The organism is Endozoicomonas sp., assembly GCF_965196975.1.
Taxonomy (GTDB): Bacteria; Pseudomonadota; Gammaproteobacteria; order Pseudomonadales; family Endozoicomonadaceae; genus Endozoicomonas.
Genome location: NZ_OZ239981.1, coordinates 692,055 through 749,725, shown reverse-complemented (window position 1 = coordinate 749,725; position 57,671 = coordinate 692,055). Strand labels below are relative to the sequence as shown.

Annotated in this window: 54 protein-coding genes (1 of these 54 only partly in view); 30 read left to right on the top strand and 24 right to left on the bottom strand. The window is 48.4% G+C overall.

Translation table 11 applies throughout. From position 1 onward, the window contains the following. The first annotated feature begins 557 nt into the window (after positions 1-557). A complete protein-coding gene (locus tag ACOCLE_RS03325) occupies positions 558-1,172 on the top strand; it encodes a cold-shock protein (RefSeq protein ID WP_419535505.1) in 615 nt (204 codons plus the stop codon). Between the two features lie 63 nt (positions 1,173-1,235). On the opposite strand, the gene ACOCLE_RS03320 is transcribed toward ACOCLE_RS03325, so the two are convergent. Both ACOCLE_RS03320 and ACOCLE_RS03315 read right to left on the bottom strand, forming a co-directional pair. Continuing rightward, positions 1,236-1,436 (bottom strand): SlyX family protein, encoded by a 201-nt coding sequence (locus ACOCLE_RS03320; protein ID WP_419535504.1) that lies wholly within the window; start codon positions 1,434-1,436, stop codon positions 1,236-1,238. A gap of 137 nt (positions 1,437-1,573) precedes the next feature. Next, positions 1,574-2,029, bottom strand: coding sequence for an HIT domain-containing protein (locus tag ACOCLE_RS03315; protein ID WP_419535503.1), 456 nt, complete (start codon positions 2,027-2,029; stop codon positions 1,574-1,576). Between the two features lie 209 nt (positions 2,030-2,238). On the opposite strand from ACOCLE_RS03315, the gene ACOCLE_RS03310 reads away from it, so the two are divergent. Together ACOCLE_RS03310 and ACOCLE_RS03305 are read left to right on the top strand one after the other, a co-directional pair. Continuing rightward, positions 2,239-3,957, top strand: coding sequence for a proline--tRNA ligase (locus ACOCLE_RS03310; protein ID WP_419535502.1), 1,719 nt, complete (start codon positions 2,239-2,241; stop codon positions 3,955-3,957). Between the two features lie 43 nt (positions 3,958-4,000). Next, positions 4,001-4,585, top strand: a complete 585-nt coding sequence (locus ACOCLE_RS03305; RefSeq protein ID WP_419535501.1) for a lytic transglycosylase domain-containing protein — start codon at positions 4,001-4,003, stop codon at positions 4,583-4,585. Here the strand turns inward: ACOCLE_RS03305 and ACOCLE_RS03300 are convergent. The 5 genes from ACOCLE_RS03300 to ACOCLE_RS03280 all read right to left on the bottom strand — a co-directional run bounded on the left by ACOCLE_RS03300 (position 4,582) and on the right by ACOCLE_RS03280 (position 8,998). Beyond that, positions 4,582-4,854: an acylphosphatase gene (locus ACOCLE_RS03300; RefSeq protein WP_419535500.1), complete on the bottom strand. Its 273-nt coding sequence runs from the start codon at positions 4,852-4,854 to the stop codon at positions 4,582-4,584. The two genes, ACOCLE_RS03305 and ACOCLE_RS03300, sit on opposite strands and share 4 nt — an antisense overlap. Positions 4,855-5,036: 182 nt before the next feature. Further along, complete coding sequence (locus ACOCLE_RS03295) at positions 5,037-5,507, bottom strand: TlpA family protein disulfide reductase (RefSeq protein WP_419535499.1); 471 nt, start codon at positions 5,505-5,507, stop codon at positions 5,037-5,039. 78 nt (positions 5,508-5,585) lie between these two features. Next, positions 5,586-6,770 carry a formate-dependent phosphoribosylglycinamide formyltransferase gene (purT, locus tag ACOCLE_RS03290; protein ID WP_419535498.1) on the bottom strand — a complete coding sequence of 395 codons (1,185 nt, stop codon included), beginning with the start codon at positions 6,768-6,770 and terminating at the stop codon, positions 5,586-5,588. A gap of 97 nt (positions 6,771-6,867) precedes the next feature. Continuing rightward, complete coding sequence (locus ACOCLE_RS03285; RefSeq protein WP_419535497.1) at positions 6,868-8,103, bottom strand: YihY family inner membrane protein; 1,236 nt, start codon at positions 8,101-8,103, stop codon at positions 6,868-6,870. Between the two features lie 88 nt (positions 8,104-8,191). Next, positions 8,192-8,998, bottom strand: a complete 807-nt coding sequence (locus ACOCLE_RS03280; protein ID WP_419535496.1) for an AraC family transcriptional regulator — start codon at positions 8,996-8,998, stop codon at positions 8,192-8,194. Between the two features lie 326 nt (positions 8,999-9,324). Here ACOCLE_RS03280 and ACOCLE_RS03275 point away from each other — a divergent pair, with 326 nt between their 5' ends. The 4 genes from ACOCLE_RS03275 (at position 9,325) to ACOCLE_RS03260 (ending at position 13,245) form a co-directional block, all read left to right on the top strand. Then, positions 9,325-10,092, top strand: coding sequence for an IS982 family transposase (locus tag ACOCLE_RS03275; RefSeq protein WP_419534486.1), 768 nt, complete (start codon positions 9,325-9,327; stop codon positions 10,090-10,092). Between the two features lie 468 nt (positions 10,093-10,560). Next, the gene (locus ACOCLE_RS03270) at positions 10,561-11,220 is read left to right on the top strand and encodes a hypothetical protein (RefSeq protein ID WP_419535495.1); all 660 of its coding nucleotides are present in this window, start codon (positions 10,561-10,563) and stop codon (positions 11,218-11,220) included. A gap of 195 nt (positions 11,221-11,415) precedes the next feature. Then, positions 11,416-12,942, top strand: coding sequence for a 4Fe-4S dicluster domain-containing protein (locus ACOCLE_RS03265; protein WP_419535494.1), 1,527 nt, complete (start codon positions 11,416-11,418; stop codon positions 12,940-12,942). Beyond that, positions 12,943-13,245, top strand: coding sequence for a hypothetical protein (locus ACOCLE_RS03260; protein ID WP_419535493.1), 303 nt, complete (start codon positions 12,943-12,945; stop codon positions 13,243-13,245). Between the two features lie 261 nt (positions 13,246-13,506). Here ACOCLE_RS03260 and ACOCLE_RS03255 read toward each other — a convergent pair whose 3' ends face one another. After that, positions 13,507-14,697, bottom strand: a complete 1,191-nt coding sequence (locus ACOCLE_RS03255; RefSeq protein ID WP_419535492.1) for an FMN-binding protein — start codon at positions 14,695-14,697, stop codon at positions 13,507-13,509. Between the two features lie 193 nt (positions 14,698-14,890). Here ACOCLE_RS03255 and ACOCLE_RS03250 point away from each other — a divergent pair, with 193 nt between their 5' ends. From ACOCLE_RS03250 to ACOCLE_RS03235, 4 genes are all read left to right on the top strand, one after another. Further along, positions 14,891-15,796 (top strand): LysR family transcriptional regulator, encoded by a 906-nt coding sequence (locus ACOCLE_RS03250; RefSeq protein ID WP_419535491.1) that lies wholly within the window; start codon positions 14,891-14,893, stop codon positions 15,794-15,796. Positions 15,797-15,877: 81 nt separating this feature from the next. Next, the gene (locus ACOCLE_RS03245) at positions 15,878-16,711 is read left to right on the top strand and encodes a hypothetical protein (RefSeq protein WP_419535490.1); all 834 of its coding nucleotides are present in this window, start codon (positions 15,878-15,880) and stop codon (positions 16,709-16,711) included. A 60-nt stretch (positions 16,712-16,771) separates the two neighbouring features. Continuing rightward, a complete protein-coding gene (locus ACOCLE_RS03240) occupies positions 16,772-18,052 on the top strand; it encodes an ISKra4 family transposase (RefSeq protein WP_419532972.1) in 1,281 nt (426 codons plus the stop codon). Between the two features lie 38 nt (positions 18,053-18,090). Next, positions 18,091-18,621 (top strand): hypothetical protein, encoded by a 531-nt coding sequence (locus ACOCLE_RS03235; protein ID WP_419533458.1) that lies wholly within the window; start codon positions 18,091-18,093, stop codon positions 18,619-18,621. A 556-nt stretch (positions 18,622-19,177) separates the two neighbouring features. On the opposite strand, the gene ACOCLE_RS03230 is transcribed toward ACOCLE_RS03235, so the two are convergent. After that, entirely contained in the window at positions 19,178-19,885 is a 708-nt protein-coding gene (locus tag ACOCLE_RS03230) for a hypothetical protein (protein ID WP_419533459.1), read from the bottom strand. A gap of 813 nt (positions 19,886-20,698) precedes the next feature. Between ACOCLE_RS03230 and ACOCLE_RS03225 the strand changes: the two genes are divergently transcribed. The 13 genes from ACOCLE_RS03225 (at position 20,699) to ACOCLE_RS03165 (ending at position 35,991) form a co-directional block, all read left to right on the top strand. Next, positions 20,699-22,933: a hypothetical protein gene (locus ACOCLE_RS03225; protein ID WP_419533460.1), complete on the top strand. Its 2,235-nt coding sequence runs from the start codon at positions 20,699-20,701 to the stop codon at positions 22,931-22,933. A gap of 331 nt (positions 22,934-23,264) precedes the next feature. Next, positions 23,265-23,929, top strand: a protein-coding gene (locus tag ACOCLE_RS03220; RefSeq protein ID WP_419533461.1) for an IS1 family transposase whose coding sequence is annotated in 2 segments (ribosomal slippage) — positions 23,265-23,508 and positions 23,508-23,929 — 666 coding nt in all. Because the reading frame shifts where the segments join, the coding sequence is not laid out codon by codon here. Between the two features lie 68 nt (positions 23,930-23,997). Next, complete coding sequence (locus tag ACOCLE_RS03215; RefSeq protein WP_419532972.1) at positions 23,998-25,278, top strand: ISKra4 family transposase; 1,281 nt, start codon at positions 23,998-24,000, stop codon at positions 25,276-25,278. Next, positions 25,262-25,927: a reductive dehalogenase gene (locus tag ACOCLE_RS03210; protein WP_419535489.1), complete on the top strand. Its 666-nt coding sequence runs from the start codon at positions 25,262-25,264 to the stop codon at positions 25,925-25,927. Before ACOCLE_RS03215 ends, ACOCLE_RS03210 begins: the two co-directional genes overlap by 17 nt. Position 25,928: 1 nt before the next feature. Next, the gene (locus ACOCLE_RS03205) at positions 25,929-26,207 is read left to right on the top strand and encodes a hypothetical protein (protein ID WP_419535488.1); all 279 of its coding nucleotides are present in this window, start codon (positions 25,929-25,931) and stop codon (positions 26,205-26,207) included. 270 nt (positions 26,208-26,477) lie between these two features. Beyond that, a complete protein-coding gene (locus ACOCLE_RS03200; protein WP_419535487.1) occupies positions 26,478-27,602 on the top strand; it encodes a tetratricopeptide repeat protein in 1,125 nt (374 codons plus the stop codon). Position 27,603: 1 nt separating this feature from the next. Then, entirely contained in the window at positions 27,604-29,133 is a 1,530-nt protein-coding gene (locus ACOCLE_RS03195; protein ID WP_066014696.1) for a 4Fe-4S dicluster domain-containing protein, read from the top strand. After that, complete coding sequence (locus ACOCLE_RS03190) at positions 29,133-29,450, top strand: hypothetical protein (protein WP_020584789.1); 318 nt, start codon at positions 29,133-29,135, stop codon at positions 29,448-29,450. Before ACOCLE_RS03195 ends, ACOCLE_RS03190 begins: the two co-directional genes overlap by 1 nt. A gap of 36 nt (positions 29,451-29,486) precedes the next feature. Continuing rightward, positions 29,487-30,764: a 4Fe-4S binding protein gene (locus ACOCLE_RS03185; RefSeq protein WP_419535486.1), complete on the top strand. Its 1,278-nt coding sequence runs from the start codon at positions 29,487-29,489 to the stop codon at positions 30,762-30,764. Continuing rightward, on the top strand, positions 30,764-30,997 hold the full coding sequence (locus ACOCLE_RS03180; RefSeq protein ID WP_419535485.1) for a hypothetical protein: 234 nt from the start codon (positions 30,764-30,766) through the stop codon (positions 30,995-30,997). Before ACOCLE_RS03185 ends, ACOCLE_RS03180 begins: the two co-directional genes overlap by 1 nt. 13 nt (positions 30,998-31,010) lie before the next feature. Next, the gene (nifJ, locus tag ACOCLE_RS03175) at positions 31,011-34,508 is read left to right on the top strand and encodes a pyruvate:ferredoxin (flavodoxin) oxidoreductase (RefSeq protein WP_419535484.1); all 3,498 of its coding nucleotides are present in this window, start codon (positions 31,011-31,013) and stop codon (positions 34,506-34,508) included. Positions 34,509-34,513: 5 nt separating this feature from the next. Next, a complete protein-coding gene (locus ACOCLE_RS03170; protein ID WP_419535483.1) occupies positions 34,514-35,008 on the top strand; it encodes a flavodoxin in 495 nt (164 codons plus the stop codon). Between the two features lie 110 nt (positions 35,009-35,118). Continuing rightward, complete coding sequence (locus tag ACOCLE_RS03165; protein ID WP_419535482.1) at positions 35,119-35,991, top strand: AraC family transcriptional regulator; 873 nt, start codon at positions 35,119-35,121, stop codon at positions 35,989-35,991. Between the two features lie 157 nt (positions 35,992-36,148). On the opposite strand, the gene ACOCLE_RS03160 is transcribed toward ACOCLE_RS03165, so the two are convergent. The 10 genes from ACOCLE_RS03160 to ACOCLE_RS03115 all read right to left on the bottom strand — a co-directional run bounded on the left by ACOCLE_RS03160 (position 36,149) and on the right by ACOCLE_RS03115 (position 48,048). Next, entirely contained in the window at positions 36,149-36,532 is a 384-nt protein-coding gene (locus ACOCLE_RS03160; RefSeq protein WP_419535481.1) for a GtrA family protein, read from the bottom strand. A gap of 23 nt (positions 36,533-36,555) precedes the next feature. Then, positions 36,556-37,959, bottom strand: coding sequence for an ArnT family glycosyltransferase (locus ACOCLE_RS03155; protein WP_419535480.1), 1,404 nt, complete (start codon positions 37,957-37,959; stop codon positions 36,556-36,558). Continuing rightward, positions 37,956-38,972 carry a glycosyltransferase family 2 protein gene (locus ACOCLE_RS03150; RefSeq protein ID WP_419535479.1) on the bottom strand — a complete coding sequence of 339 codons (1,017 nt, stop codon included), beginning with the start codon at positions 38,970-38,972 and terminating at the stop codon, positions 37,956-37,958. The genes ACOCLE_RS03155 and ACOCLE_RS03150 overlap by 4 nt, the downstream gene beginning before the upstream one ends. A gap of 32 nt (positions 38,973-39,004) precedes the next feature. Next, positions 39,005-42,031 carry an efflux RND transporter permease subunit gene (locus ACOCLE_RS03145; RefSeq protein ID WP_419535478.1) on the bottom strand — a complete coding sequence of 1,009 codons (3,027 nt, stop codon included), beginning with the start codon at positions 42,029-42,031 and terminating at the stop codon, positions 39,005-39,007. Between the two features lie 49 nt (positions 42,032-42,080). Further along, positions 42,081-42,923: an efflux RND transporter periplasmic adaptor subunit gene (locus ACOCLE_RS03140; RefSeq protein ID WP_419535477.1), complete on the bottom strand. Its 843-nt coding sequence runs from the start codon at positions 42,921-42,923 to the stop codon at positions 42,081-42,083. Between the two features lie 301 nt (positions 42,924-43,224). Further along, positions 43,225-43,602, bottom strand: coding sequence for a VOC family protein (locus ACOCLE_RS03135; protein ID WP_419535476.1), 378 nt, complete (start codon positions 43,600-43,602; stop codon positions 43,225-43,227). A gap of 197 nt (positions 43,603-43,799) precedes the next feature. Then, positions 43,800-45,080 (bottom strand): ISKra4 family transposase, encoded by a 1,281-nt coding sequence (locus tag ACOCLE_RS03130; RefSeq protein ID WP_419532972.1) that lies wholly within the window; start codon positions 45,078-45,080, stop codon positions 43,800-43,802. Positions 45,081-45,233: 153 nt separating this feature from the next. After that, entirely contained in the window at positions 45,234-46,544 is a 1,311-nt protein-coding gene (locus tag ACOCLE_RS03125) for a sensor histidine kinase (RefSeq protein WP_419535475.1), read from the bottom strand. 18 nt (positions 46,545-46,562) lie between these two features. Next, a complete protein-coding gene (locus ACOCLE_RS03120; protein ID WP_020584803.1) occupies positions 46,563-47,249 on the bottom strand; it encodes a response regulator transcription factor in 687 nt (228 codons plus the stop codon). A gap of 229 nt (positions 47,250-47,478) precedes the next feature. Then, positions 47,479-48,048, bottom strand: a complete 570-nt coding sequence (locus tag ACOCLE_RS03115; protein ID WP_419535474.1) for a DUF4136 domain-containing protein — start codon at positions 48,046-48,048, stop codon at positions 47,479-47,481. 154 nt (positions 48,049-48,202) lie between these two features. Between ACOCLE_RS03115 and arsC the strand changes: the two genes are divergently transcribed. The 3 genes from arsC to ACOCLE_RS03100 are packed head-to-tail and all read left to right on the top strand — an operon-like array spanning position 48,203 to position 49,335. Beyond that, complete coding sequence (arsC, locus tag ACOCLE_RS03110) at positions 48,203-48,550, top strand: arsenate reductase (glutaredoxin) (protein ID WP_419535473.1); 348 nt, start codon at positions 48,203-48,205, stop codon at positions 48,548-48,550. 42 nt (positions 48,551-48,592) lie between these two features. Then, positions 48,593-48,922, top strand: a complete 330-nt coding sequence (locus ACOCLE_RS03105; RefSeq protein ID WP_419535472.1) for an antibiotic biosynthesis monooxygenase family protein — start codon at positions 48,593-48,595, stop codon at positions 48,920-48,922. A 44-nt stretch (positions 48,923-48,966) separates the two neighbouring features. Next, complete coding sequence (locus ACOCLE_RS03100) at positions 48,967-49,335, top strand: DUF2069 domain-containing protein (protein ID WP_020584808.1); 369 nt, start codon at positions 48,967-48,969, stop codon at positions 49,333-49,335. 103 nt (positions 49,336-49,438) lie between these two features. Here the strand turns inward: ACOCLE_RS03100 and ACOCLE_RS03095 are convergent, their stop codons facing one another. From ACOCLE_RS03095 to ACOCLE_RS03080, 4 genes are all read right to left on the bottom strand, one after another. Further along, a complete protein-coding gene (locus ACOCLE_RS03095) occupies positions 49,439-50,221 on the bottom strand; it encodes a siderophore-interacting protein (RefSeq protein ID WP_419535471.1) in 783 nt (260 codons plus the stop codon). A 137-nt stretch (positions 50,222-50,358) separates the two neighbouring features. Beyond that, positions 50,359-51,120, bottom strand: coding sequence for an ABC transporter ATP-binding protein (locus ACOCLE_RS03090; protein ID WP_419535470.1), 762 nt, complete (start codon positions 51,118-51,120; stop codon positions 50,359-50,361). A 10-nt stretch (positions 51,121-51,130) separates the two neighbouring features. Further along, positions 51,131-52,096, bottom strand: a complete 966-nt coding sequence (locus ACOCLE_RS03085; protein WP_419535469.1) for an iron chelate uptake ABC transporter family permease subunit — start codon at positions 52,094-52,096, stop codon at positions 51,131-51,133. Then, positions 52,089-53,096 (bottom strand): ABC transporter permease, encoded by a 1,008-nt coding sequence (locus ACOCLE_RS03080; RefSeq protein WP_419535468.1) that lies wholly within the window; start codon positions 53,094-53,096, stop codon positions 52,089-52,091. Before ACOCLE_RS03080 ends, ACOCLE_RS03085 begins: the two co-directional genes overlap by 8 nt. Positions 53,097-53,170: 74 nt before the next feature. On the opposite strand from ACOCLE_RS03080, the gene tnpC (ACOCLE_RS03075) reads away from it, so the two are divergent. Beyond that, positions 53,171-54,676 carry an IS66 family transposase gene (gene tnpC / locus ACOCLE_RS03075; RefSeq protein WP_419532963.1) on the top strand — a complete coding sequence of 502 codons (1,506 nt, stop codon included), beginning with the start codon at positions 53,171-53,173 and terminating at the stop codon, positions 54,674-54,676. A gap of 44 nt (positions 54,677-54,720) precedes the next feature. Here the strand turns inward: tnpC (ACOCLE_RS03075) and ACOCLE_RS03070 are convergent, their stop codons facing one another. After that, on the bottom strand, positions 54,721-55,671 hold the full coding sequence (locus ACOCLE_RS03070) for a siderophore ABC transporter substrate-binding protein (RefSeq protein WP_419535467.1): 951 nt from the start codon (positions 55,669-55,671) through the stop codon (positions 54,721-54,723). Between the two features lie 275 nt (positions 55,672-55,946). Between ACOCLE_RS03070 and ACOCLE_RS03065 the strand changes: the two genes are divergently transcribed. Together ACOCLE_RS03065 and tnpC (ACOCLE_RS03060) are read left to right on the top strand one after the other, a co-directional pair. After that, positions 55,947-56,915, top strand: coding sequence for a TonB-dependent receptor plug domain-containing protein (locus ACOCLE_RS03065; RefSeq protein WP_419535466.1), 969 nt, complete (start codon positions 55,947-55,949; stop codon positions 56,913-56,915). A gap of 85 nt (positions 56,916-57,000) precedes the next feature. Then, a protein-coding gene (tnpC, locus tag ACOCLE_RS03060) for an IS66 family transposase (protein WP_419532963.1) crosses the window boundary here: on the top strand, positions 57,001-57,671 show its start. The gene runs 835 nt beyond the window's last position; 671 of the gene's 1,506 nt are visible here — the first part of the coding sequence; its start codon is at positions 57,001-57,003; its stop codon lies beyond the right edge, outside the window.

Here is a 57,671-nt window from a genome sequence, read left to right as displayed (position 1 = left end):
ATCACTCCGCGAGTACAACACTATCTAAAAACAACCAGCAACCTCTAAACAGTTCCTACAACACCGAAGGCTCCATCAGGAGGCAGCAAAAGTAGATATTTAAGGTACTGAATACCACTATAATATCGGTATTTTTCCACGTCGAGCATTTTTTACCAAAAGATTCACTCCCAAATAACAGGCTCAATCAAACCCTGAAATACTCACCAGTTAACGTCATTGCGCTATTTATAGATTTTTTCATGCTTACCCGGGCCCACCCATAAATGCTATCAGCTCATGTTCAGATCCCAGCATACTCGTCAACATTTGAGAAAAAAGCATCATAACGGTACATTAACCATTGATATGGGAAACCATGTGTTCCATCAGAATAAGTAGCACAACGTGTTTTGTCGGGCTTAATGCCGCAACCAGGTGACTGTCCATGATGCCTTACTAACTCAATGTACGACAGTCATATAGCAGATTCTGCTTTTCTGGTTAACAGAAGTTCAGAAAGCAACAAAAGCTCGATGTTTTCATCTGATACTGATAACAAATAAAGGGAACATGTCTTGAAACAGTTAAAACTCCTTCACCTCATTACCGGGCTTTTGGCCTTTGTACTTGTCATTTCAGGTATCACCAACATTTACCAACCATCTCCAGCAACCGCCACCCCAACCAGTCCTGCCTCCATGTTGTTGCTAATGGCTGCTCTGGTTAATTTGATGGGTGGTGCTTATATCAGCAGACGAAGCGGGGTAAGCCAATGGCTTCAAGCGGCCGGGTCTTTACTGCTTTTTACAGGACTGGCTGCAGCTGTTACTTTCATCTATAACCACACCCTGATGATCTCAGGTGTTACCTTGGATCAAGTCACTTTATTTACCGTCAGTACTGGCACTTTATTTCATCTATTAGCCAGCTTGGGCATGGTATTTTCTGCACAGCCTGAATATACAGACACCTCCGATCGAGAAACCGGCTCTGTCAAATGGTTCAATGTCTCAAAAGGGTTTGGCTTTATCACCCGGGATTTAGGTGACGATGTCTTTGTACACTATCGGGCAATTCGCGGTGAAGGTCACAGAACTCTGAGCGAGGGACAGCGGGTTGAGTTCATCGTAGTAGAGAAAGATAAAGGTCTTCAGGCGGAAGATGTGATTGCAGCCCCAAAAGGAAGGTAAGCTTATCCACATTTTGGCTGGAGAAGAACTTCTCCAGCCAAAACACACAAAATCACATCAGCCTCAATAGTGAGGAGGGGGCAATTCTTCCTGACTTTCCAACTGCTCAGCAGCCATATTCTCAAACTGTTTCTTCAGTTGCGCAAAAGCTTCCGTTAAACGTTCAATATCTTTCTGTTGTCGAGTGACCACGTCATTCAACTGAGCAATCGTGTCTTCCTGATAACTCAACTGGGTTTGCAGCTCAAGCAGTTCATCTAGCATAATTTATACTCCCACAGGCAGCCCGCCATACCAATACCAACCAGAGAGCAGGTGAGGGATAACATTCATCTACGCGTGGTTGGACATGGATTGTTGTGCGCAGTCTACTCCTTGAACTTCAGCCTTCCAAATTTACCTTACACATCTGTATGAGCCCACTGAAATGATGGCAGGTCAGCAATTCCCTCTTTCAGTTTTTGCATAACCTCTGAAAGTTCTGCATCCATATAAGGTCTGGCGGGATGCTTACCCCAGACAGGTGCAGGCCAGGCAGCATCAGTGCTGTAACGGACAACATGATGCACATGAAGCTGTCGAACCACATTACCCAACGCCGCAACATTCATCTTTTCCGCTGAAAAAAGCACCTGCAGCATTTCCGCCAGATAAGAGGATTCAAACAGGAGTTGCTGCTGAGTAGCTTCGTCCAACTGATAAATCTCTTCTATCCCCTGATGACGAGGCACCAGAATAAACCAGGGATATTGGCTATCGTTCATCAACAACAGGCGGCAAACAGGGAAATCACCCACTACGACACAGTCTCTTGCCAGCTGAGGATCCAGTTCAAAGCTACTCACGGCACGGCCCATCCAGTCAAAATACAGTAGAGAAGGAAAGTTTCATTAAGTTACATATCCCTTTCTTTTTCCAGAAAGCGCTTCACCGCAGAAAAGGGAAAACCCAGAACCAATGGTCAACAACAGGGGATTTTGAAACAGCGGTTGGTATAATAACCGATTGGCCTTAAAATGGCGCTTTAATTAATTCCCCCTATTTGAATAGCCTGGTAAATGAGCACATGAGAACCAGTCAGTATCTGATTCCAACCCTCAAGGAGACTCCTGCCGATGCCGTGGTGATCAGCCACCAGCTGATGCTGCGCGCAGGCATGATCCGTAAATTGGCATCCGGCCTCTATACCTGGCTGCCCCTGGGTCTTAAAGTTCTGCAGAAAGTAGAAAATATTGTCCGGGAAGAGATGAACCGCTCTGGCGCACTGGAAACCCTGATGCCCGCAGTTCAACCTGCAGAGCTCTGGCAGGAAACCGGTCGCTGGGATCAGTTTGGTGCTGAACTGCTGCGTTTTCAGGATCGCCATGGACGTGATTTTGTCATTGGCCCAACCCATGAAGAAGTCATTACTGATATTGCCCGCAATGAGTTGAACAGCTACAAGCAGCTGCCAATCAACCTGTACCAGATCCAGACCAAGTTCCGTGATGAGCGTCGCCCTCGTTTCGGCCTGATGCGTGGGCGTGAATTCCTGATGAAAGACGCCTACTCATTCCATGCGACCGAAGAGTGTCTGAAGGCAGAGTATCAGAATATGCACAATACCTACTGCCGTATCTTTGACCGTCTGGGTCTTGAGTACCGTGCAGTACAGGCCGACAGTGGTGCTATTGGTGGCAGTGGATCCCAGGAGTTCCATGTACTGGCCGAGTCCGGTGAAGACGCCATCGTATTCAGTGACCAGAGCGATTACGCGGCCAACATTGAGAAAGCGGAGGCCGTTGCTCCTGAAGGTGACCGACCAGCCCCCTCAGAAGGGATGGCACTGGTTGATACCCCGGATGCCAAGACCATCGATCAGCTGGTAGAACAGTTCAACCTGCCTGTTGAAAAAACCATCAAAACCCTGATTGTGGCTGCTGCAGAAGACGCTGACAGCGACTTTATTGCCCTGCTGGTCCGTGGTGATCACGAACTTAATGAAGTCAAGGCTGAAAATCTTGCAGATGTTGCCTCTCCCCTGCGCTTTGCCACCGAAGAAGAAGTCAAGAGCATTATGGGCGCTGGCCCTGGCTCCCTCGGCCCGGTTAATTGCCCAATCCCCGTGATTGTCGACCGAACCGTAGAGAAGATGTCGGATTTTGGTGCAGGAGCCAATATTGAAGGCAAGCACTACTTCGGCATCAACTGGGAACGTGACTGCACCTTCAGCCGTGTTGAAGACCTTCGCAATATTCAGGAAGGTGACCCAAGCCCATGTGGTAGCGGTCAGCTGTTTATCAAACGTGGTATCGAAGTCGGCCATATTTTCCAGCTGGGTACCAAATACAGTGAATCCATGAACGCCACTGTGCTCAGCGAAAATGGCAAGAGCATTCCTCTGGCCATGGGCTGCTACGGCATCGGTGTGTCCAGAACCGCCGCTGCTGCTATTGAGCAAAACTACGATGACCGCGGCATTATCTGGCCGGAAGCTATCGCGCCTTTCCAGATTGCCCTGGTACCTCTGAAGATTGAGAAATCCGAAGTCGTCCGTGAAGCTGCTGAGAAACTCTATGAAGAACTGACGGCCGCGGGTTTTGAAGTATTGATGGATGACAGAAAAGCTAGTCCGGGTGTCAAGTTTGCCGATATGGAGCTTATTGGTATTCCGCACCGTGTAGTACTCAGCGATCGTGGACTGGCCGATGGGATGGTCGAATACAAGCACCGGACTGCTACTGATAAAGAAGATGTTCAACTCAGTGAAATCATCGAATTGCTCAAAAAGCGCACCAATCGCTGACGGTATTTTATTCACCGAAAGCCATTTATCCGCTCAAAGCAGCTTGCTGAAAATAACCACCCCCAAAGCCCTCATAAGGGCTCTGGGGCTAGTGGCTATTCTTGGCATACCTCTAACCAGTCAGGCCGAATGGTATGACCCGGTCTTGAAGGAAGTATTATCTCGCTCTCTGGATCAGCCCAGCAGCTTCAGTGACCAGTTTGAAGCTCAGGTCTGGCTGGTGGACATGTCCGCCCGATTAGCTCGATTTATTAAAGACCCTGCCCTTCGGCTTGAGCTGCTGAAAATGATTCACTTCGAAGCATCCAAAGTCGATTTACAACCGGAGCTCGTGCTGGCACTGATTCAGACAGAGTCTGCCTTTGACCAGTATGCCGTTTCTTCTGCTGGAGCCCAGGGGTTGATGCAGATTATGCCGTTCTGGAAAGATGTGATTGGCCGGGATAAAGATAACCTCATCACCATCCAGACCAATTTACGCTATGGCTGCACCATTCTCAGTTACTACCTTGAGAAAGAGAAAGGCAATCTGACCAGGGCTCTGGCCAGATACAATGGGAGTCTTGGTAAAACCTGGTATCCGGAGCGCGTATTAACCAACTGGGAACGTCACTGGGTCGTTAATTAACCCGTGGTAAATGAGTCAAAAGCCTGCAGAGACTCTTCCGCAATAGAAATATTAACCACCTTGGCCAGAGGTGGTCCTTTATGAAGCCACTCTTCCAATTTCGCAACGGCTTCTTCCGATCCACACATCAATACTTCAACCCGTCCATCAGGCAGGTTTCTTGCCCAACCACCAATACCCAGTCGACGGGCTCTCTCCTGGGTTGAGCCTCGAAACCAGACACCCTGCACCCTGCCTTCAACAAAGGCTCTTTTGCACACATCACCCATTCGACGAAGTTTCCTGTAGTTGATGTTTACTCAGGGGGCATTCTCAATTAACTAAAAGCCCAGCTGCCCTACGGGTTGACCACAGAAGCACTCATGATGCGTTGAACGACTTGAACATGGAACCATCATGCCCAGCGTCGTTCGCCTTACCTGAGCGCTTCTGTGATCAACTGGCCTAAAAGTCAATTGAGAACGCCCCCTAACTTTTGAATCTGCTCTTCAAGACTTTTCCTGGTCTGCGGTCCAAACAGTTTGGTGACCACCTTGCCTTCCGGCGAAATAATATAAGTAGCGGGCAACACCTGGGGAAGGGGAACATTCAACGCTGTCAGAGGAGACTCTTGAAGGACCGGAAAGCGGATATCCAGAGCTTCTGCCTTTTTGATTAATGGATCACCCTGACTATTGTCAAAATCAACGCCCAGCACCCTTACCTGACCACCGCTGGCCAGTTCATTCAACTCTGGAACTTCTTCCCGGCAAGGATCACACCATTCTGCCCAGAAATTCAACGCTAGCCATTGATCATTCTCACTGGCAAGGGAAATGGTATCCCCGTTTAAATCCGTAAAGGTCACTGGCTTGCTGCAGGCCGAAAGAGCCCCCAACAGCACAACAACCAGAAAGTATTCCCATGTTCTTTTTATCTTCACGAATACCTCCAGAAAAACACTTATCAAACAGGCTGCACTATTTCATGCAGCCCATGCCCGGTTATGCCCGAAAGGCTCCTAGCTCTCCAGAACCACTTTAGCGGCCAACTCTCTGGCCGTATCACGAGCCAGATCAGTGGACTCAGCAGAAGCCAGAACCACACCCATCCGCCGAGCACCATGAAGTTCCGGCTTACCAAACAAGCGAAGTTCAGTATTGGCCACAGTCAGCACCTGATCAAGATGACTAAAGACTGGACTGACAGAATCACCACTGACTTTAATCACTGCCGACGCAGCTGGCTGATGTTGTGTAATGACAGGTACAGGCAGCCCCAGAATGGCACGCACATGAAGGGCAAACTCACTGAGGTTCTGGGAGATCATGGTGACCATGCCCGTATCATGCGGGCGTGGGGACACTTCATTAAAGAAGACGTTATCCCCGCGAATAAACAACTCAACACCAAAAATACCATAACCACCCAGGGCTTCGGTCACGGCACCGGCAATCCTTTCTGCCTCCTTCAATGCTGCAGGAGACATCTGCTGAGGCTGCCATGACTCAACATAATCTCCGTCTTTCTGGCGATGGCCAACCGGTGGGCAGAAAAGTGTCCCCTGCCGAGTACGAACCGTCAGTAACGTTATCTCATAATCAAACTCAACAAAGCCTTCAATAATGACCCGGGTCTTGGCTGCCCTGCCCGACTCAAGGGCATATTTCCACGCAACACTCACATCATCAGACGCTCGTAAAACACTTTGCCCCTTGCCTGAAGAACTCATCACCGGTTTGACAACATTGGGAAAACCAATCTGCTCTGCCGCCTCTTTTAATGCCTGTTCCGACTCAGCAAATCGATAAGGAGACGTCGGCAGCCCAAGCTCTTCTGCCGCAAGCCGGCGAATACCTTCACGATCCATGGTTAACTGGGTTGCCCGGGCACAGGGAACCACAACACTGCTTCCTGCTTTTTCAATATCCACCAACACATCGGTGGCTATCGCTTCAATCTCCGGAACTATGTAGTGGGGTTTTTCCTGATCGATTAATGCCGCCAGAGCTTCTCGATCCAGCATATTAATGACATGGCTTCGATGGGCCACCTGCATGGCGGGGGCATTGGCATAGCGATCCACGGCGATAACTTCAACACCCAGACGCTGAAATTCAATGGCAACCTCTTTGCCCAGTTCGCCAGCTCCGAGTAATAACACACGGGTTGCTGACAATGATAGAGGCGTTCCGATTGATACCATCAGGTTACACTCCAGAAGAGAATCCAAAAGGAAATGGTGGGATGATCAGGCGATTATTGTCCCGATCACTCCCTTCAAGAGCAATACCCGTTACTGGTCATTTAGACAATAATTGATCCAGTGAGCAATCCAGCGCTTCCAGGCGGGCACTGTTGACCGCTTGGGCTCTCTGAATCAAGTCAGACAACCAGTTGGGATCATCAGAGATAAGAATATTCTGGAGCTGCTCATCCTGAGGCATCGGCCAGGGTAACTGCTCACAGAAAGCAAACAGGCTGATCTGCCGAAGGTCCTTGGCCAGAATCCATTCACCACCATCATTTTTACTGATCAACCCCATTTCCATGAGACGTGAGGTATGACATTCCCAGTCATCTAGAGAAACCGGAAGATCACGCTTCTGCAGATCGGTGTAATGTAACCCCTGCCCCTGCTCAAATTTTTCCTGCAACTGCTTGAGGATTAATAAAATCGAAATCAGCGGGTGTGGGCGCTCACCACGGGATTGCTTACCATAAAGGTCAAGCGATCGGACCAATACCGCTCCGAACAGCACCATCAACCAGCTGAGATACACCCAGAGCAGAAAGAGAGGCACTGCTGCAAAAGCACCGTATATCAGATGATAGGTAGGCGACAAAGTAATAAACAAGGTAAAACCGACCTTGGCCAGTTCAACCAGAATGGCAACAAACACCGCACCAACCAGCGCATGACGAACCGGTACTTTCCTGTTGGGCACAGCCGTATACAGCAAGGTCAGGACTAATGTACTTAGGCAAACGGGCATCAGGCGCAGAAGCCACTGTTCTCCTCCCAGAATGGCCGTGGTATCAGAAACCAGCTTAAGAGAAGCCAGATACGAGGTTGCAAGAAAGCCAGCACTTAATAGAACCGGCCCCAGGCTGAGAATGGCCCAGTACAACAGAAAACCGGACATCCCCCGACGCACATGCGTCACCTGCCAGATATTATTCAGCGCCTTATCAATGGTTCTCAGCATCAGAAAGGAAGTGACCAGCAGGAAAGCGATACCAATACTGGTTAATTTTCTGGCCTGTTTGGAAAAATCGTTCAGGTAGGATTGAACCATCTCCCCGGTAGACGGGACAAAGCTCTCGAAGATAAAGTTCTGAATGGAGTCTCCAACATCCTGAAGGCTGGGTACCGCCGACAGGATGCTGTAGGTCACTGTCATCAATGGCACAACAGCAAACAGCGTTGTATAGGTCAGTGCTGCTGCATTTTCGATACACCGGTTATCCAGAAAGCGTTTAATAACCGCCGTGACGAAACTTTTGAGAGACAACCAGAGTTGAGGAACCATTGCCATAAAAAACTTCCTGTCATGCGGAGCAACCATGCTAACAAACCATCCGGGAAAAATCTGTTTCCCATCAATAAAATATTGCAGTTAAGTCTCAGGCTCTGTTGACACCATTCAAACGACAGACCAGCCGGAACTGCCTTGGCGAGAGCTGAGTGTGCCTGCGGAAAAATTTGGCCATATTCGTCGCAACATCGAACCCAGTTTTCAGTGAAATTTCCGATATGGGTTCATTACTGAATGCCAACAGTCGCTTGATTTCCTGCAACAACCGGATATCCAGAAGCTCCTTCACCGAGTGGCCGGTATTGTCCCTGGCAATCTTGTTCAGTTGTTTTCCACTCACTCCCAAGGCAGCCGCGTACTGGCTCACATTACGCGAAAATAGAAACTCAGACTCGATTAGCGCTTTCAGCTGGTTGTAGGCATTCCCACCAACATGATCTGAGCAGTGCTCCATCAAAGATCGATACTGCCTGACCACCGTTTTCAGCATTATGGTTCTTAGCAGGGTTCTCACAATTTCTCCGCTGTAAAACGGACTATTACTGACCATCTCGCTTTGAATTGCCTGAAACAAACTGAGCAGCGACAAGTCCTCATCTTCCAGTGTGTTAATGGAAGATAATGAGGTCATCATGAAATCCTGACATGAGTCATCCCGGTTAAGACGCAGAGATTCATCATCAAATGACAGGACAAAGCCAGCAACGGAAGGGTTATAACAAAACTGATGAACCTGGTATCGGGAAAGAAAAAAAACGGTCCCAGGTTTCAGGCTGTACTTTTTATAATCAATAAAATGCTCACCCTTACCGGAAGTAATATAAATGATCGCATTAAAACAGATCCGGTGAGGCTTGATAGCCTGAGACAACCTGAGCTGATAAAACTGATCCATAGAAGACAGGTATAGATTACTGCCCTCGGTCGCCTCGGAAAGGTAAACGCTGTCAATATCTCGGTGTTGCATATAGCACGATGAAAACTAAACGGTGGATGCTCAGCTGGAATCTACCATGTTTGCAATAAGGAAGGTTAATAATTATTCAAAAAACAGGCATTGCACAAAATTCAACCAGATGGATATAAAAAATCCAGATACCGTCGGCAAGTATCAAACATATAAGAATAACGCCATGTGCGACTTTTAGGTTTGCATAAGGAGACATGACTGATCCTGCTTTCTGCTATTAAAAGCAGTAGAAAGCAAAGAAGGTTTCAGTCATGCCCGTTGAAGAGTTTATCACTACAGTCTACTGCTTGATCGACGATTTGGTAAAAGAGCTTTTTCCTGTACCACTGCGACTTCGAGGGTTTCCACCAAAGCTCACTGATAGTGAAGCGATCACCATGGAAGTTGTCGGTGAATGGCTTGGGCATCATAAGGACACTGAGATTTGGAAGTATTTTACCCGACACTGGCGACACCTGTTTCCTGACATTCCTTCACGCTCGGCATTTGTCAAACAGGCCGCCAACTTATGGCATGTGAAACAACGACTGCAAATTCGTATAGTCCAGATGATGCATGCAGATAATGCAGATATCCATTTAATCGATGGTTTTCCGATTGATGTTGTCGTCAGAACCCGTGCACCACAGAGCCGTATCTTTAAAGCTGAGGCTGGTTATGGTTACTGCGCTTCCAAGGACAAGAAGTTCTATGGCTTTCAGGGGCATTTGCTGGTTGAAGCACGAGGGATTCCTGTGGGTTTTACTCTGACCGCAGCGAACGTAGATGAGCGTGATGCAGCCTATGACATGCTCGAGACCATTTCTGGCCTCTTGCTTGGCGATAAGGGCTATATAAGGCCTGAGTTTAAAGCTGATTGTCAGGAATTAGGTATTGATCTTCAGACGCCACTGAGAAAAAACATGCAAGATGAACGTCCGAAGTCGTTTGTAAAGCTGGTATTACGGGTACGACGGAGAATAGAAACAGTGATAGGTCAATTGACAGAGCGCTTTGAAATAGAAAAGTGCCATTGTTGAGATAGATGGCATATGACATCACGTATCGCTCGGAAGTTACTGGCACATAATATTGGTTCTTATCTGAATATAATTGCTGGTCGTCCTGCAATACAGTTTGAGAACCTTATTTCCGAAGATTAAAAAACGGAAAGCAAATAATTGCGTGATTTTGAAGATACAACTTGGACTTACCATCATGCTAGCCCGGATATTTCATAAACGTGCTCCCGTTCTCGCTTGTCCTTTGCCGCCCTAAGGGAGTTTTGCTCGGTCGACCGTACTCCCCGGTACGGCACTCCCTCACAAAATCCCTTAGGGCGACAAAGTCCTGCCCGAGATTCGGGGCAGTTTATGAAATATCCGGGCTAGTAATTTGAGATAGTTTCAGACAAAGTCGCACATCGCGTTAAGAATAACATCCGATTAAAATAAACTTACGTCAGCAAAATAATAAGGAAACATCAATAAATTCTATAGGGAATGTAAGTGAAGCGTTTTCTTCTGGCGGCATTACTGACCACAGCCCCCCTCTTTTCTCTGGCAGACTTCAGCCTGGTAACCGGTAATATTCAGTTTCATGACGATCCTGAAATGAATGGCACCGACGCAAGCATGATGCTTGAGTTTAATCACTTCCTGGTGAATAACATTGACCGCGGACGGATGAGGCTGTTTGGCCGATTCGATGGTATTGTCGTAGGCGAGGTTGTTGAAGGCCGAAAAAGCAATAGTCCATTTGCCACCGTTGGCCTGGAACAGGAATACAATCTCACCGATAAATTCTGGGTCGCTGCCGGTTACCATCATACCATGCTGGAGGGAGAGCTTGTTTCAGCGCGTCCTCTGGTAAAAGCCGGGTACTTTTTTAACGACCAGCTTTCCTTTAAACATCGTACCCGCTTTCATATTGATAAGACGGGCACTAAAGACGACGATGTCTACACCAATACCTACCTCATTTACAAACTGTCAAACCTTCCGGCCACGCTCCAGTACAATCATGCGAAGTTATGGGAAGTAAACTCAACCGATCATGAGTTTCAGATCGCCTGGAACAGAAAAGGATTTCAACCATACATTGAATACCGTGACCAGAAAGATGGGGAAACCAGTGCTTTTGTGCTGGGGGGATCCGTCAAGTTTTAGTGCATTCTGACTGAAACCCAATCCGGCGGACCAGCCTCAGCTGGCCGCCAACTTATATGACACCTGTCAATTATCTTGTCGAACGTCCCGAAATGATCACCAAAGGGAATCATCTGACCATTTCAGATGAATACCTACTACGTACACTGCATCTCATTTTAATAACCGCAATAATACCGGACTTATGGAGTAGCCGTGACTGACAGCAGCACGCGTGATGGCTTCAACACATCACGAAGAGACTTTCTTAAATTTGGGGGACTGGCCGCAGCAGGTACCACACTGGGTGCAGCAGCTGGCGCAGGTTTTGTACTGGGGCGGGATCCTGATGCCAATGTCGGCTGGGGCCGAACCGAAGCGGGTAAAGACATGTTCTTTAACCGCAAGCCCTTTGAAGTGGACCATGCGCCGACACTGGAAATCGTTGGTCCGTTAGAACGGCCTGAATGGAGTGATTTCCTGTTCAACCGTTACCCGGTTATTGGTCAGGCCATTATGGATGGCTGGAACCCAAATAACGGCTGGGAAACCATCGAGGATGAGCGGGTTCGGGAATATTATTCACGGCATCCTGATCGTTGGCCGGAAATGCTGCAGGCCTTTGTGGAAATGGACCGTCGCAGCCAGCACCGGGAAAAACACAGAGATCGCTTCGCTCTGGCCTGGGCCTATGGCAACGCCTACGACAAAGGGTTGATGACCGCCAACTTCCCTCCGGTTCCCTATGAACACCCGGATGTTGATGACTTCAAGTGGGTTAAGGGAGAACCGGCAAAATTCAAGTCACCCGCCCATGCTTCAAAACTGGTCAAACAAATGGCTTTCAAGTTTGGCATGAGCATTGTCGGTATCACCAAACTGGATCACAGTTTCGTCTTTAAAAACATGATGCGCATGGGGGGCAGCAACCGGAACTGGGGCGACGAGGTGCCCAAGCACTGGAAAAACATCATTGTCTTCGGTGCTCCCATGAACTGGGACCCAATGTATGCCGCTGCTGGCTATTCCACGTCTTATGACGCTTATTTCCGGGCTCGCATGGCAACCGGCCTGATGACAGCCTGGCTGGGTGAACTGGGTTATGCCGGGCGCCCACAATGGCCAGGTCGTGACTATGAAGTCATTTTGCCACCCATTGCCATTCAGGCCGGCATGGGCGAAGCCTCTCGAAACGGCTGTCTGATGACACCAGAGCTGGGCCCTAACATCCGTCTGGCGGCAGTGATTACCAACCTGGATCTTGAGCCCGACAAGCCGGTGAACCTTCACATGCGGGAATTTTGTGAAGAGTGCAAAATATGTGCAGATGCCTGCCCAAGTGGATCCATCTCTCAGGCGGATAAGCCTGACGATGTTGTCCGTGGCTATAAAAAATTCAAGTTCAATCAGGACAGCTGCTTCCGTTTCTGGAGTACCGCGCCCACCGATAATGGTAAGGGCTGTCGCATATGCATCGCCGTATGCCCATACACACGGAAAAACAACTGGATTCACACCGTGGTGAAAGAGATGGACCCCAGGGATCCATCCGGAATCACTCGTAAAGCACTGCTGGCCATGCAGCACAACTTCTTCTACTACCCGGAAGCGGAGGCCTACCACCCTGACTGGACCGGCGGTAATTTTGCCGGCTACCACGAACCACCGGAATGGCTGCGCACCGAAAACTATCTGGATGTAGAAAAAACCTGGGAATACGACGGCAACTGGGAGGGTTTCTAAATGTTTCCACAATCCACACTGCTTGACCCTCTTTTCTGGATGGTACTGGGTGCAATACAGGTGCTGGTATTTGCTGGCGCCAATGAATGGGCAAAACATTACCGCCTGAACATGAACTGGTGGAAGTGGGCCCTGGCCAGTGGCTGGTGGTTCAGCTTTGCCCTGACCGTTGCCGGCGCTTTCACCCTGCTGGGGGAAAATGAAGGCAATGCTGGCTGGTACTTCCTTGGTTTTGTCGGTACCGGACTGATTATCGCGGGCGCAATACTTCTGCAACTCATTGTTAAGCTTCGCAACGTCTGATCACAGTCTGAGGCTCTGGAAAAATTGACGAACATCCGCTGGGACAGCATGTTCGTCATTCTGCATCAAGGCATCACTGCACCAGAAATTGCCCTGCCAGCCCGCTTCCCATATAAAGAAGGACAACTGCCAGAGTGGTAATATAGCCGGCAGTGGTAAGATAGCGTGTAACCACTGAAGTACCTCTTTTGCTCTTTTTTTGTGGTTTCGAACGATTTACCTGTCTACTGGCTTTCTGTACATCAGACATCGCGTTTTTCCTCATAGAGCCTTGGTTCTGATCAGTCTTTTTACCTGCTGCTGTTGTCTGACCATTAAATTGAGGCCTCGACCCAGTGGGCACAGCAGACGACACCAGTAATCTTTGATAAAGAAACTGCCAGTGAGTGCCAATGGCAGTATGTACCACTGGATTCCGATGCCATCTAAAGAAAAAAGCATGGAAAATGGCTCGTACGAACCCAGTGCCGGGTTGCGGGACAGGAAAATGAGCATCAAAGCCAGCCACAGCAGCGTGTTGATGATGTTAATGCTATAGCTTCGAACCCAGTTGGCAACGGGCAGGTTATTTTGTCCCAGTTTATTCAGCCAGCGCTGGATATGATGGAATGGGCAAAGCTGGCTGCAATACAGGTTTTTTCCTTTCCAGAAAATGCCAAAAGCGACGGCAGAAAGAACAAGGTAAAAGGCAAGATTTTGGTCTGGGTCCGGCCAATAGCCCAGCATCAATGAGGATAACGAAGCGATGGAGAGTGATACATTTGCCCAGTAACCAATAACGACAACAGATAACAGCCCAACAATAAGAATGTGATACTTTCGGATAGAGGAAGGCAAATGCCGCTCAAATAAGACCAGTAAAATCAGAACAACCAGAGCCAGATCCGAAACCTTGACTGGAGAGCCGGTTTCCGCTGCTTTGATGGTCAGTGACTGGGCAAGCGCTTCTTCATGGGCCGCTTTTCGAACAGCGTTCGTCATGCCGACGATAGTGAGGGTGGCGCCGCTGATCCCATCAATATCCTGTCCAATAGTGAACGGGCTGGTAATGACTTTTCCTTCCAGCCGGTCAAGAAAGCGCCGATTCAACACATTGGCGACATAGCCCGGAGTGTCAACATGGGACACAAGATCCACACTTCGTATTTTGTTGTATTTATCCAGAGTGAAGGCCATTGAAAGAGGCCCTCCATAACCATTATCCATGGCAGCATATATTTTTTTACTGCTGCCCGCTGTATCCACCAAATACGAATGGTTTCTATCTTGTTGTACTGTGACAGCCGTAGCATTGAAGTGTCGGCTGAGAGAGGACTCCAGTCCTTCCACCTGGCTGTATCCAATGCACCAGGCCACGACCAGTGATACCAGAGCCATGATAGTGATCAGGCGTGAACGCCACGCTTTTACTGAAGTGTTTGCTGAAGGGGAAGCAGGAGGTTCTCTATTCATAATGGAAGACTCAGGCCCTGAAAACTGGAAGGGTATTGTGGCATTAATGAACAGAGCGACTTACCCCATGGCATGGATGAGCGTTATAGCATTTATGCTATTGATGTTATGGAGCTATTAGTCTTCCGTATGATGCGCATCAAGATCCGGTGATCGTTTTTTATGCATACTCACGCCAGAGTTTGGAGTGGTTATGAAAATCGACGATCTTGCCTTATTTGTCCGCGTCGCGGAGGAACTGAGTTTTACAGAAGCTGCCAATATACTGGATCTCCCCCAGTCTACCGTCAGCAGAAAAATCAAACATATGGAAGAGAACCTGCAGGCTCGCCTGTTTGAGCGGACTGGTCGGCATATCTTTCTGACGCCTCAGGGGAGTCAGTTTTACAAGAACAGTAAGAAAATCGTTGATGAATACCAGTTGGCAAAAAGCAGTATTGATGATTTTCAAAAAGAGCCGGCCGGTGAGCTGACGCTTTATATGCTTCCTTTTTTTGCGGAGTTACTGACGAAGGAGTTTTTTCCACTGTATCTAACTGCCTTTCCCAAGGTAAATATCGTCAATAAAATTCTGTCTTATGATCAGCTGGATCAGGTTCAAGACGCTGATCTGATTTTCTATCCTCTGCCACCCAGAAACACCAATATGGTTGCCAAGCGAGTTCTCACCTGCAGCCGTCGATTTTATGCCTCGCCCGATTACCTTAAACGACATGGTAACCCTGAGCACCCCAGGGATCTGGCAGATATGCACTGCCTGCGGTTTGATAATAAAGAGAGCGATGTCGATAAATGGTTTTATTTTGAGGAGGATAATGTTGAACAGGTGACGGTAAAAGGCCCCTTTACCTGTGAGTCGTTGAACCTGACCATTGAACTTGCACGAAAGGGAATGGGGGTTTGTTTTGTGCCTCAGTTTATGGTGAATCCGCTGGTGCGAAGTCAGGAGCTGGTCTGTCTGTTTGAAGGGCGATACTCCTATGAGCAACCTTATTATGTGATTTACCACTCCAACAGTTATATGCCAAACAAAACCAGGGCTTTTCTGGATATGTTTTCTCAATATATGGAGCAAAGCAATAACGTATTTAATTGTTGAATGACGCCATAGCAATGTTGTTATGCTTCTTTATTCGGCGGGTCGTTATGATGGGTCCATTTCCCGCTAAATGGACCCACCATGGAAAAGCAGCCAGATACAAGCAGAGAGCATCAGGATGAGGCACTGGATAACCCTGATCGCCGAAAATTATTCAAGTGGGGGGCAGTTGCTGCCGGTGTTGCTGCTACCGGTGCAGCTGGTGGCTGGATTGCCTATCGAGTCCAGGGGGTTCCCCACGATACACTGCCCGTTGAGATTGATGACACCCTGTTAACACCTTTTGACCAGCGTAATATGGTGTTCAGTTACGCCATTTCAAAAAAGCTGCAGCAGCAGTACCCCGAAAGGAACCGGGCATTTGCTGAAGAAATCGGCATCCCGGACTTTACCTTTTCGGATGTCATGAAAAGCCTTAAACATCATCAAAGTGTTGACCCCAGCGCCTGGGATAATTCGACCCTGGGGTATCGACAGCTTGACTGGGCACTGGGCACCGCTGCTAATGGCCCTCTGGATAAATCCCTGGGTCCTTTCAGTAAGTTTGGCGTTCCCAATACCGGAGAGCACTCCTGGGAGCAGGTCAATCTGGCACCGGTGCAATGGGAATTTTCCTCACCAGAAGAAGCGTCTCAATATATCAAGCGTGCGGCCAGACTTTATGGTGCTGACCGTGTGGGCATTACCCGGAATGATCCCCGCTGGAACTATTCCCCCATATACGACGCAGTCCAGGAAAAGGCATTTACCTGGGAGGATGACTTCCCCTTTAAACCCAAGTCGGTCATTGTTCTGGCATTTGAACAGGATTATGAAGCCATTCGTACTGCACCAACGGCGGTGTCTGCAGCATCAGTCAATAATGAGTATACGGAAATGTCACTGGTTGCAGGGGTGCTCTCTCTGAATGATTGAAACAATAGTGCTCTATTTTCACAGCTACTATGGGAACACCACTCATAATAGTTAACTGTCATGCCCGCTTCTGTTATTTCCAGCTCTACCAAAAGCATCGTTTTGCAAATTGAAGTTTCTATAGATTCAGGCAACATGCTGAATCTTGAAGATAGTTTACAGCGTGCACTCAATGAAGCCGGGCAGCTTGGAACAAAAGAGTTATTGGGGCTATTTGAATCACCCAATAAAGAACCTATCGTCGTTAATCAGCAGAAGTGGAACTACAAAGGAAAGGTTCTTAAGCACTATGAAACCTTATACGGTCGTATACCTTTGGAGCGCTCCGTATATCAGGGTGTCAGAGGTGGCAGTACTCTGGCAGCACTTGATCTTCGTGCCGGTATTATTGGTTCAGCTACCCCCAAATTTGCCAAGTCTATCGCCTGGAAATACAGCCAGATGCCAGCGCCTGCGGTAAAAGAAGATTTTGAGACCAACCATCAAAGGACGCTTTCAAATTCTTATATCAAGCATTTATCGGACAGAGTAGGTGCATTAATTGAAGACCAGCAAGACACTCACTACCACCTTCCTCCACTAAAAGAGCCTGTTGAAACAATAGCCATTGGTCTGGATGGAACCTGCATGCTGCTTTGTGAAGAAGGCTGGAGGGAAGCCATGTGTGGGACATTGAGCCTATATTCTGCAGATGGAGACAGGCTCCACACGATATATACAGCCAGTTCGCCAGAGTATGGTAAACAAAGCTTTATGAGCAAGCTCGACGAGGAGATTGCAGATCTAAAACGACTCTACCCAAATGCCACATACATCGGGGTAGCTGACGGGGCTAGAGAAAACTGGAGTTATTTGAAACAACATACCTCTGGGCAGATACTCGATTTTTATCATGCATCTGAATATTTAGCTGGAGCAGCGGAAGCACTGTTTCCAACCAGTAAGGCGAAGCGACACCAGTGGCTTGAAGACAGGCTACATAGTTTGAAAAACAAGCGTGGAGCAGCCAAAAAAATCCTTCAGGAAATTGAATCAGCCGAGCTCCCGAAAAAGACAATCGCACTGACAGAGAAGCGCTACAAAGCTGTGAGCTATTTTACAAACAATCACCAGTTAATGAATTATCATCAGGCGCTTAAACGCCATTGGCCAATAGGTTCAGGAGTTACTGAAGCGGCTTGTAAGACTCTGGTAAAGCAACGATTATGTGGTTCTGGAATGAGGTGGAAAGCAACAGGAGCGGAAGTGCTTTTGACAACAAGAGCACTGATCCAGAGTAAGGGGCGCTGGGAACAACTTTGGTCTGAGTTCATGACTGGAAAGGTTGAAGCTAACCTATGAGTCAGTTATCAAATTGAGAGAGCACCCATCCAAGATCAATGCTTTTAACGGATGTGCGCACCAAACAGAGAATACTAAATGAGACCATCTCATTAATTAAAAAGTGTAAAAAGCAGCATAAACCAGAGCAGGGGTATAAAGAGATTGGTGAACACTCATATCGAGTTGATGATTTAGGTCCAAGACGAAATTCACGTTTATCAGCCTATCACTCATCGGCAGACTTGAACTATCAGTCACAATCACCAGCACCGGATAGCGCATCAAATGGGTCTACCGACTCCGAGGGCGTTTTAACCCCAGGGCAGGATGGCTTTCCCCTCCCCCATTTTTCTTTAAACACACCAACTTTTAGTAATAATCCAGTGATCCTCAGCTCATGTGAGCCAAAGACGACACTTCCGCCTTTTGATAGCTGGGCATCCACACCACAAATAATGATTCAACATGCCACAAGCTCGTCCCAAGCCTCCCAGCAAATAGACAGAACGGCTCAAAGCGTATTGTATGCAGCGGATATAGACCCTACCTTAGTTTCGGAATCCGAGTTGACCTATATGAACCTATAAAAATTTGCTTGAGAAGATTGTCGAGAAGCTACCATTTCACGAAAAACAAGCAGAGTGTCTGATGAAAGAATGAGGTATTTGCGAACAGCGTTTGGAAAATATTGAATACGGAAATCAGCGCCCAACCGCCGAATTCGTGGAACAACGAGAATCCAGTTGGGCACTTCGGCAAAAACCGCTTCTGTCCAGCCATAAAAAAACCCGGAAGATCCAGGACCAACCGGGTTTCTATTTGGTGGAGGCGGCGGGATTTGAACCCTAGTCTAAGATCAGGGTTCTCTATATTTTTCAGTAAGTTATGAAAGATCCTAGATTAAGAAATCACCGTTTTTACGCTATTTTACGCAGTAATACTCAATTTTCTGGACACTTTTTGGACACTTACATTACAACAAAACAGCCCCTAGACCCTTAATCCAGAGTCAGAATGGCTAGTAGTCATATAAACCATCAACCAAAAACCTTTCACTATAAAAAATTGCCGGAAATTAATACTTAGAGAATACAATTAAAAAAGTATTTAGAGCCTACTGCTGCAACTTTCTTAATAAAAATATTAATCATCAAATTTAGCGGTACTATTGTGCTGATCTTTGCAATATTCTGTCATTGATGCTGCCTCTTCGGCCCTATCATTTTTCGTACATTCAGTTTCTCCTGGGAACCAATATTCTTCATGGCCTGGACACGATGCCCCCCATGGGTTGGTATATGTTGAGTTTGCATCCCTGAAGTAATGTTTATTTTGCCCTGAAGTATCTTCAGGATCTTCACAACAATAATGCCAAGTTTCAACATACTGCCCTTCACAATATGCACCTCTGTACTTCTCGACCCTACCTGAATCTGTGGTTGTTTGTTCCTGTGTTGTTTTAAGCGAAACAGGAGCCGGTGATGTTGATGGCGCAAAGTCAGAAGTAGTAGTTGTTGATTGAGAGGTTTCTGCCGATCCATTAGTTGTCATGAAGTTAGTGACATTAGGTGCCAATGTTGTATTTCTAGCAGACAAGGCTACACCAGCCCCACCAAGACCCAAAACCACTCCAAGACTCACCGTACCTGATGTAACACCTACGACCCCGACTGCAATGAAAAATGATTTACAGGGATGCTCACATACCCACTTCATAGCACGGGTAAAACAGCCTGGCTTACTGCGTTCACTCTGTTGCTCTGAATTGTCGGCATCCTGGAATGATACGTCCTCTGTAAGTCTGTTATAGACTTGATTACTATATGATACAGTTTGGCCACCGACATTCATCAAAAAGACCTCTATTTTTTATTGTCAAATACTCGTTAAAAGCTTAGAGATCTATTAAAAACAAAAAGTTCATTTGCTCTCATCATACATATATACGACAGATTATATTTAACTGATAATTTATCGAAGCATTTAAACAGTATTTTTTATAGTAGATTGCAGTTAAAGCCAAAGATGAATGGCCTAGGGTAAGTCATCATTTCAACAAAGCTTTATCACAAGAACCCACACCCCAAAATATAGGTAAGAACATCTTTTTGGACACTTTCTGGACTATTAAAACTTCTCTAACTGTTTTACAAACCAAAAAATCACAATATATCAGCCAGTTAGAAAGTTAGCCTTTATTAAAAAGATATGATTTGAACCCTAGTCTAAGATTAAGGTTCTCTACATTTTTCAATAAATTAACTAATTACAGGCATCAAGAAATAGCCGTTTTCCCGCTATTTCCCGCTATTTCCCGCAGTAATACGCTATTTTCTGGAGACTTTTTGGACACTTCAGATCGACTAAATCAACAGCTAATAGGCACTATCATTCCTAACAATGCATGCATTAAAGAAGTATAAAATAACTTTTTTTATTCAGTAATTTACGAAATAATCACGAATTACCTGATCTGGCATTGAATTTTTTGGATTGATAAAACTCCAACTTCACTGAATCAAGCTATTTAAAGTCAGGGATCATCAAGTGGATACTAATAACCAACTCTTACCATACCCCCTTAACTCACACTATTCCTCTGCTGCTCTCCATGACAATAACTCTGCACATACAGGGCGATGGACTTGCCACCAAAGAGATGAATTGCTTGGCCAAAAATCTATTCTCACTAATAACCTGGCGCCTACTCCTCCCCACAAAAGCCTCAACAAGTACAATCTTCAGACTGTTATACAAGTACACCCTTTTTTCTCTGATATTGAAAAGACTCCCCATCTGGAACATGAAAAACTGCTTGGAATGATGATGCCAGAAATGGAAAAACCGGCAGAAAAAAAGAAAAACAAAGAGTCAGAAAAGCCTAAAGAACCGAACTCTCAAAGGCTATTAGATGACCTTCAAATTTCAGACTCAGAAATGGACGAGTTTTTAGAGATGGATCTGGAACTACCCATAGAAGTTTGGGAAGCACCTGATGTTCGCTACCAGAGATTTGATAAAGAACTGCAGCAAGACTTACAACAAATCAGAGAGGGCAATGGAGAAAAGGCCACAGAGAAATTAAAAGCATTTTTCAGAAATAGTGCCCATGACTTTGTTACCCCTGACAAAACAAAAGCCACACACCACTTTACTGAGTATGTTCGACGTGTTTATCAGCTCGACAAGCTAATGCCAGCAAGTATGGAAGCGAAAAGTGAGGTTGTCCGGCATGCCATTGAGCAAATGACTGACAAAATGGATATGCTCATGGATGATGTCAGGACTGCCTGCATAGCCAAAGCCTTCAGTAATCCTACCTTTAAAGATGCTCAGGAGAAGGTAGAGTCGGATACCGATAAGTCTCTTCTCAGAAGGCTACAGGCACTTTCCGCTTTTAACTTTATGAAAAATGAGGTTAACGCACTGGCAAGAGATTCTGGAGTTTCGGCACCTTCAGCTCCCGATGATGGAGATCCTGGATGTGATTCTGGTCTCGATGAACCAAAATCTGACGATGAAGACACAAAAGAGCCTGTAGCTGGATCTCTTAATCAACCATCAACAAGTCATAAAAAGCAGGACAACACAGACACTACTAATAAACGCTCAAGCTCAAAGCTATCAGAACTGGAAAGAAAGCACCGGGAAGACACAGAAAAAGGAATGGAGGAAGTAGATAGAATACTTGAAGAAGGCCGTAAATTCCTTGAACAGTCCAAAAAGAAAAAAGAAGAAGAAACAAAGCCAGAACCAGTTATATCAAAACCATTTACTCCAAGGCCTGAAGCAAAACCTAAACCTGTTGCCAGCAGACCACCTATGGCAAAGGAAAAACCAAAGCCTGTTACTCCTGCTGTTGTCACTAAAACCTACCCATCAATCGCAGACATCCGCAAGCTTAAGGAAGACATGGCTATTGCAGATGCAGTGCTGAAATTTGTAGAAAGCTGTAAAAGCGAGCGTGAAAGACAACAGCTTGATAAATTTCTGGAAGAGCGCTGTGCAGAAAAATCAAAAACCATTGTCAGTGATCTTAACCAGGTCAAACAGCAGGCGATGAAACCCAGTGAATCTGTCCACAAGTTTTCAGAAACCGTAGGCTACCGCCAGATTGCCGAACAGATTGCTCCACCCTCAGCAAGAAAACTCTCTGAAATAGCAGAGAATGAAAAAGTCCCCAGTAAGGACGGCAATATTGATGGCACCATGCTGCACCTGCTAAAACAGTCAGTAGTCTTTCCAAAAAGCTGGGATGTAAAAGGTGATCCAGCAAAATGGACACGCAGGGAATTTTTGGCTGAGTTTGAAAAAGGAGCCTCAATGCATTCGGAAAGTCAGCGACAATGTGTTCGCAGGTACGCTGATGATATTTTAAAGCTCTTCAAGCTGAAGCAGTATCCATTCGGCTGGGGATTTGACAGGGAGCGCAAAGCAACACCGGCTGACGAAGAATTCGAACTCATGGCTAACGTCATGTACGACAGGTTTATTGGCAAGCCGCTGTTTGATTTTAGAGACTGTAAGCGTCTGGATGTATTCACAGATCAGCAAAAGCACAAATTTCTGGAAACACTCTTTGGCACAGAGGTGATGTCTACGCTTAAACAGATAATCGTAGAAGGAGTCAGAACGAAAACAACGCTGCCTGACGAATCTGTTGAAAGAGCCAGAGTCAAACACATCAACAGCATGGTCGTCGCACTGTTTAACGACAGAAGAAAGGGTGGGTACTTCCTGGTAATTGGCAAAAGCGCAGGAAACAAGGGGCAGGCTTTCCCTGTAAAGGTGGTAAATCGACTGGCTATTGAGTGCCTCAACCAGGAAAAAGGAAGTAACTACATTTACAAGGCAATGGGGTTACCTATGATTTCAGACAACTGGAATGCTGTCAGATAAGTGATTCAAACTTGCAGGCTGAGAGCGAATACTTCCGTTAACTATCGCTTAGGTTAAATTTGTTGGACACTTCCTGGACTTTATAAACTTCGATAACGGTATTACCAGAATAAAAGCAACAAGCATCAATAAGTTAGACAGTTGGTATTTATTAAAAAGATATGATTTGAACCCTAGTTTTAAATTAGGGTTCTCTTTTTTTTTCAGTAAGTTAACTAGTTTCAGGCATCAAGAAATAGCCGTTTTCCCGCTATTTCACGCAGTAATACGCTATTTTCGGTGATGTGCCAAAGCTGTTGATCTGATACATTCCTGTCTTTTTGAGTCATCTATGGCTGAAGTTCAAGTTGCCTGTATCCATTGTCAACAAACGTTCAATGTTGTTAAGAACGGGAAAGCTGAGACGGGTCACCAGCGGTATAGATGCAAGGACTGTAATAAGAGCTTCCAACTCGAGTATCGCTATAATGGCAATCTGCCTGGTACTCATGAGCAGATCATAAAGATGACCATGAATGGCTCCGGGGTCAGAGATATCGGACGTGTCCTTGAGATCAGTCCAACGACTGTATTGGCTCGCTTAAAAAACTCGACCCGCCAACAGTAACACAACTCCCCTTCGAAAATGCCCAGGTCAAGATTATCTTCGAAATGGATGAGCAGTGGTCATTTGTTGGTAGCAAGAAGCAGCAACGCTGGCTGTTTTATGCATGGGAGCCACGTTTCAAGAAGATCATTGCCCATGCGTTCGGCCCCAGAAGCACAGAGACGCTCAAAAAGCTGTTGGAGCTTCTGGCCCGCTTCAAAGTTAGTTTTTACTGCACAGATGACTGGCAACCATATACATCCTGTTTATCAGAAGATAAACATATCATTGGAAAGTACTTTACTCAGCGGATTGAGCGGCAGAATCTGACCTTGAGAACTTGCTTGAAACGGTTAGCCAGAAGGACTATTTGCTTCTCAAGATCAATAGACATTGGGTGCTCTCTCTGAATGATTGAAACAATAGTGCTCTATTTTCACAGCTACTATGGGAACACCACTCATAATAGTTAACTGTCATGCCCGCTTCTGTTATTTCCAGCTCTACCAAAAGCATCGTTTTGCAAATTGAAGTTTCTATAGATTCAGGCAACATGCTGAATCTTGAAGATAGTTTACAGCGTGCACTCAATGAAGCCGGGCAGCTTGGAACAAAAGAGTTATTGGGGCTATTTGAATCACCCAATAAAGAACCTATCGTCGTTAATCAGCAGAAGTGGAACTACAAAGGAAAGGTTCTTAAGCACTATGAAACCTTATACGGTCGTATACCTTTGGAGCGCTCCGTATATCAGGGTGTCAGAGGTGGCAGTACTCTGGCAGCACTTGATCTTCGTGCCGGTATTATTGGTTCAGCTACCCCCAAATTTGCCAAGTCTATCGCCTGGAAATACAGCCAGATGCCAGCGCCTGCGGTAAAAGAAGATTTTGAGACCAACCATCAAAGGACGCTTTCAAATTCTTATATCAAGCATTTATCGGACAGAGTAGGTGCATTAATTGAAGACCAGCAAGACACTCACTACCACCTTCCTCCACTAAAAGAGCCTGTTGAAACAATAGCCATTGGTCTGGATGGAACCTGCATGCTGCTTTGTGAAGAAGGCTGGAGGGAAGCCATGTGTGGGACATTGAGCCTATATTCTGCAGATGGAGACAGGCTCCACACGATATATACAGCCAGTTCGCCAGAGTATGGTAAACAAAGCTTTATGAGCAAGCTCGACGAGGAGATTGCAGATCTAAAACGACTCTACCCAAATGCCACATACATCGGGGTAGCTGACGGGGCTAGAGAAAACTGGAGTTATTTGAAACAACATACCTCTGGGCAGATACTCGATTTTTATCATGCATCTGAATATTTAGCTGGAGCAGCGGAAGCACTGTTTCCAACCAGTAAGGCGAAGCGACACCAGTGGCTTGAAGACAGGCTACATAGTTTGAAAAACAAGCGTGGAGCAGCCAAAAAAATCCTTCAGGAAATTGAATCAGCCGAGCTCCCGAAAAAGACAATCGCACTGACAGAGAAGCGCTACAAAGCTGTGAGCTATTTTACAAACAATCACCAGTTAATGAATTATCATCAGGCGCTTAAACGCCATTGGCCAATAGGTTCAGGAGTTACTGAAGCGGCTTGTAAGACTCTGGTAAAGCAACGATTATGTGGTTCTGGAATGAGGTGGAAAGCAACAGGAGCGGAAGTGCTTTTGACAACAAGAGCACTGATCCAGAGTAAGGGGCGCTGGGAACAACTTTGGTCTGAGTTCATGACTGGAAAGGTTGAAGCTAACCTATGAGTCAGTTATCAAATTGAGAGAGCACCCGGTTGCAGGACAGCTTGCAGACTTCTTTCGTCGTTTAGGTTATCAAGCCGTAGCGGCTGGTAATGACCTTGGTAACAGTGTTGCCTATGGTATTGCAGCAGGACTGGGTGAAGGTGCCCGAAACGGAACCCTGATTGTCCCTCAGCTTGGTAATCGTGTCCGCCTGGCCCGTGTCTATACGGATTTTGAGTTTGTTGAATACGACAAACCCCGGTCATTTGGCATTATGGAGTTCTGTGAGAACTGCAAACGGTGTGCCGATCAGTGCCCTTCCAAAGCCATCAGTCAGGATGACAAGCCTTCTCTGATACCCACCTATGAGCGCAGTGATGACCCTGATTATGCATGGCACGGTCAGCCCGGTGTGAGGAAGTTTTATAATGACGCCAAGAAATGCTTCAAATACTGGGGTGATAATGGCATTGGCTGCGTGATCTGTATTAAAGCCTGTCCATGGAATAAGCCTGACTTCTGGCATCACCGTTTAATTGATGCAACCAATACGTTCACCTCCGGATTTGTACACCGGCTGATGACCGAGGCAGACATTCTGTTTGGCTACGGAAATATGGATAACGATAAGGCGGTTACCGCCTTCTGGCATTCTAAAACGGGGGAGTAGCATGATCGGATTGATGTGGTATCTGATGGGTATGATGACCACCGGGGCAATGTGGTGGTATGCCTCAATCAGCAGACAGTATCAACTCAACTGGGTGATTAATGGTGCCCTTCTTGGAATCTTTGTGACTCTCTGGATCTGTATAGGCTGGTCATGGGCCTCCTTTGCAGAAGGAGAACCTCAATCCGGCGCAATGGGACTGGTCTGTTTTGGTCTGCCGGGAGTCATTGCGCTTAACCTGGTTTGGAAGCGTTTGATTCAGCCCAATAGAATAAGCTGATTTATACCAATCGTGCTTACCAATTCCCGTGATGAGCATGAAGATTTGGGCCTTAAGACATGGCGACGATCACCAATGCAGGACTAAGGCTCAAATCCTCAACGCAGCAGGGAGTTAGAAAGTTTGATTGGCATTAATTACTGACCTGGATCAAAAACCCACCCCAAGGGCATTTTTTTACCTTTTTCCGGTATTTTCTGACCTTTTAAGCAGACTGCTGATCCTTATGATGGGCAACATTTTATCGCTCTGGCGAAATTGCCACCAAGTATGCCCATGATTTCTCAAAAATGGCTGGAGCTGTTCCAACAGCTTCAGCAGCAAACACACCCATTTATTTCAGAGCCAGAGCTTCAGGAGCGACTGGAAACCCGACTGAACTTTCTCTCCAGTCAGTTCAGTAACCTCTCCCAGAAAGAGGACCCGCGCCACAAGGACTGGCTGGAGCATGAAACGGTTGCATCGGTCATCAGTGAACTGATGGGCAGGGAGCGGTTTTCTCCGGATGAGCTCAGAGCGCTGTTCAATCTGTTAATGCAGGTACAGCTGAGTCAGGTTGCACTGATTGTGATTAATCATGCTCAGTCAAAAATACCGGACGACGAGATTGCATTGAAGCGTGGTCTCATCTTCCAGCAGATGGGTGAGCAGGAACAGGCACTGGACAGCCTGAACAACGCCTGTGAACTGAACCCCGATAACCATCTGGCCTTTTACCATCGAGGTTTCTGTCTGTTACTGGCAGGAAACATGGAGCAGGCGACAGAATCCTTTAAAACCTGCACCGAGCTGGCGCCGGACTTTGTTGGCGGTTATCAAAATCTTGCCGGTTGTTATTACCAGCAAAGCGAGTTTGAGCTGGCAGCCAGTCAGTGTGAAGCTGTTTTTCAACGCAACCAGACCATTCCACCCGCCTACATCACCGCCTTAAGTGCTTATATGGCACTGAATGATCTGGACAATGTCGGTATCTGGCTGGAGCGGGCTGAAGCACATCAGATTGTTTCACCGGAACTTTATCGACTGCACGGTCTGTATTCAGCGGCGAAAGAAGATCATGAAACCGCTGTTGACCAGTTCTCGGCCTATCTGGAGATCGCCGAAAGCAGCTTTGATGTCCTGCACTTCCGGGCGAAATCCCTCGCTGCTTCGGGACAGTGGCAGCCCCTCCTTGACGACCTGGACGTACTGCTGAGTATTGATGACAACGACCACTGGTGTCTTGAGCACCTGTTTCTTGCCCACTATCACTTACAACACTGGTCAGATGCAGAACTCGTTTTCCAGAAACTGACGACACTGTCCGATCATTACCTTCACCACTTTCATCAAGAGCTGAAAGTCATTCGCTCTGAACACGCTGAACCGATTACTTTTGTCACAACCGGAGTTTAATGTGTCTAATCAAGTCAACGGTGAAGGTGCAGCCGTCACTTCCCGCCGTAATTTTCTTAAACTGGGGGGACTGGCAGCTGCAGGTACCACCATTGGTGCTGCCGCCGGTGCAGGCTTTGTTCTGGGACGGGACCCTGATGCCAATGTTGGCTGGGGCAGAACCGAAGCGGGTAAAGATATGTTCTTTAACCGCAAACCGTTCGAAGTAGATCATGCTCCGACCCTGGAGGTTGTGGGCCCTATCGAACGCCCGGAATGGGAAGACTACCTGTTCAACCGCTTCCCGGTCATTGGCAAAGCTATTCAGGATGGCTGGGACCCCAACAATGGCTGGGAAACCCTGGAAGATGAACAGGTCAAAAAATACTACGCCCGTCATCCGGACCGCTGGCCGGAAATGCTGCAGGCATTTGTTGAACAGAACCGTCGTGCCCAGCACCGGGAGAAGCACCGTGATCGTTTTGCCCTGGCCTGGGCCAATGGTCGCTCCTGGCTAAAAGGTCTGGATCAATCCAATTTCCCACCCAAGCCGGTGGACCATCCCGATATTGACGATTTCAAATGGGTACAGGGTGAACCCGCCGAGTTCCAGTCTCCGGCTCACGCCTCAAAGCTGGTTAAAAAAATGGTTTTCACCTTTGGTGCCAGCATCGTCGGTATTACCAAACTGGACCCGGCATTTGTCTTCAAAAACATGATGCGCATGAAAGGTGGTAACCGCAACTGGGGTGAGGATATTCCAAAACACTGGAAAAACATCATCGTCTTTGGTGTGCCCATGAACTGGGATCCAATGTATGCCGCCGCCGGTTACTCCACCTCCTACGACGGCTATTTCCGAGCCAAAACCGCTTCTGGCCTGCTTGCAGCCTGGTTAGGAGAACTGGGTTATGCGGCCAGACCACAATGGCCGGGTGGTGATTATGAAACGGTATTACCGCCCATCGCGATTCAGGCAGGCATGGGTGAATCCGCTCGCAACGGTGTCCTGATCACACCGGAGCTTGGGCCAAATATACGACTGGCGGCAGTGATTACCAACCTGGATCTTGAGCCGGACAAACCCATTAATACCCATGTCCGGGCATTCTGTGAAGAGTGCAAAATCTGCGCGGATGCCTGCCCCAGTGGTTCCATCTCCAAAGCCAGCAAACCGGATTCCGTGGTTCGTGGTTTCAGAAAATTCGCGTTCAATCAGGACAGTTGCTATCGCTTCTGGAGTACAGCCCCGACCGACAGTGGCAAGGGTTGCCGTGTCTGTATTGCCGTATGTCCTTACACACGGAAAAACAACTGGATTCACACCATCGTGAAAGAGATGGACCCCAGGGACCCTACCGGCATCACCCGTAAAACGTTGCTGGCCATGCAGCACAACTTCTTCTATTACCCGGAAGCAGAAGCGTATCACCCTGACTGGACTGGCGGTAATTTTGCCGGCTACCACGAACCACCGGAATGGCTGCGTTCGGAAAACTACCTCAAGGTCACCAAAACCTGGGAATACGATGGCAACTGGGAGGGCTTCTGATGTTTCCTCAATCAACACTGCTGGATCCACCATTCTGGATGCTTCTTGGCGCCCTTCAGGTACTGGTCTTTGCCGGGGCAGGTCAGTGGGCAAAACATGTTCAGCTGGCCATGAACTGGTGGAAATGGTCTCTGGTTGGCGGCTGGTGGTTCAGCCTGCTGCTGACCATCGCCGGCGCCTTTACCCTGCTGGGTGAAAATGAAGGCAATGCTGGCTGGTACTTCCTTGGTTTTGTTGGCACTGGCCTGATTGTGGGTGGGGCCATATTGCTCAAAGTACTGTTTGTGCTCAACAAACCGGCCGCAAATCAATCCTGACAATAACCGGGGCCACAGGGCCCCTTTTGAAATGCAATGAAATCACAACATCATGCAGGTCATGGGGCAGTGGACACCCGTAGAACCAAGTCCAACAACAATAAACGACAGAAAATAAGGCAGCTGCCGGAAAAACTGGCCGTCATCGGGTCAATCATCCTGCTGGTCATTGCCTGGGTACTGGGCGGAGCACGCCTGTCAAATCTGGAAACGGAACAGCTCAGCCACTTACTGCCTGAGAATGCCCAAATCGTAACCACTGACCAGAGTACCCTGAAGATAACCACCAACACCGGACAGGATACTCAATGGCTCAGTCAGGGGTCAGGGGTTGGCTACGGCGGAAAAATGGATATTGCACTGATGATTGATGATCAGGGTGTCATCAAGCAGCTGGCAATCCTCTCCTCCAGGGAGACCGCCTCCTATTTGCAGAAAATCATCGCTGCTAAATTCCCGGAACAGATGGTTGGCCAGTCCATTCAAAATATCCTTCAAGTGGATGCCATCAGCGGCGCAACCCTGTCTTCCTCGGCCATTCTTCGTGGTGCCAACCTGGCCGCGGAACCGGTGCGACAGGAGCTGATGAACTTAAGCCTGGTAGATAGTAAAAGTCCATGGTCTTATTTGGGCTGGATGGATCTGGTCGCCCTGCTGGCATTTGCTGCCGCCTGGCAGATCAGCAAAACCCGTCACCCACAGCGGAAGAAAATGGAATGGGGATTGATGCTTACCAGCCTGGTGCTGTTTGGTTTCTACGCCTCTGCGCTCTTTTCTTCATCAACACTGGGGATTCTGATTTCCGGCACCTGGATGTCCGGCCTGGGTAATTATACGCCACTTATCCTGCTGGTCCTGACCATTGTCACCTTGTTGACCACCAACAAAAACCTGTACTGCGATATGATCTGCCCATTCGGAACCACTCAGCAGTGCCTGGCAAAAATTACCAACCCACCGACGGTGACACTAAAGCACAGTATTTTTACCTGGCTGCCCAGAGTCATTTTACTGGCTGTGCTGGCCGCCGGGCTCTATTTCCGAAATCCGGCAACCATCGCCTACGAACCCTTTGGCATCATGTTCGGCATGACCGGTTCAATCCAGCTGTTCATCCTGACCTTCGTGATCATTCTAACGTCATTGATGATCTACCGGCCCTGGTGCAAAACCCTCTGCCCGGTTGGCGCCATGACGGACTTCCTGAAATTTATCAAAGCCTGGGGTAAGCAGAGCCTGAAAGATTACCAGCGCAAGACAAAGACAACATCAGCTCGCCCGGCCAACAACATACCTCACCGGAGTCTGTCGTAATGGAAAAAGGTTCATTCAGGAAAAGTGTGGCATTCGCCTTTTTCACCGTTGCCTCAGGGCTGGTTATTTTCAGTGGATTTAATGCTGTCGGACAGTTGAGCAGAACATCCGACAACCTACAGCCGGTTCATATCACCCAGGAACAGGTGGAAACCTCTACAGAACAGCCAGCGATCAAATTAAACACTGAACAGTGGAAAAAGCTGGATATCATCAAAGATATGACGGAGTAACCGGCTGATGTCAATGTCACCTGCAAGCCGCCTGGTCACTATGGATGGTAATGAAGCGGTCGCTTCTATCGCCTACCGCTGCAATGATGTGATCGGAATCTATCCGATTACGCCATCTTCTCCCATGTCAGAAACCTGCGAGGTATGGGAAAGTCAGGAAAAAACCAACTGCTGGGGAGTCATTCCCAAAATCATGGAGATGCAGTCCGAGGGAGGCGCTGCAGGTGTGGTTCATGGCGCGCTGACCGCAGGTGCTATGTCCACGACGTTTACGTCATCCCAGGGACTGCTGCTGAAAATCCCCAATATGTACAAAATTGCCGGGGAGCTGACGCCTTTTGTCATGCACGTGGCAGCCCGAACCCTGGCAACCCATGCCCTGTCCATCTTCTGTGACCATTCCGATGTCATGGCGGCCCGGCAAACCGGGTTTGCCATGCTGTCTTCCGGCTCCGTGCAGCAGGCTCACGATTATGCCCTGATCAGTCAGGCAGCAACCCTTGAGTCCCGCATTCCTTTCATGCACTTTTTTGATGGCTTCCGCACCTCCCATGAGATCAACAAAATTTCATGGCTGAGTGATGATCTCATCAAGGCAATGATCAGTCAGGAAGCACTGGACGCGTTTCGACGCCGCGGGCTCACCCCTGATAACCCATCCATCCGGGGAACCGCACAAAACCCGGACGTATTCTTTCAGGCCAGGGAAGCCATCAACCCTTACTATCAGGCCTGCCCGGACATTGTGGCTGAGAAAATGTCACAGTTTGCCGAACTGACGGGAAGAGAGTATCGCCTGTTTGATTATTACGGCCACCCGGAAGCAGAGCATGTCATCGTGATCATGGGGTCTGCTGCCAGCACGGTGCAACAGGCGATCGATGAGTTATTGCCACTCAACCAGAAGGTGGGGGTTATTGCCATTCACCTGTTCAGGCCTTTTTCACTGAAGCACTTCCTCGCCGTATTACCCGATACCACCCACTGTCTTACCGTGCTCGACCGAACCAAAGAGCCCGGTTCATTGGGTGAGCCATTGTATCAGGACGTGGTGACGGCCATTTTACAGTCGGGACGGCAGAACCTTCCCAAGGTCGCTGGCGGACGCTATGGCCTCTCCTCAAAAGAGTTCAATCCAAACCACGCCAGAGCTATTTTTGCGGCCATGCACAATGGTACGTTGCAGCATAACTTCACCGTGGGCATTGTGGATGATATCTCAGGTTTGTCTTTACCTGCTCCTCAGACCAGCCTGGAACCCAAACGACAGCTTAATGCTATTTTCTATGGGCTTGGTTCGGATGGAACGGTCAGTGCCAACAAAAACACCCTGAAAATCATCGGAGAACAGACCCCGCTGAATGTACAGGGCTATTTTGTTTACGACTCAAAAAAATCCGGCAGTGTTACCACCTCCCATCTACGCGTTGATCAGCACCCCATTGAAGCGCCTTATCTGATTCAGCAGGCCAGTTTCATTGCCTGTCACCAGTTTGATTTTATTTACCGCCTGGAGATGTTTGAGCAGGCTGCCGAAGGTGCAACGTTGCTGCTCAACTCACCCTGGCCAGCCGAAGAAACCTGGAATCATCTCCCACAGGAAGTTCAGGCCGTTATCCTTCAGCGACGATTAACGCTCTACGTGATCGATGCGGCAGCCATTGCCGAAAAGCTGGGCCTGGGTAAACGGCAGAACACCATTTTGCAAACCGCATTCTTTGCCATCAGCCAGATACTGCCCATGGAACAGGTTCGCCAGCTGTTAAAAGAGAGCATTGCCAAAAGTTATGGGAAAGCAGGCCCTGCCATCGTCGAAGCCAATCAACAGGCTGTTGATGAAACAGAGCAGTATCTGCAGCTGGTCACGATTCCAGAGAGTATCAACAGTACCCTTTTCCGTACACCGGTCATCAGCGAGTACAGCCCTGAGTGGGTACAAAAGGTCACGGCCCTGATACTGGCCAATAAAGGGGATGCCCTGCCCGTCAGTGCATTCCCGGTTGACGGTTGCTGGCCAACCGCCACCAGCCAGTGGGAACGGAGAAGTATTACCACTGAAATCCCGAAATGGACACCGGAACACTGCACCCAGTGCAACCAGTGCAGTCTCATGTGCCCACACGGTGCTATCCGCAGCAAGCTGGTCAGTCCTGAGCAGCTTGATGATGCGCCTGAGTCGTTTACTTCAATGCCCTATCAATACCGTGATTTCACTGACCAGTTATTCACGTTACAGGTCTCCCCTGACCATTGCACCGGCTGCGGTGTATGCACTCAGATATGCCCTGCGAACCGTAAGGGCGATACCTTAACCATGGCGGCAAAAGCCCCCATTCTGGAAACACAGCGGCAAAACTACGAATTCATGTCGGATTTGCCTGACCTCAAACGGATCCAGCTAAAGCGGATTGACGGACGCAACAGTCAGTTGTTGAGACCACTGTTCGAGTATTCCGGTGCCTGCAGTGGTTGCGGTGAAACCCCTTACATCAAGCTGCTGACCCAGCTGTTTGGTGACCGGCTGATGGTTGCCAATGCCACCGGTTGCTCTTCGATCTATGGCGGCAACCTGCCAACCACACCGTATTCAAAGAACCATGAAGGTCAGGGGCCTGCCTGGGCAAACTCCCTCTTTGAAGACAATGCCGAGTTCGGACTGGGGATGCGACTGGCCAGCAGCAGCCGCAGGTCCTATGCACTGGAACAATTGTCATTAATAGCTGACGACCTGCCTGATGAGCAGAAGCAGCAGATTTTGATGGATGCCTTTGATCACAGTGAGTCCGCTGTTGAACGTCAACGTCAGGCTATTCAGCAACTGGAAGAAACATTTGGGAACCTGGACTACCTGAAGGATCTGGTGGAGAAAAGCCACTGGATCATCGGTGGCGATGGCTGGGCTTACGATATCGGTTTTGGCGGCCTCGATCATGTGCTGTCCAGTGGCGAAAATATCAACGTTCTGGTCATGGATAACCAGGCATACGCCAACACTGGCGGACAGCAATCCAAAGCGACCCCAACCGGTGCCGTGGTCCGTTTTGCCAACCGGGGTAAACAGGGCAAAAGCAAGGACCTGGCCATGAGCATGATGCTGCAGGGCGGTATTTACATCGCCAGGATTGCCATGGGAGCCAATATTAACCAGACCTTAAAAGCCCTTCAGGAAGCGGCGGATTACCCCGGGCCATCACTGGTGATCGCTTATGCCGCCTGCATTACCCATGGTATCGATATGAGCTGTGGTGTTGAGCATCAGCAGCAGATGGTGGATACCGGTTTATGGCCACTGTACCGGTTTGACCCAAGACGCTTTGACCAGGGTAAAGCTGCGCTTCAGATGGACTCAAGGACACCCAGAAAGGATGTTCGGGAACTGCTGACCAGCGAGTCCCGCTTTAACCAGATATTACAGAAAAACCCTGCCCGGTTTCAGGCCTATACCGACAGCCTGCGGCAACAGGTTCAACATCAGCACACTTTGCTGAATCAATTAAAGGAATGGAAATAACTTGTATGGCAACTATTGCAGTTATCTACGGCAGTGACACTGGAAACACACGACGGATTTCAGAAATCATCGCTGCGCGGCTAAAAGCGGATTGCCTGGATGTGGCGGACTGTTCTGCAGACAGTCTGACTGACTATGAAATGCTGATCATGGGCGCGCCTACCGTTAACCAGGGCGAACTGCAGCCAGACTGGGATTACTTTATGCCGGATCTGGAAGATGCCGACCTGAGCGGTATTCGCGTTGCCCTGTTTGGCCTGGGAGATCAGAAAGAGTACGGCGACACCTTTGTCGATGCCCTGGATAACCTGGCTGAAGCCGTTGAGCAGTCAGGGGCCGAGCTGGTTGGCCAGTGGCCAGTTGAAGGTTATGAGTTCACCGAGTCCCGGGCTGTTCGAGGCAACCACTTTGTCGGACTGGCACTGGACGAAGATAATCAGCCGGAGCTGACCGGGCAGCGCCTGCAGCAATGGCTCGAGAGCATGAATCTGGGTAACTGAACTACCTCTACAGCAGTGGTCATTTATTGACCACTGTCATCACCTTGCCTGGCATTTAACGGCATAATCGTTCAACAGGAAATACTGCCCATGGATTGTTCAAACTGAAAATGAATAGCAAGGATATTGATAGCATCAGTCTGGAAAAACTACGGGAAGACATCGATCTCAACCTGTCGTCCATGGACCAGTTTTATCAACGTCGGTTTGACCTGTCTATACAACCACACCGTCTTCAATTTAATGCCATCATTTATATTGCCTCCGGAAAAGGTGAGCACTTTATTGATTACAAAAAATACAGATTCAAAGCCGGTACCATGTTCTTTTTATCTCGATACCAGGTGCATCAGTTTTGTTACAACCCCGATGTAACCGGCTATGTACTGGCATTCAGTGATGAGACTCTGTTTTTTGGTAATGATGATTCATTAAAAGATCTGATTGTTACTGCATTTTCTGAGATCAATACATTACAGGACCCCGAATTAGCACTGCTTGGACTCTTTCAGGCCCTCTGGCATGAGTTTAACAATCATGACCTGCCCTTTGGTGGCGAAGTGGTCAGAACCCTGTTGCGAACCGTTATTATCAAGTCTCTGGTCAGGGAGCATCAGGCAAAGAAAAACCTCCGGGCAAGTGCTGCACGCTCAACGACGTTCTACCAGCTGAAGTCCATGATTGAGTCTGACTTCCGTCGCTCACGAAATGTGAATGAATACGCCAGAGCGTTGGGAAAGAGTTGCAAACAGATCAACAAGGTCTCCAGAGAAAACACGGGCCACACCGTGAAAGAGCTGCTGGACCATCGCCTTCTGATTGAACTGAAACGCCTGCTGGCATTCAGCCACTATTCCATTACCGATATCGCCTTAAATCTTGGTTTCAATGAGGCGACCAATATGACCAAATTTTTCCGTCGTCATACCCAGCTGTCGCCTAAGCAGTTTAGAATGGTCTGTCGAGCCAATGAAGTTAAGTAATACCAATCGAACTTTCTAATTCCCTATTGCGCAGAAGAGTTGACCCTTAATCCTGTTTGGTGATCGTCGCCATAACTATGGCTATGACTCCTCACTTAGCCTTTATGCCCTTCAGGGTATTGTCTTAAGGGGCAACTCTTCATGCTCATAACGGGAGTTAGAAAACACGATTGGTATAACGCTGGGCAAATACCCAGTAAAGACTCAAGAGATAATTACTGCACATTCCGGCAGCAATTCCCATAATCATTGCCATATACAGAGAATACCCGGTACTCCCAAAAGAAATCAGACATAACTGAAATACAGCAAAATTGGGCAGCGCAGAAAAGCAGGCTGCCATCATGTGCTTTTGCCATTGCCGCCAGCAAGATTCACAATGCCGGTCACTGAATGTCAGAAGCCGGTTACCAGCCCACGTGGTGGTCGCCGCCCCCGAAAATGCCACAATTCGGCCAGCCAGTGCATCCATAGAGAAAACCTGCAGACAAAGACTGAACAGAACGAGATCAACGAGAAAGCCAAAGCCCCCGACAACCATAAACTTGGCTGGTCTGTTGGCGTCTAAGAGTCTTTGGTACATCGATAGAGTGCCCGCTGTTTTTCCGTAATCAAACGTTGCTCGCAGTCATGATCAAGACTGGTAATAAGGCGCTGCACCTGCAAGGACTCGCCAATCAGCTGAAAATCATCCATCGTCTGTAATGACGCATTATCGGTTAGCACCCTGGCTTGACCGAGGCTGTAAAACTGGCCAGAAAACGGCCGCTTTCCCACATAGAAACTGGGCACACTGTTATCCGCCTGCTGGAAGATAACCGCATCGCTTTTACGGTCACTGCCGCCGTTGATCATGGCAATGGTATATCCCAGCATGAGCATGGGGGCGATACAGCACACCAGCCGAAACCACCGGGGAGCCATGATTTTTTCAGGCAGCAGCATGGAAATTAACAGAGCCAGAGCCGGGATTCCGGGCAGCACATACGCCTGCAGGATATTACCCGCCCCGGTAAACAGAACCATAGGAGAAACGAGCCAGAGCAATAAAAAGCTGAGAACACCATCATTACCCCTGGCTCTCAACAAGAGAGAATGACGCTGTCGCCAGAGTAACACCGGCAGCACGATTGACCATGGCGCGGCGGAATACAGCCAGAACCACCAGATAGTCCCACGCACTTCTTCATGAGCAGTTCCGTACAGATCGCCTTCCCAGCCACTGACGACGAACCGCTTAAAATGCTCCCCGACAATGAAGTAGTCCAGAAAGCCCGGCGTCGCCTGCTCAGCCATCAAATACCAGGGAAGTGCTATCATCAGCATCAAGAGGCTGCCGGTCAGCAAAGGGAAACGGTGCCATAAAACCATAAAAGCCTGCTTCAACCCATGCTGAATAACCAGCCATGGCAAAACAGCCAGCCCCACCAGAACCAGTATAAGAGGGCCTTTTGATAGCAGCCCTATAGCAAGTCCTATAAAGCCGACATACCCCCCAAATTTTTCGCCTTTCCAGCAGAGATAGAACCCTGTCATGGCCAGAACCATGCCCACGGTCAATACCATATCGGTCATCACAGCACCCGTGGATAACAGGAAGATGCCGCAGGTTGCCATGACCACACTGGTTCTGAGTGCACTAAAACCGAGTTTGCGGGCAAAAACTGCCATCAACGCCATCACAAAAATACCCGCCAGCCAGTGCGGAAAACGAACCGCAAACTCAGACAGACCAAACCACTCAATACCTGCAGCACTCATCCAGGTAAACAACGGGGGCTTACCCCAGAAAGGAACACCGTAATCGAACTGTGGGGTTAGCCAGTTTCCGGTTTCAGACATCAGTCTGGCCATCTCCCCATAGCGGGCTTCTGTCGTATCCATTAATGGAAGCGCGACCATAGCGACTAAACGGATACACAAAGCTGCAGCCAGTATTCCCCATAGGTAGACTTGCTGTTTTCTCATGCGACTTCCCTGATGACCGGCTGAATGTGCTGATGTCGTTCTGATCGTGCCTTTTTCTCTGTGACGGAACGAGTCAGGTAAAGTGGTCTGGCCTTGGCTTCAATAAAAATCCGGCCAATATATTCTCCCAGCAGACCAATGCTTAATAACTGAATACCTCCAAGCCCCAGCTGCACCACCATCATTGAGGGGTAGCCAGTGACAGGCTCTCCCAGAAACAGTGTTTTCAACACCACCATAAGCCCATAACAGAAGGCCAGCAGTGCAACCAGACTCCCCATCAGGGTGGCGATACGAAGCGGTTTGATCGAGAACGAGGTAATGCCATCAACAGCTAGCCCCAGTAATTTCAAAAAATTCCACTTAGTACTGCCACAGAACCGTTCATCCCGGTCGAATAAAACGGTGGTCTGTTCAAACCCCGGCCAGGCAAATATCCCTTTCATATAACGGTTTCGCTCGGGCAACCGGTTGATATGCTCGATGACCTTTTTATCCAGAAGCCGAAAATCACCCACATTTTCCGGTATTTCCGATTGAGAAAGGCTATTCAACAGCCGGTAAAATATGCTCGCTGAGGTTCGCTTGAACCAGCTCTCACCATTTCGTTTACGCCGCTGCATGTTGACGATATCAAACCCTTTTTCCCACTGCTGCAGCATGGCAGGAACCAACTCGGGAGGATCCTGAAGGTCGGCATCCAGTAATATCACCGCCTGCCCTCTTGCCTTTTCAAGGCCGGCAGACATGGCTACTTCTTTACCAAAGTTTCGGCTCAACCGGATACAGAACCTGTCGCTGCGACTTTCAGGAAACGAAGCCACACGATTCCAGCTATCATCCTGGCTTCCATCATCCACATAAATTATTTCACTAGACTCCTGCAGCTGATCCAGTACGCCAGTTAAACGACGATGAAATTCGGGCAGGACATCAGACTCATTAAAAAAAGGAACCACCACCGACAGTGTGATCGCTCCCCCAGAGTTTGATTTTTCGGGACCTAAAGCCATGACAATCATCCGTTCAGCAATTTGTATCCATGCTAAACACTGTCATGTGAAAAGGATGTCACAACACCTTCCCCTGCCACCGATTTGAACAGCAGGAAACAGCAGGGTAAGAAAAACAGTATGGCTGGAACCGTTAATAACAGTCCATACCCCAGGGTCAGTGCCATTGGGCCCATGTAAACATCAGCCCCCCCAAGCCCATAGGCCAGTGGTAAAAGACCGGCCACAGTGGTTATTGTCGTCAGCAGCACAGGGCGAAGCCGTGTAGCAGCGCTTTCAACAATCCCGTCAATCATTGCGCTTTCTGATATCTTTTCTGACTCATCGGGGTGTCTATTGAGCCGGTCAACCATGACCAGTGCATTATTTACCACGACACCACAGAGCCCCAGAATACCGATACCGGCAAAAAACGACATGGGTTCGCCATGAACCATTAATGCGAATACCGCAGCAGCGATCGCAAAAGGAATGACCAGCATCACCAGTAATGGCTGCAGCAGAGAACCAAACAGCAGCGCAATAATCCCCCAGATACCCACCAGGGCAATGATCACGGCGCTAAGCAATCCACCCAGGGCATCCTGTGTCATTTCCGCTTCACCACCAGCTTCCAGACGAACACCCGGGTACTGGTCTGCAAGTGCCCGAAAGTGTGCAAGGGCATCCATAGCCAGCTGAGCGGCATTTTGCACATCATCATCCAGATCACCCACAACATAGGTATTCCGGTCTCCACTCCAGTGAGTGATCTCCCGCGGGGTCATCACTGAAGTGACAGCGGCAACCTGTCTCAAAGGAATCTGTCGGCCATCGGCAGATGGAATATCAATATTGGGCAGATAACTGGACTGACGGTATGGACTGTCCAGCCAGACTTTGATATTTACTTCTTCATCACCCAGCCAGCTGGTCGATGCCTCTCGTCCTTCATAAGCCAGGTTCAGGCTGTTATTGAGATCATCAACCGTCAGGCCAAGCCTTGCCAGCCAGGCATAGTCCGGTTTAATCAATGTTTGCGGTCTCAGGTTCTCATCCGAATTTTCAAGATCTGAAGTGCCCGGCTGTTGTTCGAGCCACTGCATCAAATCCCGGGCAAGCTGTTTACGACTATCGTCGTTAGAACCAAAAATACGGAACTCTATGGGGTCCGGTGGTGGTGGACCACCCGCATCCACTTTTACATGAACGGCTGTCAGCCCGGCAAACTCCGAAGCGGCTTCTTCCAGGTACTCCGAGACTTCATCAGCATCAAGAGAGCGACTGCTGACCGGCGTAAGAACAATCAACCCCGTGGATTCCGGTGCGCCTTCATTAATATGAAAACGTGCAACTTCCGGAGTATTCATCAGAAGTTCCACAAAAGGTTTGTTAATGATCTTTACTTTCTCCAGGGGTGTCCCGTCATCTACCTCCAGAGAAAATTCAACCAGACGGGCAGCACCTGTTGGAAAGAAATCCAGCGCGATCTGTCGATACCCGGTATATAAAACTGAAGCTGCAACCCCGATAAAAACCGGAATAAGAAGAAAGCGCCCATGCAACGCCTTTCTCAACAGGCGTTGATAGCCAACTTTGCAAACATCAAACCAGTGCCTGCGGGATGATTCATTTCCGCTGTTGCTATTTCCCAATGTATTTTTTTCCAGCGCCCTGGCCAGGTGAGCAGGCAGCAGAAAGGTTACATCCAGAAAAGACATCAGCAGTGCCATGATGACCGTCAATGGCAGGACGGCATAGGTTGCCCCAAAGTCTCCCCCCATAAACAACATGGGAAGAAAAACCAATACGGTGGTTAACAGGCTGGTAATGACGGGCCTGAATACTTGCATATATCCTTCAACCGCCGCTTTCTCAGGAGTAAGTCCTTGATGCCAGGCCTGATCAATACTTTCTGAGACCACAATTGAGTCATCAACGATGATGCCTATAATCAGCAGGATTGCAGCCAGAGTGACGCTGTCCAGGGAATAACCAAACAACAGCAGCATGGTGACGGTACCAAAGACACAAACCGGCAATGATGCGGTGATCCACGGCGCCAGGCGACGCTGCATGGAAATAAACAACACGGCCAGCACCAGAACAATACCGATCAAACCATTGTTCCTGACGACCTGAAAGCGTGCGTCAATTTCTTCTGCAAGATCCAGGGACCAGTCATAGGTCAGTCGACCATTACTGATGGTCTGCTCTTCCGCCAGCAATGATTTGACCGCAGCAACCGTGTCCAGTGTATCCCCAGACTCCGTTTTAAACAGCGTAAAACCAATACCCTGATGGCCATTGACAGTAAAGCCCTGGAGCTGACGCTCAAAACCATCAGTCACTTCGGCGACATCACTGAGCCGGACAGAGCCTCCTCCCGGTAACAGTGAAACAATGACGTCCGAAAGTTCCTCAATAGACTGTACCTGCGTCAGGGTCAGCAGGTTCTGCTCTGACTGCCAGGACTCCACCACGCCACCACTGCTGGAAATATTTCGGGCACTGATGGCTCTGACGACGGCTTCCGGTGTTAAACCATAGGACTGCAGACGATCCGGCACCAGCGACACAATAAATTCACGTTTGGGAAAACCGGTTGAGGTGATTTTCCCGATACCCGGAATCGTACGCAGCTTCTTTTCAATCTGCCGGGCTGATTCACGAAGCTCGGCAAAGGGCATGTCTCCCGATAACCCCAGCGTCATAAACTCGAACGTGGCCGTATTTTCCGCCTCAACCAGGGGGGAGTTTTCAAGGTCTGCCGGAAGACCGGTAACGCGATCGACGGCATCTCGAATCTCCTGATTCACCTTATCAAGGTTTTCACCATCACGAATACGGATCTCAATCTCGGAATAACCATCAATCGATGTCGACAGATACCAGCCAAGGCCCTGAACCGACTTCAACTCTTTTTCAATGCGGTTGGTGATTTCAAGTTCAATCTCTTCTGCTGAAACACCGGGATATTCCGTAATAATGGCCGTTTCACCCTGTTTTGAAGCGGGCAGTTCCTGCAGGCTAATAGTAAACAGCGAGGCGACCCCGGTCAGGCAGATCATAAACAGCATCAAACTGGCGAAAAACGCTGCCTGACAAAGAAGTAAAGAATGGTCTTCATCACTCCTCCTCAGCCACAAGGTTGGTAAGAGATACTTCAGCATCCACCGTAAACCCGGGACGAAGTATCATTCCCGGGTTATCAATGACAATCTCGACAGGATAACTGTTTCTGGTGGTATCAGTCTGAATAGCAATCGTCCTGATATGGCCTGAAAAGTAGTGACCAGGAACGGCTTCCGCAGTTAACGTGACGCCCTGACCTGATGCAAAGCTGTTGACGTGCTCTTCCGTGATATAAACGACCGCTTTTAGTTTTTCTATCTGCTCAAGCTGATACAGCTTTTGTCCTGAATGGACCCAGTCCCCTTTATTAATGAGCCGTTCACTGACCCAGAGACCGTTCTCTGCTGTGATTTGGGTACGCGCCAATGCCAGCTCGGCCTCACCCAGTGACACTTCCTGAAGCCTCAGGTCCGCTTTGCTGACCAGATAGTCTGCTTCAGCATTTTCAAGCTGTTCTCTGGCCAAATTATTTTGTGCCACCAGACGCTTATACCGGTCATACCGGCTCTTTTTTACCACCAGCTCAGCATTAGCCTGAGCCAGACTGGCCCTGGCCCGTTCCATAGCCAGCAGATAATCCTCCTGGTTTATCGTAACCAGAGAGGTTCCACCTGATGTCTGTTCACCCACATCATGGGCGTAGCTTTCTACAACACCATCAACCTGAGAGACAACAGCAATGGATTCAAGGCTCTGCAGACTGCCCATGACATGAAGTACGTCTGCACCTGACGAATTAAAGGCTGGTTCTTGATAAGAAGGTGACGATGCGGTTACTGATAACGGAATACTGACCAACAATACTGTGGCCAATCGAAGAAGAATTGGCGATTTCATAACATTGACCCCAGACAAATGCCTTTTTGGGGGCAATGTAACCAGTCATACCTCTTAAAAATGTCACAATGTGCTTTTTAGGCCAATGGCACTGACTTAAGAGTGAAAGCATTACCATACGGAGGCTTTACAGGAACGCAGGTACTTACCCTGAAAGATTGCATGAAGCCATTCCCGGTGCTTTGGACAGAGCAGCGTCATCACTTTCGGACGTGTGCGATCGTAGCACCTGAGGCCTCTTCAGAAAATTAAAGAGGCCTCAAAACGTTTGACCTGAACAAATAGCAGTTGCTCATACTGATCAGGATTCCCATTTATCAAACATCGCCTCAATGTTATGTCCATCAGGATCATAAACAAAACAGGCATAGTAATTCTCTGTATATTGAGGACGAGAGCCTGGAGCTCCGTTATCTCTTGCGCCAGCTTGAAGTGCTGCTTCATAAAATTCCTGAACCTTTAATTGGCTTTCTGCACGAAAGGCAATATGAAAACTGGTTAAGGCTTCCGTTGTTTTAGGACTACGAATTTCAAACAAAAAACCCTTTCCAAGGTCAAAGGCCCACATTCTCCCTTCTTCTCCAAAGGCGATTTTGTATCCAAGTGGACGAAATGCCGCTTCATAAAATTTCCGGCTCAACTCAACATCACTGACAGAGATGGTAACGTGATCGATCATATACCTACCTTCAAGGTTAATCAGAATTTATTAGCATTCAATGTGGAGGAGCGAATCACCGTTTGTCGGCTATAAAAAAGTTCGCACATGGTTCACAGCCCCTACCACCGGAATAGCCGCGAACCCACAAAATCACAACACCACAAACCACAGTTAAAGCACAATAGAATGGGTGCTCTCTCAATTTGATAACTGACTCATAGGTTAGCTTCAACCTTTCCAGTCATGAACTCAGACCAAAGTTGTTCCCAGCGCCCCTTACTCTGGATCAGTGCTCTTGTTGTCAAAAGCACTTCCGCTCCTGTTGCTTTCCACCTCATTCCAGAACCACATAATCGTTGCTTTACCAGAGTCTTACAAGCCGCTTCAGTAACTCCTGAACCTATTGGCCAATGGCGTTTAAGCGCCTGATGATAATTCATTAACTGGTGATTGTTTGTAAAATAGCTCACAGCTTTGTAGCGCTTCTCTGTCAGTGCGATTGTCTTTTTCGGGAGCTCGGCTGATTCAATTTCCTGAAGGATTTTTTTGGCTGCTCCACGCTTGTTTTTCAAACTATGTAGCCTGTCTTCAAGCCACTGGTGTCGCTTCGCCTTACTGGTTGGAAACAGTGCTTCCGCTGCTCCAGCTAAATATTCAGATGCATGATAAAAATCGAGTATCTGCCCAGAGGTATGTTGTTTCAAATAACTCCAGTTTTCTCTAGCCCCGTCAGCTACCCCGATGTATGTGGCATTTGGGTAGAGTCGTTTTAGATCTGCAATCTCCTCGTCGAGCTTGCTCATAAAGCTTTGTTTACCATACTCTGGCGAACTGGCTGTATATATCGTGTGGAGCCTGTCTCCATCTGCAGAATATAGGCTCAATGTCCCACACATGGCTTCCCTCCAGCCTTCTTCACAAAGCAGCATGCAGGTTCCATCCAGACCAATGGCTATTGTTTCAACAGGCTCTTTTAGTGGAGGAAGGTGGTAGTGAGTGTCTTGCTGGTCTTCAATTAATGCACCTACTCTGTCCGATAAATGCTTGATATAAGAATTTGAAAGCGTCCTTTGATGGTTGGTCTCAAAATCTTCTTTTACCGCAGGCGCTGGCATCTGGCTGTATTTCCAGGCGATAGACTTGGCAAATTTGGGGGTAGCTGAACCAATAATACCGGCACGAAGATCAAGTGCTGCCAGAGTACTGCCACCTCTGACACCCTGATATACGGAGCGCTCCAAAGGTATACGACCGTATAAGGTTTCATAGTGCTTAAGAACCTTTCCTTTGTAGTTCCACTTCTGCTGATTAACGACGATAGGTTCTTTATTGGGTGATTCAAATAGCCCCAATAACTCTTTTGTTCCAAGCTGCCCGGCTTCATTGAGTGCACGCTGTAAACTATCTTCAAGATTCAGCATGTTGCCTGAATCTATAGAAACTTCAATTTGCAAAACGATGCTTTTGGTAGAGCTGGAAATAACAGAAGCGGGCATGACAGTTAACTATTATGAGTGGTGTTCCCATAGTAGCTGTGAAAATAGAGCACTATTGTTTCAATCATTCAGAGAGAGCACCCAATAGAATCAAATAGTTAAATACCATAATTCTCAGAAGAGCCATTGCTTTTTAGATAGCCTTTAAAGGCATCACGACTCAGGACTAAAATTGATCATTGCCAGACATCCCTGCTGGTCATCCCGGGAACTGATGGAAAAGCGCCACCCCTGTCGTGCACAAATATCGTTGACCATCATCAGCCCAAGGCCATGGCCTTCATGCTCTTCAGGGACACTCTCAATACCTGGCCCGGTATCCAGGGCACTGAAGCAGTGATTATCCAATCGAAACAGAATCTCTCCGGAACGGGTGTAACCAAACGCATTTTTAATCAGGTTGCCCAGCAATATCCTGACCACGGTTGCTGGCACATTTAATGTGATAGCAACCGTGGCATTGATATGCACCTGAATCGCTTTATCCCGGATCAACAGCCGGTGCTCATCAATCAGCTGCTCAATAAACGCCTGATCCAGTACAGTGGTGACATCTTCTGGAAATGGGGTTTGCCTCACCAGGCTCAGCAGTGTTTCAGTAATGTCCTGCATATTCTGGCAGGATGTCTCAAGACGCTGTCGTTGTTTATCAATAAATGGTTTCTCAATAACCGGTGACTCGCGCGACACCCCGAGCAATGTAGCCACCCCCGAGATCACCATCAGCGGTGTGCGCAGCTCATGACTGACATAACGGCTGAACGCTCTCTCCCGTTGAATAGACGCATGAATTCTCTGTCGATAATCATTCAGCGCATCCACCAGCTCAGCCTGCTCTTCTGTGGTAATCACCGCCGGTTCAATGGGGGCAAGGTCATCAGCCCGACTCTCTTTGATCACTCTGGCGAGCCCGTGCAACGGCGCGGCAAGATGGCCGGAAATCCGATAAATCAACAACCAGACTCCCGCCAGTATCAGTAGTGAATAGAGGATGACACCCGCGATCAAAGACCGCTCTTCCAGCTCAGTGATGGTCACTCGCGCGCTGTCCTCAACGATATAGAGAGGCGCTAACTGTCCATTAACCGTCATGGTTGTGGACATAACCGTTGCAGAGTCTCCCGTTCTTGAACCCGGTTCCTGATAATTAAAATCCTCTACACCTTGCCATTGGGCAGAGAAGCGTTTTTGAAACTCAGCCGGTGTATCTTCATAACGGTCATAAGCGACGGTCAGGTGATCAAGAACCAGGGAACCCTGAAATCCCTGTTGATATTCCTTGATGGCGAAATCACTGATATAGGCAAGACGACGACTACTGACTTCATCTTCCGTGATGTGCAGCGTGGCATAAAACAGCAGAAAATTGATCAACAGAACAACGGCAATGACAATGCAGAAAGCCATTGTCATTTTCCACTGCAGGGAGAGCAGCTTTCCTCTTTCAAGGATCTTGTCAAGCAATTGAGATAATCCTGTTTTCTACTCTTTGGTCGAAAGCGTTGCCTGAAGACGGTATCCCACCTTGGGAACCGTAGTAATCATGGGCTGTTCAAACGGCTTATCAACAGCCACACGCAGTTGATAGATATGGTTGCGCAGCGCATCACCATCGGGTGGCTCATCCCCCCAGATGGCGTACATCATCTCTTCCCGGGTCACCAGATCAGGAGACTTGCTGATCAGCAACTTGAGCAGTGTAAAACAGGTAGGATTCAGAGGGATATCCTTATCACCGCGTCTGGCGCTATGATTCCCCAGATCAAGTGTCAGGTCTTCAAATTCAAGGGCGTCGCTGAAAGCGCCCGGACTATTGCGACGAACCAGTGCCTTGACCCTCGCTTCCAGGATTTTCAGGTCAAAGGGCTTAACCAGATAATCATCCGCTCCTTCTTCAAACCCCTGCAGGGTATCATCCGTCGTATCACGGGCGGTCAGCATCAGAACAGGCGTAGTAATCCGTCGTTTCCTGAGTTCACGACAAACCTGGTAGCCATCCATTCCCGGCAGCATGATGTCGAGAATAATCACATCAAAATATTGCTCACTGGCCAGTTCCAGCCCATGACGACCATCCGCTGTGTAGTCCAGCTGATGACCAAAGGCTTCAAAATAATCAAGAACAATACCGGCAATTTCCCGGTTATCTTCAATCAACAGCAGGCGCATACTACGATACCTGTTTTCATAATCCGTGGCTCAAAACCATAACCGACCTGCTTATACCAATTCCACCTTCTAAACATGAACTGCGCAGCCATTTTGCACCGCTGGTTCTTCGTTGGAATTCCTCGCAATACCCGAGGGCACAAGTAGCCCCACGATTACTCGTCATTCCGCCTTGCCCAGCCGTCCAGAATGGCTTGCTCGATATCATATTTAGAAAGCGGAATTGGTATTACTTTTCCGGCCTTGGAAACCCTTCCAGAATCTTTGCCACCGCCTCATTAATTCGTGCGGTTCGCTGTTCCGGTGAGAGATCTTCCTGAATTCTGGCTCTGGAGCGTCCGCGCCAGACGACCTGTTTTGTTTCCGGATCAATAATATCAATGATCAGAGAGCCTTCTTCATATTCCTGAACACGGCTGTCAGTGCTGACACCGAGCCCCCAGGGGCTGAAACCATAACCAAAAGAAGTAGTCACCTGTCGTTCTTCCCGGCGGGTTTTCTGGCCGGCAATGTAATTGACCAGAAAGTCGACCTCTGTCTTATCGGAGTCGACACGCTGAAATCCTCGAGTCTGCAGAACACCATCCACCGCGTTGTGAACACGCTGATCCATCAGAGCTTCAAACTGATACCCCAGTTTTTGGGACTCCTGTGTTGGCTCAATCCAGCGATAAGTGGTCAGGCCTGTCAGTGAACGTTCAGTATCATAGTCCCAATCTACTTTCTGGGATGCACAGCCAGCCAGAACCACCGTCAGAAGCACCACGATACTGCCAGTTATTTTTCTTACCACAGACATACTCTCTCCCTCAGGCTTACCATCACCAGCATCATGCCATTTCCTGACGTTACATCCGACACCTATTACAAATGATTTGCAGTGAATCCACAGAGATTGGTAGGCTTTGCGGAAAATATCTATAGTCCTGTGAAATACACTGAGCAAAGTCATTATGAGCGTTACTATTTTTCATAACCCACGCTGTTCAAAATCCCGCCAGACCCTGAGTATTCTGGAAGAACAGGGGATCACTCCTGAGGTGGTACTGTATCTGGAAACCCCTCCGGACGCGAATCAGTTGAAAGCCATTCTGGGCAAACTGGGCATCAATGCCCGAGACCTGCTTCGTAAGGGTGAACAGGAGTTCAAGGATAATAACCTCAAAGACCCATCCCTGACTGAAGAGCAATTGATCAACTTTATGTGCGAATTCCCCAAGTTGATTGAACGCCCCATTGTGATCAATGGAGAAAAAGCCAGAATTGGCCGCCCCCCAGAGTCAGTCATTGAAATTCTCTGAAAACGAACCAAACAATAATTAGACCTTGTAGCAGGGCCTGACATGTTCATAGCAGTATATGAATTTGAGATTAAACAAGGCACTGAGGCCGAGTTTCGCAAAGCGTGGCTGGAAGTGACCAAAGTCATTTACCAGCAATGTGGAAGCTTTGGCTCAAGACTACATACTTCGGACGACCCGAGCATTCTGGTCGGCTATGCTCAATGGCCAAGTCGAGAGCAGTGGGAAAAAGATCATGAGCTGACCGATGCCGTTTATCTTGTGGCCCGTCAGAAAATGAAAGACTGTCTTGTTCAGTCAAAGACCGTCTACAAGCTGGAAGTGAGTGATGACTATCTGCAGGCGTATTCAGCAACAGCAACATGCGCCTGATCATTGTCCCTGCGAACCCTAACAAGAGATGAACATAAATAACAATGCAGCAAAAAGCTAACCGGATCTATCAAGTCTGCCTGGCACTCTATGCAGGTCTGATTCTCTCTCTGCTGGCAGAGACCTGGTGGTTGAACCCTCCACAGGGCTCCATCCTGGGTATATCCGCTCTGCAGTTACTGCCCTTACTGCTGCCTCTTCCCGGCCTTTTGAAACGAGGTTTGAAAGCAGCATCCTGGCTCTGCTTTATCCTCTGTTTTTATTTCATCAGTGGTGTTCTTGATGCCTGGTTCCGTCCGGAACAACCTCAGGGCTGGCTGATCACCGGATTCAGTGTCCTGTTATTTATCGGTTCCATGGTGTTTATCCGCTGGCAGGCTCAGGCCAATAGAGCCCGTTTAGCCGAGAGTTAATACTGTTAAAACAGAGTCAGGCTCGTTCCCTTTTCGTCTGGGCCTGACCTTTTTCTGGTTAGTTACTTAGTACCTGCTGACGTTTCGTTGCGAGCTCAGCGGATCAAACTCCCTCTTTTGCAGCGTCCTGGCCTTTAATGACCTTGTGCTCTTCTTCAGAAATCCCCTGTTTCCAGTAACTGCTGATATAGAGCCTTTCCCGGGGAACTGCACGCTCCACTTTCAACAGCTGGCGAATTTCCCGCATGGCAGAAAACTCACAGGCGCACCAGGCAGAAACATTCCCTTCCGGCCAGGGCTGGTTACGAACGGCAGACAGGAAATTATCACGGCCTGTGACCCAGATAACCTCCATACCTTCCGGGGCCACCAGCTGCTGCTGATCACTACTGTCCAATAGTTCAATAATTGCGACCCCTCTGGCCCCGGTGGGTAACTGCTCAAGGTTGCAGCTGATGGCAGGCAGCGCGGTCATATCACCAGCCATAAAGAACCACTCCCCATCGGGGTTGATCAGTTTGATATCCCCAGGGCCCGCAATACAGATCGTATCACCGGGCTGGCAATTCCGGGCCCAGCGTGAGGCAGGTCCGGAGTGACCATCACAACCGTGCAGGACAAAATCAACGGTCATCTCCAGATGCTCAGCATTGAAGGCGCGGATGGTATACGTTCGCATCACTGGCTTGTCACCATTAAGCCCCTCCAAAGTAGCGATATCCGCTACCGGTGCACCATCGGGCATAAACAGCAGTTTGATATAACCGCTTGCGCAGTTAACCGGAAAGTCGGCCAATGAAGGGCCAGAGAGCACCACTCTCTGCATATTGGTGGTCAGTCGGGTCGTGCTTGTTACGGTGAGCTGACGCAGTTCACGCTTTGCCATAAAACAACCTTGTGTATTTTGTATCAGAATCGTTCCAGAGTAGATCGCTTCTCGCTGCCCGCCTCCCGGTGCCCGTAAAGCATTTTTCTTATCTTTTTCGGGCACCGGGAAGCGGGAAGCGGACGGCGAAAAAAAACTCAACTGTTGTAATAGAGACAGATGCGCTGATTGCCAATTTCCTGAATGTCAAAGGGGATCTCGTAGATGGACTCCATCACCTCTTTGCAGACCACCTCTGCCACGGTGCCCTCCTTGATGACCTCTCCCTGTTTCATGGCAACGATTCGATCCGAATAGCAGGAAGCAAAATTGATGTCGTGGATAACAATCACCACGGCCTTATTCAGCTTATGGGCCAGATCCCGCAGGGTGTGCATAATCTCAACCGAGTGCTTGATGTCGAGATTATTCAGCGGCTCATCCAGGAACACGTAATCAGTGTCCTGGGCAACCACCATGGCAATAAACGTCATTTGTCGTTGACCACCACTGAGTTCATCAATATAACGATTCTGAAAATCAGTAATGCCAAGGTGTTCGAGTGCATTATCAATAATTTTATTATCATTATCGTTCAACCTTCCCTGAGTGTGGGGGAAGCGACCAAACGACACTAATTCCCGTATGGTAAAGCGCATATTTATGCTGTTGGACTGCCGCAGCACGGCCAGATGCCGGGCCAGCTCACGGGTATCCCACTGAGCCAGCAGTTTGTCACCGATCAGAACCTCACCCGCATCACTGCCGGTCAATCGGCTGGCCATGGACAGCAACGTGCTCTTACCCGCTCCGTTAGGCCCAATAACCGAGGTAACTTCCCCTTTCGGAAAGAGTGCACTGGCATCCCTGACCACAAAGGTCTTACCGTATTTTTTGGATAATCCGGTTAACTTGATCACGCCGTTACCCTTAATTGATTCGGTTGCGCATCAGCAGAAAAAGAAAGTAGGAACCACCTGCCAGATTGATTAACACACTGATGGTGGTCTGGAACGTCAGCACATTTTCCACAAACCACTGACCAGCAATGAGCAACAACACCGCCAGCAAACTGCTGGCCAGGATCAAGGTACGGTGCCGGTAGCTGTTAAACAGTTCACGGGTCAGGCTGACAACGATCAGGCCCAGGAACAATACCGGCCCTACTAGCGCAGTAGCAATGGAAACCATCACGGTGACCAGCACCATAATACGCCGGGTAATCCGGACCGGGTCGAGTCCAAGACTGGTGGCGTTGTCGGTGCCCAGCCACAGGACATCCAGCTGACGGGAGTAAAACATAAACCCGGCAAGACACAGGGCCAGCGGCAAGGTACTCAGGTAGACCAGTTCCCCATTGATATTGTTGAAACTCGCGAACATGGCATCCTGAACATTGGTGAATTCGTTGGGGTCGATCACCATGGTCAGAAAATCAGTCACGCTGCTGAACAGGCTGCCACAGATAATGCCGATCAGAATCAGGGTAAAGATATTGCGTCCCAGACGTTTAAAATAAAAATAAAACAGCAGCAGCGAGAAGCCGATCATCACGGAACAGGACAGGATAAAATTAACCATCGGGCTGGTGATCCAGGCGTGAGCACTGCCAAGCGCTACAACAAACAGCACCTGAATCAGCACATAGAGGTTATCGAAACCAAGGATCGATGGGGTCAGAATACGGTTGTTGGTGATGGTCTGGAAGACCAGGGAGGATGTTGCAATCGCGATGGCTGCCAGGATAATCGCCAGCACTTTGGGAAAACGCAGGGAGAGAAAAAACTGATAATTGTCGATAGTCAGCCCCTGTCCGATAAACCAGGCAATCATGGCTAAACAGCCAAGGGTGAGCAGAGCTATTTTGACAGCATCCCGTCTGGCTGAATCACGCATTGGCCTTGTCCCTCAGCACCAGATAGATAAATACGCCACCTCCAAAAATGCTGATAATCAGGGAGACGGGCATCTCATAGGGGAAAATCACCAGTCGCCCGAGGATATCGCAGGCCAGCACGAGCACCACGCCCCAGTAGGCGGTCCAGGGCAGGATCTTCTTCATGTTGTCCCCCATAAACAGCGACACAATATTGGGGACGATCAGGCCAAGAAAGGGAATAACACCGACAATCATTACCACGGAGGCGGAACTGACCGCCACCAGCGCCACACCAATCAGAACAATCTTCTCAAAATCAAGACCAATATTTCTGGCAAAGCTCTCGCCGATACTGGCAGCACTGAACTGGCTGGCATAGAGGTAGGCCAGCACACAGACCGGAACGGCAAGATAAAGCACCTCGTAACTGCCCTGCAGAACACTGGCAAAATTGGCGGTGGTCCAGGCAGACATGGACTGGGTCAGGTCAAATCGATAGGCGAAAAATGTCGTCAGTGCCGAGACCACATTCCCGAACATAATGCCAATCAATGGTACCAGCACCGCGTTTTTGAACTGCAGGCGCTGCAGGAACTTAACAAATATCATGGTACCGGAAACGGCAAAGGCAAAGATTACGCCCAGCAGTGTCCATTGGGATGCATCGCTGAACAGCACCAGTCCAACCACGTAGCCCAGCAGAGCACAGTCGATGGTGCCGACGGTTGAAGGTGAGGCAAAACGGTTCTGGGTGACCTGCTGCATAATCAGGCCGGCAACACTGAGGCCAGCCCCAGCCAGAACAATAGCCAACAGCCTGGGAATACGACTGACCAGAGTGATCGACCAGGTCTGCTGATCACCACTGAGCAGGCTGGCCAGGGAGATATCCGCCACCCCGATAAACAGTGAAACTGCTGCGATCAAAAGCAGAATCAGCCCGGCCAGTAATCGTTTATAGAAGAACATACTGATGCGAAATTCAAAAACAGTGATCAACGTGTAACTATTCAGCACCCTTCATATAAATCTGGAATTTTCTGATTTTTCGACCATCATCTTATACTCAATTTTTCTAACAAATCTCCAGTATGGAACCAGACTTCCCAGCTACTCCGTTTACCGAAGCTCTCCTTAAAGAGAATGAAGAGCTTCGGACCGAGAATGCGCTTTTACGGGAACGTTGCAGCGAACTGGAAGAAAGGGTTAATAAAAACAGTCAAAACAGTAGTAAGCCACCATCGTCAGATGGTTATCAAAAGCCCAGTAAAAAAGGGAGTGATAAAGGTGATACATCTTCCAAAGAAGCCCCCTGCTCCTCACAGGAAACACCTAACCCCAAAAGCCTTAGACCATCTTCAGGCAATAAACCAGGTGGCCAGAAAGGTCATCAAGGCTCTTGTTTGAGACGTGTCGCCTTACCCGATTATGTCAGGCATCTGAAGGTTGAAAAATGTTGCTGTTGCCAGTCTTCGCTTATCGATATTAAACCCACCAAATACATTGAGCGACAGGTTTTTGATCCAGGTAGACCCGGAGAATTTGAAGTTACCGCGTACTGGGCAGACGTTAAAGTATGTCCTTGTGGTAAACGGAACACCGCTGAGTTTCCCCAAGGAGTGAAAGCCGCTGCTCAATACGGAGAAGTGACTCAGGCAATGGCTGTTCATTTAAACCAGTATCACTTCATCCCATATCACCGGGTGTCTGAGTATTTCAATACTATTTATTGCATGAGTGTCAGCGCAGGCTCTGTTGCCAATTTTGTTGCCTATACCCATGAGAACCTGGCCTCTACTGAGCAGAGTATCCGCGATGCTTTACAAGAAAGTCCGGTTGCAGGAGCGGATGAAACTGGCATGCGGGTTGACGGTTCACTGTGGTGGTTACACATTATGCGAGATGACCAATGGACGCTTTACTACCTCTCAGAAAGGCGAGGTTGTGAAGCAATGGATGCAATGGGCATCCTGCTGACTTTTGCAGGCATTCTGGTTCACGATCATTGGAAGTCCTACTTTGCCTATGCGGCAGTGCATGTGCTTTGTAATGCCCATCATCTGAGAGAGCTTCAGGGAGTTGTCGATAGGGATGCGAATAAGCTGGCTCTGCGGCTGATGAAATTGCTTACGCTCTCCTGGCACTTCTGCAAGAAATACAAAGCAGCCGGTCTGACTCAAATGCCTGGTGCAATACAGCTTCGCATTGAGACGATATACGACCAAATCCTTCAAAGGGCTCTCACGAAGGAAACCGCTTATATGGAAAAACAACGACAGGTGCTTGGACGTAAGAAGGTCAGGAATACCAAGGCCTACAACCTGTTCAAAAGGCTTATTGAGTTTAAGGTTGAAACGTTGCGCTTCATGTCGGACTTTTCAATTCCCTTCGATAACAATGGCAGTGAACGTGATGCCAGGATGGCCAAACTTAAGCAGAAGATCTCAGGCTGCTTCAGAAGCGAAGACGGAGGTACCATGTTTACCCGAATCCGAAGCTATTTATCATCTGCTAAAAAGCAGGGGTTGAACATATTTCAGGCGCTTCTTAAAGCGGTTCGAAATTACAACAATACGCCTTTGCTGGGTGCTGAATAGTTACATCAACGTTTGGAAAAGCGCGCCCTATGGCACGCCAGGCGTTAGTTCAAAGCCTTCCGGATATCAGCAATGATATTGGCAGTCCCGGTAACGCCTCCGCTGGTGATGTACCAGGCACCAGGATTTACGAAGACAATTTTATGGTTCCTTGCTGCCGGGGTCGCATTCACCAGCGGGTTATTGAATGCAGCCCTGGCATTGCCATTGGCATTGCCGATGGCCTGATCGCGATCCAGTACAAACATGACATCAGGCGCTGTGGCAGCGATGTACTCAAAAGAAACCAGATTGCCATGGGCGCCTTTGGTGGCTTTCAGGCCTTTGGTCTCTTCTTCACTGGGGAAGGCTTCAGCAAAGCCAAACTCGTGAAACACCAGCGAAAATCGGCTGTTCTTATCGTACATGGCGATATTGCCACCATTATTCATGACCATCATGGCATTCAGCCGGGCCGCCTGAACCTGACTGTGCAGCGTTTCAAGCTCGCTGCCGGTCTTCTGAATCAGAGTTTCAACCTGCTCTTCACGATTAAACAGTTTACCCAGCATACGCCAGTTTTTCTGAGTGTCCTCCCAGTAATGGCCATCCATCGGGTAGAGCATGACGGTGGGGGCGATTCTGCTGAGGTCATCGTACAGACGCAGCATACGCGTTTCAGCAATAATGATATCCGGCTTCAGGGTGTAGATGGTTTCGTAATCCGGTTCCTTCAGGGAGCCCACATTGGTGCTGCTGTTCTCGTATTTTTTCAGATAATCCGGCAAAAGCCCCTGGGGCGTACCAACCGGCTGAATGCCCAGACTGTCCAGAATATCCAGGCTGCTCAATCCAAGTACCACCACCCGCTTTGGCGTGCCATCCAGAGTCACCGTTCCCTTATAATGATTGACTTCCAGAGCGTTGGCCTGAGCTGGCAGTACCATTGACAACATGAACATGCCGACCATAAAAACGGCAACTGTCTTTTTTATCAATCCCAGAATTGACGTCATGATGATCGGTGACTCCGCATAAAACCGCCAGTTTTGATGACAAGACAAGCTTAAAACTTAATCTTACTAAAAACGATTCGCATTAAATGATAATTATTCCTATTTAGCAATAGTGGACATCCCTTTCGTTGACCGATGTCACCAGAGCTCGGAAGCCAGATAAAGAAACGACCCGCTTTTTTATATCTTTTCAATATGTTGACCTTAATTGCGAATGAGAATAACTTTCATTCGCCTTTATATCAAGTACCCAACTTATCATCAGGATGTATTCTATGCAGCGGTTTATGGGGCGGCACAGTCTCTTGTTTTCAGCCATGGTAGTGGCTATGCCAGTAATGGCAGAAAACAGTCACTATGGCTCACCACTGGTATTCGATCAGGTGGTGGTCACGGCCACCAAAACTGAAAACAGCCTGGCCGATGCCCCGGCCTCCATGTCGGTGATTACCAGTGAAGAGATTCAGTCCCAGCCAACCCTGGCTCTGAACGATATCGTCAAACAGTCGGTGGGGGTCGAAAGCCGAAAAGAAGGCGGCCGGGCTGGCCGGGAAACCATCAGCATCCGGGGCATGAGCAGTGACTACACGCTGATTATGGTCAATGGCCGGAAAATGAGTTCTTCAAATGCTGTTGTCCGAGGTAATGACTTTGACCTGTCAGCCATTCCTCAGGACAGTATTGAACGGATCGAGATTATCCGTGGCCCCATGTCCGCTCTCTATGGTTCAGAAGCTCTGGGTGGCGTGGTGAATATCATCACCAAACAGCCTGATAATGAATGGCGCAGTACACTGAGCGGCGACTTCTCAACGCCAGGGGACGGTAATGGAGGTGAAGAAACCATTCTCGGCCTCAATACCGGCGGTGCCCTGATAGAAGACCAGCTGTATCTCAACCTCTCGATCAATAAAAGCGACCGGGATAAATGGCAACCCTACAGCGACAGTACTGGCTTCAGTTACGATCGCTCCACTGTCACGGCGCTGGAAGAACGGGACACCCTGAATCTGACCGGTGCCCTGAACTGGTTTATTAATGAGAACCAGGCATTGGATCTGGATATTGCCTATAGCAATGATAAACGTGAGGGCAATATTGAGTCTTCCAAGGGGCTGACGCCAACTGACCAGAAAGTAAAGCGTAACAGTGCGGCACTGACCCACAGTGGCGACTGGCACTGGGGAGAAACACAGCTGCGCTACTATCGGGAAGAAGTTAAGATCGGAGAACAGAATTTGTAACTATTCAGCACCCTTCATATAAATCTGGAATTTTCTGATTTTTCGACCATCATCTTATACTCAATTTTTCTAACAAATCTCCAGTATGGAACCAGACTTCCCAGCTACTCCGTTTACCGAAGCTCTCCTTAAAGAGAATGAAGAGCTTCGGACCGAGAATGCGCTTTTACGGGAACGTTGCAGCGAACTGGAAGAAAGGGTTAATAAAAACAGTCAAAACAGTAGTAAGCCACCATCGTCAGATGGTTATCAAAAGCCCAGTAAAAAAGGGAGTGATAAAGGTGATACATCTTCCAAAGAAGCCCCCTGCTCCTCACAGGAAACACCGAACCCCAAAAGCCTTAGACCATCTTCAGGCAATAAACCAGGTGGCCAGAAAGGTCATCAAGGCTCTTGTTTGAGACGTGTCGCCTTACCCGATTATGTCAGGCATCTGAAGGTTGAAAAATGTTGCTGTTGCCAGTCTTCGCTTATCGATATTAAACCCACCAAATACATTGAGCGACAGGTTTTTGATCCAGGTAGACCCGGAGAATTTGAAGTTACCGCGTACTGGGCAGACGTTAAAGTATGTCCTTGTGGTAAACGGAACACCGCTGAGTTTCCCCAAGGAGTGAAAGCCGCTGCTCAATACGGAGAAGTGACTCAGGCAATGGCTGTTCATTTAAACCAGTATCACTTCATCCCATATCACCGGGTGTCTGAGTATTTCAATACTATTTATTGCATGAGTGTCAGCGCAGGCTCTGTTGCCAA

Excerpts from the sequence above, each read along its gene's own strand:
- ACOCLE_RS03230 (WP_419533459.1), bottom strand. The coding sequence starts at position 19,885 with ATGAATGTCGGTGGCCAAACTGTATCATATAGTAATCAAGTCTATAAC.
- ACOCLE_RS03095 (WP_419535471.1), bottom strand. The coding sequence starts at position 50,221 with ATGGCAAAGCGTGAACTGCGTCAGCTCACCGTAACAAGCACGACCCGA.
- ACOCLE_RS03255 (WP_419535492.1), bottom strand. The coding sequence starts at position 14,697 with ATGAATAGAGAACCTCCTGCTTCCCCTTCAGCAAACACTTCAGTAAAA.
- ACOCLE_RS03300 (WP_419535500.1), bottom strand. The coding sequence starts at position 4,854 with ATGGGTGATGTGTGCAAAAGAGCCTTTGTTGAAGGCAGGGTGCAGGGT.
- ACOCLE_RS03070 (WP_419535467.1), bottom strand. The coding sequence starts at position 55,671 with ATGACGTCAATTCTGGGATTGATAAAAAAGACAGTTGCCGTTTTTATG.
- ACOCLE_RS03065 (WP_419535466.1), top strand. The coding sequence starts at position 55,947 with ATGCAGCGGTTTATGGGGCGGCACAGTCTCTTGTTTTCAGCCATGGTA.
- ACOCLE_RS03155 (WP_419535480.1), bottom strand. The coding sequence starts at position 37,959 with ATGAGAAAACAGCAAGTCTACCTATGGGGAATACTGGCTGCAGCTTTG.
- ACOCLE_RS03250 (WP_419535491.1), top strand. The coding sequence starts at position 14,891 with ATGAAAATCGACGATCTTGCCTTATTTGTCCGCGTCGCGGAGGAACTG.
- ACOCLE_RS03135 (WP_419535476.1), bottom strand. The coding sequence starts at position 43,602 with ATGATCGATCACGTTACCATCTCTGTCAGTGATGTTGAGTTGAGCCGG.
- ACOCLE_RS03240 (WP_419532972.1), top strand. The coding sequence starts at position 16,772 with ATGCCCGCTTCTGTTATTTCCAGCTCTACCAAAAGCATCGTTTTGCAA.
- ACOCLE_RS03105 (WP_419535472.1), top strand. The coding sequence starts at position 48,593 with ATGTTCATAGCAGTATATGAATTTGAGATTAAACAAGGCACTGAGGCC.
- ACOCLE_RS03165 (WP_419535482.1), top strand. The coding sequence starts at position 35,119 with ATGAATAGCAAGGATATTGATAGCATCAGTCTGGAAAAACTACGGGAA.
- ACOCLE_RS03320 (WP_419535504.1), bottom strand. The coding sequence starts at position 1,436 with ATGCTAGATGAACTGCTTGAGCTGCAAACCCAGTTGAGTTATCAGGAA.
- ACOCLE_RS03280 (WP_419535496.1), bottom strand. The coding sequence starts at position 8,998 with ATGGATCAGTTTTATCAGCTCAGGTTGTCTCAGGCTATCAAGCCTCAC.
- ACOCLE_RS03310 (WP_419535502.1), top strand. The coding sequence starts at position 2,239 with ATGAGAACCAGTCAGTATCTGATTCCAACCCTCAAGGAGACTCCTGCC.
- ACOCLE_RS03205 (WP_419535488.1), top strand. The coding sequence starts at position 25,929 with ATGATCGGATTGATGTGGTATCTGATGGGTATGATGACCACCGGGGCA.
- ACOCLE_RS03115 (WP_419535474.1), bottom strand. The coding sequence starts at position 48,048 with ATGTCTGTGGTAAGAAAAATAACTGGCAGTATCGTGGTGCTTCTGACG.
- ACOCLE_RS03315 (WP_419535503.1), bottom strand. The coding sequence starts at position 2,029 with ATGGGCCGTGCCGTGAGTAGCTTTGAACTGGATCCTCAGCTGGCAAGA.
- ACOCLE_RS03160 (WP_419535481.1), bottom strand. The coding sequence starts at position 36,532 with ATGGTTGTCGGGGGCTTTGGCTTTCTCGTTGATCTCGTTCTGTTCAGT.
- ACOCLE_RS03145 (WP_419535478.1), bottom strand. The coding sequence starts at position 42,031 with ATGCTGTTTATGATCTGCCTGACCGGGGTCGCCTCGCTGTTTACTATT.
- ACOCLE_RS03200 (WP_419535487.1), top strand. The coding sequence starts at position 26,478 with ATGCCCATGATTTCTCAAAAATGGCTGGAGCTGTTCCAACAGCTTCAG.
- ACOCLE_RS03260 (WP_419535493.1), top strand. The coding sequence starts at position 12,943 with ATGTTTCCACAATCCACACTGCTTGACCCTCTTTTCTGGATGGTACTG.
- purT (WP_419535498.1), bottom strand. The coding sequence starts at position 6,770 with ATGGTATCAATCGGAACGCCTCTATCATTGTCAGCAACCCGTGTGTTA.
- ACOCLE_RS03100 (WP_020584808.1), top strand. The coding sequence starts at position 48,967 with ATGCAGCAAAAAGCTAACCGGATCTATCAAGTCTGCCTGGCACTCTAT.
- nifJ (WP_419535484.1), top strand. The coding sequence starts at position 31,011 with ATGTCACCTGCAAGCCGCCTGGTCACTATGGATGGTAATGAAGCGGTC.
- ACOCLE_RS03215 (WP_419532972.1), top strand. The coding sequence starts at position 23,998 with ATGCCCGCTTCTGTTATTTCCAGCTCTACCAAAAGCATCGTTTTGCAA.
- ACOCLE_RS03150 (WP_419535479.1), bottom strand. The coding sequence starts at position 38,972 with ATGGCTTTAGGTCCCGAAAAATCAAACTCTGGGGGAGCGATCACACTG.
- ACOCLE_RS03285 (WP_419535497.1), bottom strand. The coding sequence starts at position 8,103 with ATGGCAATGGTTCCTCAACTCTGGTTGTCTCTCAAAAGTTTCGTCACG.
- ACOCLE_RS03120 (WP_020584803.1), bottom strand. The coding sequence starts at position 47,249 with ATGCGCCTGCTGTTGATTGAAGATAACCGGGAAATTGCCGGTATTGTT.
- ACOCLE_RS03235 (WP_419533458.1), top strand. The coding sequence starts at position 18,091 with ATGCTTTTAACGGATGTGCGCACCAAACAGAGAATACTAAATGAGACC.
- ACOCLE_RS03275 (WP_419534486.1), top strand. The coding sequence starts at position 9,325 with ATGCCCGTTGAAGAGTTTATCACTACAGTCTACTGCTTGATCGACGAT.
- ACOCLE_RS03185 (WP_419535486.1), top strand. The coding sequence starts at position 29,487 with ATGAAATCACAACATCATGCAGGTCATGGGGCAGTGGACACCCGTAGA.
- ACOCLE_RS03180 (WP_419535485.1), top strand. The coding sequence starts at position 30,764 with ATGGAAAAAGGTTCATTCAGGAAAAGTGTGGCATTCGCCTTTTTCACC.
- ACOCLE_RS03245 (WP_419535490.1), top strand. The coding sequence starts at position 15,878 with ATGGAAAAGCAGCCAGATACAAGCAGAGAGCATCAGGATGAGGCACTG.
- arsC (WP_419535473.1), top strand. The coding sequence starts at position 48,203 with ATGAGCGTTACTATTTTTCATAACCCACGCTGTTCAAAATCCCGCCAG.
- ACOCLE_RS03130 (WP_419532972.1), bottom strand. The coding sequence starts at position 45,080 with ATGCCCGCTTCTGTTATTTCCAGCTCTACCAAAAGCATCGTTTTGCAA.
- ACOCLE_RS03140 (WP_419535477.1), bottom strand. The coding sequence starts at position 42,923 with ATGAAATCGCCAATTCTTCTTCGATTGGCCACAGTATTGTTGGTCAGT.
- tnpC (WP_419532963.1), top strand. The coding sequence starts at position 53,171 with ATGGAACCAGACTTCCCAGCTACTCCGTTTACCGAAGCTCTCCTTAAA.
- ACOCLE_RS03085 (WP_419535469.1), bottom strand. The coding sequence starts at position 52,096 with ATGCGTGATTCAGCCAGACGGGATGCTGTCAAAATAGCTCTGCTCACC.
- ACOCLE_RS03170 (WP_419535483.1), top strand. The coding sequence starts at position 34,514 with ATGGCAACTATTGCAGTTATCTACGGCAGTGACACTGGAAACACACGA.
- ACOCLE_RS03190 (WP_020584789.1), top strand. The coding sequence starts at position 29,133 with ATGTTTCCTCAATCAACACTGCTGGATCCACCATTCTGGATGCTTCTT.